Origin of the sequence: Kitasatospora sp. NPDC094019 (assembly GCF_044764505.1) — a bacterium.
In the GTDB taxonomy this organism is placed as follows: Bacteria; Actinomycetota; Actinomycetes; order Streptomycetales; family Streptomycetaceae; genus Kitasatospora.
In genome coordinates this window covers 1-57,671 of the sequence record NZ_JBIWIF010000008.1, presented here as the reverse complement: position 1 = coordinate 57,671, position 57,671 = coordinate 1, and the positions used below count along the sequence as shown (strand labels likewise).

Here is a 57,671-nt window from a genome sequence, read left to right as displayed (position 1 = left end):
CTGTTCGGCGACCCGGACTACCGGGACAACCCGCTCGGCTTCGACGCCTTCCTCGCCGCCGACGAGCGCGGCGACCTGCTGCAGGCCGGCGAACGCGCCCTGGACGCCTACGGGCTGGGTGCCGAGTTCGTGCCGCGCCGGCTCGGCGGGCGGCTCGACCGGGCCGACCGGCTGGCCCGGGTGCTGCGCCCGCTGTTCCGCCGGGACGGCGCGCTCGCCCTCGGCCACGGCGCCAGCAACCTGGTCGGCTCGGTCAACGTCTGGTCCGAGGGCAGCGCCCAGCAGCAGGACTGGCTCGCCGGGGTCCTGCTCGGCAACGGCCGGATCGCCGCCGCCTACACCGATCTGAGCACCGGCAACGACGTGACCCGCACCGCCTTCCGGGCCGAGGTGCGCCGCGACGAACTCGTGCTGAACGGCCGCAAGGAGATCATCAACAACCTGGCCCGCGCCGAGGCGGTCACCGTGCTCGCCCGCACCAGCGAGGAGCCGGGCAGCCGAAGCCACTCGATGGTGCTGGTCGACATGGCCGCCGCACCGCGCGACCGGCTGCGCTTCCTGCCCCGCTACCGCACCTCCGGCGTGCGCTCGATGTACCTGGGCGGCCTGGAGTTCCGGGACTGCCCGCTGCCGGTCACCTCGATCGCCGGCGGCACCGGCGAGGCGATGGAGACCATCCTGCGCGCCTTCCAGATCACCCGGGCCGTGCTGCCCGCCGCCGCCCTCGGCGCGGTCGACCAGCAGCTGCGCACCGTCACCGACTTCGCGCTCGGCCGCCGGCTCTACCACCGGACGGTGGCCGACCTGCCGCACGCCCGCTCGGTCCTCACCGGGGCCTTCCTCGACCTGCTGGTGGCCGACTGCTTCACCACCACCGTCTGCCGCGCCCTGCACGTGCTGCCCGAGCGCACCAGCGTGTACGCGGCCTCGGTCAAGCACCTGGTGCCGACCCTCTACCGGGAGTCGGTCGACCGGCTCGCGGTGGTGCTCGGCGCCCGGTCGTTCCTGCGCGAGGGCCCGTACGGCAGCTTCCAGAAGCACGCCCGGGACCTTCCGGTGGCCTCGCTGGTGCACGCCGGCGGCACGGTCTGCCAGGCCACCGTCATCCCGCAGCTGCCCCGGCTGGCCCGGCAGAGCTGGCTGTCCGACGGCCCCGCCCCGGCCGCCCTGTTCCACCTGGCCGGGGAACTGCCCGAACTGGACCTCGGCCGGCTCGGGGTGACCGCCGGCCGGGAGGACCCGCTGCTCGGCACCCTGGTCGACGCCGCCGCCCGGCTGGCCACCGAGCCCGTGCTCGGCCCGCTCTGCGCCCAGCTGCTGGACGAGCTGCGCGAACTCCGGCGGTCCTGCCTGGAGCTGGCCCCGCGCGACCGGACGCCGCTGGCCGGCCCGGTGAGCTTCCGGCTCGCCGAACGGTACGGGGTGCTGCTGGCGGCCGCGAGCTGCCTGGGCGTCTGGCTGCACAACCCCGACCACCCCGGCACGTTCCTGCGCGGCACCGGCTGGCTCGCCGCCGCGCTGGCCCGGCTGACCACCCGGCTCGGCTGCCCGCCGGTGCCCGGCGCCGACGCCGCGCACGCCGAGGTGTTCGCCGAACTGATCGAACGCCACCAGGCCGGCCGGGGCTTCGACCTCGTCGGCCGGCAGCTCGCCTGAGCCCCGGCCCCGGCCCCGAGGAGGAGAGACAGTGGGCACGTTCCTGCGGATCGAACCCGACCCCGTCACGGACGGCGCGGTGGCGACCGTCCGGCTGCTGCGGCCCCGGATCAGCGGCACCGACCCCCGGGTCCCGGCCGAACTGATCGCGGCGGCGGAGCGGCTGGACGCCGACCCGGACGTCCGCGCGGTGGTCCTGTACGGCGGGCGGCGGGTCTTCGGCTCCGGCGCCGACGTCAAGGACCTCGCCGAACGGAGCCCGGCCGAGGTGGACGCCTACACCGGCCGGCTGCACACCGCGCTGGACGCGCTGGCCCGGATCGGCAAGCCGGTGATCGCCGCGATCACCGGGTACGCGCTCGGCGGCGGACTGGAGCTGGCGCTCTGCGCCGACCTGCGGGTGGCCGGCGAGGGCGCCGTGCTCGGGCTGCCGGAGATCGAGCTCGGCGTCATCCCCGGCACCGGCGGCACCCAGCGGCTGCCCCGGCTGATCGGCGCCGGACCGGCCAAGCGGCTGATCCTCACCGGCCGGCGGCTGACCGCCACCGAGGCGCTGCGGATCGGACTGGTCGACGAGACCGTGCCCGACCCCGAGGTGCACGAGGCCGCGCTGCGCACCGCCCGGCGGTTCGCGGCCGGTCCGACGGCGGCCCTGGCCGCCGCCAAACGGGCCGTGGACGAGGGCCTCGACCTGCCGCTCGCCGCCGGACTCGACCTCGAACGGCGGCGGTTCACCGCCCTGTTCGCCACCGAGGACCAGCGGATCGGCATGCGGGCCCAGCTCGACGGCACCGTGCCCGCCTTCCTCGGCCGCTGACCCCGGCCCCAGCCCCCCTCAATCCCGGCCCCAGACCCCCGGAACAGAAGACGACGATGACCGACCCCCAGCAACTCTCGCACGCCCAGCAGGCGTTGTGGTTCCTCTACCGGCTCGCTCCGGACGCCGCGGTGTACAACACCGGGTGTGCGCTGACCATCCGCTCAGCCGTCGACCTGCCGGCCCTGCGCGCCGCCGTCGAGGCGCTCGCCGAGCGGCACGACATGCTCCGCTCGGTGTTCCGCGAGACCGACGGGCAGGCCGTGCGGCTGGTCGGGGAGCGCCACCCGCTGGGCCTGGAGGTCCGCGAGCTGCCCGGCACCGACCCCGAGGGGCTCGCCGCGGCGGCCCGGGCCGCGCTGCGCGAGCCGTTCCGACTGGAACGCGACGGTGCCTTCCGCTTCGTCCTGCTGCGCCGGGGCGATGCGGACGCCGTGCTGCTGACGGCCGGGCACCACATCGGCACCGACGCCACCTCCAACTGGCTGATCGTCCGCGACCTGCTGCACGGCTACCGCCGGCTGGTCGGCGACGCGGCGGGCGGCCCCACCGCGGCGGAGACGCTCACGACGGCCGAGCCCGCGCCGCCGAAGGGCAGCTACGCCGACCACGTGGCCAAGGAACGCACGGTGCTGGACTCGCCGCGCGGGGCCCGGATGGAGCAGTACTGGCACCGGGCCTGCGCGGACGCCGCCCCCGCCGAGCTGCCCACCGACCGCCCCCGGCCGGCGAGTTCGAGCCGCACCGGCGCCACCCACCACCTCGACCTGGCGGACGGCCGGGTCGAGGCGCTGCGCGAACTCGCCCGCGGCAGCGGCGTCTCTCTGTTCTCGGTGCTGCTCGGGACCTTCCAGAGCCTGCTGCACCGCTACACCCGGCAGAACGGGTTCCTGATCGGCTGCCCGACCACGACCCGGACGAGCCCGGTGGTCCGCGAGGTGGTCGGCAACTTCGTCAACACCCTCGTCTTCCGCGGCGACTTCACCCCCGGCACGACCTTCCGCGAGGCCGCCGAGGCGGCCGACCGTCAGGTGAAGGCCGGGCTCGGTTCGGCCGCCTACCCGTTCGAGCTGCTGACCCGCACGGTCAACCGGCCGCGCACCGGCGCCGGCTCCTCGCTCTGCCGGATCACCTTCAACCTGGTCGGGACAGCCACCCCCGAGCCGCTGCTGCGGCTGCTGCTGGACGCCGACGGCGGCCGTCCGGCCGAGTTCGCCGGACTCACCGTCGCCCCGTTCGAACTCCCGCAGGCCGAGGGCCAGCTGGACCTCGCGGTGAGCGTGCGGCAGAGCGCCTCCTCGCTCGCGGTGGACTTCCGCTACGACGTGGACCTGTTCGACCCGGCCACCGTCGAGCGCTTCGCCGGGCACTTCCTGCGGGCGGTCGACGCGGCGCTGGCCGACCCCGACGCCCCGGTGGCCCGGCTGCGCCTGGTCGACGGTGCCGAACTGGCCGGGCTGATGGGCCTCGGCGCGGAACCCGCACCGCGACGGAGGGCCCGCCGTGGCTGAGCCCTCGGAACTCCCCGCCCTCCCCGAGCTGCCCGGGGTCACCCACCGGACACTGCGGGTGGCCGGGCGCTCCATGCACGTCGCGGAGGCCGGCGAAGGCCCGCTGGTCCTGCTGCTGCACGGCTTCCCCGAGCTCTGGTACTCCTGGCGCCACCAGCTGACCGGCCTGGCCGCGGCCGGGTTCCGGGCCGTCGCCCCCGATCTCCGCGGCTACGGCCGGACGGACTCCCCCGCCGGGGCGGACCAGTACACGATCCACCACCTGGTCGGCGACGTCGTCGCCCTGATCGGGGCGCTCGGCGAGCGCCGGGCGGTACTGGCCGGGCACGACTGGGGCTCGCAACTCGCCTGGCACACCGCGCTGATGCGCCCGGACCTGGTCCGGGGCGTGGCCGGGATGAGCATCCCCTACCGCCCCCGGGCCGGCCTGCCGCCGCTGCCGGCCGCGCGGCGCGCCATGGGCGAGCGCTTCTACATGCTGTACTTCCAGGAACCCGGCCCCGCCGAGGCCGAGTTGGGCCGGGACGTACCGGCCGGACTGGTCCGGCTGCTGGCCGGCACCTCCGGGGGCGCGCCGGCGTTCGACCCCGCCGTCCCCGCGGACGGCGGCTTCCTGGACCTGTTCCCGGCCGGCGCCCGGCGACCGGACTGGCTGACCGCGGACGACCTCGCCGTGTACGCGGGCGAGTTCGCCCGCACCGGCTTCACCGGCGGCCTCAACTGGTACCGCAACCTGCACCGCAACTGGGAACTCACCGCGCCGCTCAACCGGGCCCGGATCGCGCCGCCCGCGCTCTACCTGGCCGGGGACCACGACTTCGTCGTCCGGGACCTCGACCACTCCCGGCTCGCCGACGACCTCCGGCTGTGGGCGCCCGGACTGCGGGAGGCCCTGATCCTCCCCGGCTGCGGGCACTGGACCCAGCAGGAACGGCCGGACGAGGTCACGGCCGCACTCGCCGGGTTCGCCTCCGCGCTCGACTGACCACCCTTCCCCGCCCACCACACCGACACCACCTCGACCACCACCCCGACCGACCCTTCCGATGGAGATGTCCACCATGAGCACCACCGCGCCCGCCGCCGAACTGACCACCTGGCTGACCGACCGGGTCGCCTTCTACCTGGAGATCCCGGCCGAGCAGATCGCCCCGGACGTCAAGCTGGTCGAGTACGGCCTGGAGTCCGTCTACGCGCTGGCCCTGTGCGGCGACGTCGAGGACGAGTACGGGATCGAGGTCGAACCGACCCTGGCCTGGGACTACCCGACGGTCGAGGCCCTGGCCGGCCTGCTCCGGGAGCGCCTGGCCACCTCGGCGACCCCGGCCTGACCCGGACGCGACGGAAACAGGAGGCCGGTCACATGCGCGCAGCCGTCACCCGTGCGGGGAAGCTCGTCGTCGAGGAGGTCCCCGACCCGGTGCCCCGGGCCGGGCAGGTGCTGGTGCGCACCCTGGCCTGCGGGATCTGCGGTTCCGACCTGCACGCGCTCGACGACCCCGAGGCGTTCAACGACGTCGTCCGGCGTTCCGGCGGGACGGCGCACGACATCCGCGACGGGCTGGTGCTCGGGCACGAGTTCGCCGCGGAGATCGTCGACTACGGCCCCGGCACGGTCGGGGCGCTGCCGGTCGGCACCGTGGTCTGCGGACCGCCGATCGGCGCCGGGCCGCAGGGCACCGGGATCGTCGGTTACACGCCGGCCTACCCCGGCGGCTTCGGCGAGTACATGATCCTCTCCGAAGCCTTCACCCTGCCGGTGCCGAACGGGCTGGACCCGCGCACGGCCGCGCTCACCGAACCGTTCTCGGTGGCGGCGCGCGCGGTGCGGCGGGCCGAACTCGCGCCCGGGACGGTCACCATGGTGATCGGCCTGGGCCCGGTCGGGCTGGCCGTGGTGGCGGTGCTCAAGGCGCGCGGCCACGGCCCGGTGGTCGCGGTCGACTTCTCCCCCCGGCGCCGGGCGCTGGCCGCGCAACTGGGCGCGGACCTGCTGATCGACCCCGCCGCCGAGTCCCCGTACGACCGGTGGACCTCGCTCGGGGTGATCCCCGGCATGATGGACCGGATGGCCGCCGAGTACCGGGGCCTGCGCCCCACCGAGGCCGCCGTCTTCGAGTGTGTCGGCGCCCCCGGCATGCTCGCCCGGGTCGTGGAGGGCGCCCCGGCCGCCGCCAGGATCGTCCTGGTCGGCGTCTGCCTGCGCCCCGACCCCATCGACCCCGGGCTGCTCGCCAACAAGGAGCTGGATCTCAGGGGCTCCTTCGGCAGCAGCCCGGCCGAGTACCGGCAGACCCTGCGAGAGATCGCGGAGGGCCGGATCGACGCCGGCGCCGTCATCACCGGCGTCACCGGCCTGAACGGGCTGACCGGAGCCATCGCCGAACTCGGCGAGCCGGACCGCCACGCGAAGATCGTCGTGGATCCTTCGCTGGACCGTGCAGCCATTCGGTGAACGCGATCCGACACATCTGGAGGACCAGTGATCACTGAGCCGACCTATCGGCGACTGCTCGACCTGTTCGACCGCGACCAGGTGCCCTACCGATTGATGGACCATCCGCCGGAGGGCCGAACCGTCCACGCCAGCGAACTGCGGGGTCACAAGCTCTCCGCGGCCGCGAAATGCATGGTCGTCACCGTGACCAGAACCGGCGCGACACCCTCGCACCGGCACGTGCTCGCCGTCATTCCCGGTGACCGCCGGGTCAAGCTCAAGCAGGTGGCCCGGGCCTGCGGCGGCGGCCGGGCCCAGTTCGCCGACCAGGGCACCGCCGAGCAGCTCGGCGGGACGGTGAGCGGAACGATCACCCCCTTCTCGTTCCACACCGAGCTCGAAGTCCTCGCCGACCCGGCCCTCTTCGAGGAGCCCGAGCTCTACTTCAACGCGGCCAGGCTGGACCGCTCGGTCGCCATACCGGCCGCGGACTATCTGCGCGTCGCCGCCCCGCAGGTGGTCACCATCACCTGATCCGGCGGCGGATCCGGCCGGTCGGCGCGCCTTCACCCCAGGGGCGCCGACCGGCCAATTCTCATTAACCATTGCGACGGCACCCCCGTCCCCCGCTTTGCCGCGGCCGCGGATTACCAAGAGATAACCAAGAGATCCCGTTCCGCTTGACTACCCAGCGCCCGGTACCAGAGACTCAGAGCGAGGTCGGCAAGGTTTCAACCGGGGGATTGACACGCCGTGCGCACTCTTCGCGCAAGGCCATTTCATGCTGCCCGCGCGCATTCCCTGACGATCAACCCATTTTTCCACTCCGCGCGACATTTTGGACGACCAGGGAATGCTCAGATCGCTCGGCCTTGATGCGTTGACCGAAGCCGTGTACAAGGAAATGCTCAAGGCGCCGACGAGCGGCACCGCCGCCATCGCGCAGCGGCTCGGCCGACCCGAGACCGAGATCCGCTCCGCCATGGACGAACTGGCCCGGCTGCTGCTGGTCCGGCCGTCCTGGCAGGAGCCCGGGGCACTGCGGCCGGTGGAGCCCGAGGCCGGACTGCGGTCCCTGCTCGACCGCCGCGAGGCCGAGCTCCAGCGCCGGCTGGAGGAGGTCGAGTACGGCCGGCGCGAGCTGGCCCAGGTGGTCGCCGACTACGCGGACCTCACCAACACCCGGCAGCATCCGGACAGTGAGGTCCTCACCGGGATCGACGCCGTCCGGCTGCGGATCGAGTCGCTGGCATCCGGCTGCGTCGAGGAGGTCATGGGCTTCGTCCCCTCCGGGGCGATGTCCCCCGCGAACATCGAGGCGAGCCGCCCGCTGGACACCTCGGTCCTGTCCCGCGGCGTCCGGATGCGCTCGATCTACCTGGAGAGCATCAAGAACGACAACGACACCATGGCCTACGCCCGCCGGCTCACCGAGCAGGGCGCCCAGGTCAGGGTCGCGCCGACGCTGCCGCCCCGCATGGTGATCTACGACCGCGCGACCGCGATCGTCCCGGTCGACCCGGAGCAGAGCCGCAAGGGCGCCCTGGTGCTGCGCGGCCACGGCGTGGTCAGCGCGCTCTGCGAACTCTTCGAACGGGTCTGGCAGAGCTCGCAGCCGGCCGTCGACACGCCCGCCACCGCGGGACCGGGGCTGTCGCCGCGCTCCCAGGCGATCGTGGTCCTGCTCGCCAAGGGCTACACCGATGAGATGATCGCCCGCCGGCTGGACGTCTCGGTCCGCACCGTTCGCCGGGAAACCGCCGATCTGGCAGCCCAGTTGGGCGCCCGGACGAAGTTCCAGGCCGGAATGATGGCCCTGCTCCAGGGCTGGGTCGACCCGGGCCTCGTCGGCTGAAATCCCCCCGGTGGCCACACCCTGCCACGTCACGGTCCTGACGGCCGTCACACCTGCCCCCCGCCGAAATGTGCGCACAGAATCGCTGCTGGGCGGAAATCCGGCACACCGGTGCCGGATTCCCCCGCCCGTCGGCACATCGTCCACAAACAGCAGGGGGAGACATGCACCTCGGTGTCCTGGGTCCGGTGGAGGTCCACGACGACGACGGCAGGATGGTCGAACTGCCCGGCACGAAGGTGCACACCGTGCTGGCCACGCTGATCCTCGCCGGCGGGCAGACCGTCTCGGACGACCGGCTGAGCAGCATGCTGTGGGCCTGGGACCCCCCGGCCACGATGAGCGCGCAGATCTACACCTACGTCTCCCGGCTGCGCAAGCGGCTCGGCCCCGACGTCGAACTGATCCGCCGCCCGCGCGGCTACCTGCTGCGGGCCGACCGGGCCGGGCTGGACCTCACCGAGTTCGAGCGCTCCGCCGGGGCCGGCCGGACGGCACTGGCCGGCCGGCGCTGGGCCGAGGCCGCCCGCGAACTGCGCGGCGCGCTGGACCTGGTGCGCGGCCCCGCCCTCACCAATGTCACCGAGCACCTCGCCGACGTCGAGCGGCCGCGCCTGGAGGAGCTGCACCTCGCCGCCCTGGAGGACTGGTTCGAGGCCGAGCTGGCGCTCGGCCGCCACCACCGGTTGGTGCCCGACCTGACCAGCCTGACCGCCGAGCACCCGATGCGCGAGCGGATGCGGGCGCAGCTGATGACCGCCCTCTACCGCTGCGGTCGGCAGTCCGACGCGCTCGCCGTCTTCCACTCCGGGCGCCGGATCCTCGCCGAGGAGCTCGGCGTCGACCCCGGCGAGGAGCTGACCGGCGTCCACATGGGCGTGCTGGACGGCAGCCTCGGGCAGAACGCGCCCGAACCGGCGCCCGAACCGGTCGCGCTGCGGCCCGCCGCCCCCGCCATGCTGCCGCCGGACCTGCCCGACTTCACCGGCCGTCAGGACGAACTCGACCAGTTGCTCGGCCTGGTGGAGCCGCACCCGATCGCCCGCACCCGGCGCGCCTTCCTCACCGGCCCGGCCGGCATCGGCAAGTCCGCGCTCGCCGTGCACGCCGCGCACCTGCTGCGCGAGCGGTTCCCGGACGGCCAGCTGTACGCCGACCTCGGCGAGGGCGGGTCCGAGGACCTGGCCGCGGTACTGACCTGCTTCCTGCGCGCGCTCGGCGTCGAACCGGCCGCCCGCGACCTCGGCGCGGACGAACTCACCCGGCTCTACCGCACCCACAGCGCCGGCCGCCGGCTGCTCGTCCTGATCGACAACGCGCCCGGCACCGGCCGGATCACCGCGCTGATGCCGACCGGACCCGACGCGGCCGTCATCGTCACCAGCCGTCGGCACCTGACCGGCGCCTCGGCCCGCGACACCACCGTGCTCGCGCCGTTCACCGAGGACGAGTCGACGGCCCTGCTCGCCGCCGTCGCCGGGGAGCGGATCGGGGCCGACCCGGGGGCCGCCCGGGAGATCACCGCCGCCTGCGCCGGACTGCCGCTGGCCGTCCGGATCGCCGGAGTCCGGCTGGCCGCCCGGCCGTTGTGGTCCGCGGCCCGGCTGGCCGACCGGCTGACCGACCCCCGCACCCGGCTCGACGAGCTGAGCTTCGGCGAACTCCGGGTCCGCGACAGCCTGCTGCGCTCACTGGACGGCGTCGGGGAGCGGACCCGGCGGGTCCTGCCCGCGCTGGCGGCGTTCGGCACCGGCGTCTTCCCCGCCGAGGCCGCCGCCCGGCTGCTCCGGCTGCCCGAGGCCGCCGCCGAGAGCGCCCTGGAGGAGCTGGTCGACGCCCGGCTGCTGGAACCCGTCACCGCCGCCGGGCGGTCCGGCGGGTCCGCCTACCGGCTGCCCGAGCTGGTGCTGCTGCTCACCGACGGCCTCCGCGACGACGCCCGGCAGGACTACCCGGACCCCTGGCGCGGCATCGCCCGCGCGGTGGTCAACCTCCGCCCGACGGGCTGAGCCGGACCGGTGCGCCCGGGCCCGGTCGTGGGAACTCCCGCGGCCGGGCCCGGGCGCGTCCGGGCCGGGCTCAGTCGCGGGTCTCCGCCCGGACCGTCGGGCTCAGCACGACCGTCAGGGTCAGCACCAGCAGCACCGCGCCGATCCCCAGCCCGGTCCGGGCCGCCCCGAGGTGGGCCAGCGCGTAGCCGCCCAGCAGCGAGCCGAGCGCGTTCGCCCCCGAGGTCAGGAAGGCCGAGGTGCCCATCACCCGCCCCTGCAGCTCCTCCGGCGTGGTCCGGGCCATGTAGACGCTCGCGGAGACGTTGAACACGCTCGCGACGAACATCACCACCGTCGCCACCGCCGCGATCACCACCACCTCGTGCTGGACGGCCAGCAGCGGGATCAGGACCAGCCAGATCACATGGCCGAGCACCGCCGTGGTGTACAGGCCGAACCGCGCCGACCACCAGCCCGCGGCCAGCGCGCCCAGCAGGGCGCCGGTCCCGCCGACCGCCGACACCACGCCCAGCACGGTCGGGGTGCCGCCGTTCTCCTTGATCACCACCATCAGGGTCAGGCCCAGCACCTGGAAGACCAGGTTGCTGCCGGCGAAGACGCCCGTCATGATCCGCAGGAAGCGCCGCCGCCAGAGCCAGACCAGGCCGTCCTTGACGTCCACGTGCAGCCGCTTGGGCGGCTCCGTCCTGACCGGGCGCAGATCCCGGCGGATCAGCAGCAGGCAGGCCAGCGCGACCGCGTTGAGGACCGCCGTCAGGGCGAACGGCAGCCAGCGGACCAGGGTGAACACCAGACCGCTGAGCGGTTGCCCGAGCAGGCCGATCGCCGCGCCCCGGGCCTGGTTCTGCGACAGCGCCGCGGGCAGCTGGCCGACCGGGACGACACTGCGCACGGCCGCCTGTTCGGCGGTCCCGTACAGGATGCCCAGGGTGCCCTCGACGAAGGCGGCGGCCAGTACCAGCGGCAGCCACACCTCCCCGCGCCAGGCCGCCACCGCCACGGCGGCGAAGGCGAGCAGCCGGACCAGGTCGCACCAGAGCATCACCCGGCGGCGGTCCCAGCGGTCCACCAGCGCCCCGGCCGGCAGCTGGACCAGCAGGTTGGGCAGGGTCGCGGCGAAGCCCACGGCACCGGTGGCGGTCGCCGAACCGGTCTGCCAGAGCACCAGCATCGGGTAGGCCACCATGCTGACGGTGGAGCCGAAGCGGGAGACTCCCGCGCCGATCCAGAGCCGGAGGAAGTCCTTGTTCGCGCGCAGCGGCTGATCGGGTCGCGGATCGTTCCGGCCGTCGGCGTCGGTCGCCCCGGGGGCGATCAGGTCGGTCATGTCCGGAGTCTGGCCATCACGCCTATCCCGTCCCTATACGGCGTACGGCCGGAGCGCGACGGACGGGACCCGCCGGGACGGACGGGATCCCACGGTCCCGGGCCTCACCGGACCGGGTCCGGCGCGAATATCGGCCGGGTATAGAGCCCCCGGCGATCCTGTCCGGCGGCCACCGGTCCGGGTGGCACCGAGCGATGCGAAGGGGCCTCCGACGATGGGTGCGGGCGCTGGCTGGAAGCCGTACGAGATCTACCCGGGGACCGGAGCGGCCGGCGTCGACGGGCTGCTGTCCCGGCTCGCCGCCGAAGGCGACCCGGAGGCGCTGCTCGACCGGGAGAAGGCGCTGGTGTTCCGCGGCTTCGGCGTGACCGAGGAGCGGGTCGACGAGGTACTGGACCGGTTGCTGCCCAACCGGCTCGCCTATGTGCACGGCAACTCCCCGCGCACCAAGGTCGGCAAGAACGTCTACACCTCGACCGAGTACCCGGCCGAGTTCACCATCTCGATGCACAACGAGCTCTCCTACGCCCACAGTTGGCCGAGCCGGCTGGCCTTCTGCTGCGTCACCGCGGCCGGGACCGGCGGCGCCACCCCGGTGGTCGACGCGGCGCTGTGGCTGGAGTCGCTGGACGACGCGGTGCGCGAGCGCTTCGCCGGCGGCGTCCGCTACACCCAGAACCTGCACGGCGGCCTCGGCCTCGGCAAGAGCTGGCAGGACACCTTCGAGACCGACGAGCGCGACCGGGTGGACTCCTTCCTCGCCGCCGCGGGCGCCGGGGCCGAGTGGCGCCGGGACGGCGGCCTCCGGGTCACCCAGCACCGCCCGGCCACCGTCCGCCACCCGCGCACCGGCGCCGAGGTGTGGTTCAACCAGTCCGACCAGTGGCACCCCGCCGCCCTCGGTGACGAGACCGCCGCCGCCCTGGCCCGGCTGCTGCCGGCGGACCAGCTGCCGCAGTCGGTGACCTTCGCCGACGGCTCGCCGATCCCGGCCGAGGACGTGGTCCAGGTCCGCGACCGGGGCCTCGCCGCGGCGGTCGACGTCGACTGGCGCCAGGGCGACGTCCTGCTGATCGACAATGTGCTGGTCGCACACGGACGGCGCCCGTTCACCGGGGCCCGCCGGGTCCTGGTGGCCATGTCGGACTGACCGCCGGACCACCCCCCCTGGCAACACCCTGCCATGGCAGCACCATGGCTCCGGGATCTGCTGACACCCCGTTCCGCCCCGTGTGAGGATCAATACCAGACGGCAGGAAACGCGACGAAACACGCGAAACCGCCGCGAACACATTGGATCTGGTGCATCGCCGACACCGACGCACCGACACTGGGGGTTCCATCGTGACCAGCACCGCCTTCCTCGCCCGCCGCCTCTTCCCGGCCGCCGGCCTCCTGCTCGCCGCCGCCGTGGTCACCGGGCCCGCCGCCGTCACCGCGGCCACCCACTCCTCGACCACCACCGCCGGCGTCGCCGACGACCTGGGCGTCACCGCAGCCGTCGAGGCCGCGCCGGGCGGCACCGTCGTCGTCGCCATGAACAACGGCTGGGACTGACCTGCGGAAAAGCCGTAGAGTCCGGTGTGCCGGGGGATTGCGCCCGGCCCCGGACCACCGCCCGGAGCACCACCCGGGGAACGCTCCGGACACCCGTCCGGAAGGCGGTCGGGGAACGACCCGGGCAGCGGCCCGGCCGGCGGTCGGGGAGGGGATCCGGGTGACGTCGGTGAGCGGGACCGCAGCACCGGCCAGACGGCAGTACCGGGGGCCGGCCGCACCCGACCTGTGGCGCGCCGGCGCCCACCTCGCCACCGACGGCCTCGCCGCGCTCGCCGGGCTCACCGTCCTGCTCACCCTGGTGGCCGGGATCTGCCTGCTGCCGGTCGCCCTGACCGGCCTGCCGGTCGTCCTCCTGGCGGGCCGGGCCCTGCACCTCCTCGCCGCCGCCGAACGCGCCCGGCACACCGCCACCGGCGGCCCCGACCTCCCCGCCCCACCGCTCCCCCGGCTCTCCGCCGCGGCCCCGCTGCGCTCCGCCCGCGCTCTCGCCACCGACCGCGGCACCCGGCGGCAGGCCGGCTACTTCCTCGCCCTGCTGCCGCTGTCCGTGCTCACCAACGGCGGCGCGGTCCTCGCCTGGGCCGCCCCGCTCACCCTGCTCGCCCTCCCCGCCTACTGGTCCCGGCTGCCCGACGGCCACGCCGTGCTCGGCCCGCTCACCGTGGACAGCACCGGAACCGCCCTGCTCGTGGCCCTCGTCGCGGCCCTCACCGGCCTCTTCGTCTCCCCGCCGGCGGTCCGGGCCCTGCGCGCCCTCGACACCGCCCTCGCCCGGGCCCTGCTCGCCCCGCCCCGGGACCAGCAACTCACGCTCCGGGTCGAGGAACTGACCGAGAGCCGGGCCCAGCTGGTACGCGCCGTCGAGGAGGAACGCCGCCGGATCGAACGCGATCTGCACGACGGCGCCCAACAGCGCCTGGTCGCCCTCTCGATGACCCTCGGCCGCGCCGTCTCCCGGCTGCGGAGGAGCGGCGACGACGACACCCGGCAGATCGTCGAACAGGCCCGCGCCGACGCCCGCGCCGCCATCGCCGAACTGCGCGACCTGGCCCGCGGCCTGCACCCGCCGGTGCTCACCGACCGGGGCCTGGAGGCCGCGCTCTCCGCCGTCGCCGCCCGCTCCCCCGTCCCGGTCCGGCTGGACGTCCGGGCCGAACCGCGCCCGCCCGCGACCGTCGAGGCCGTCGCCTACTTCGTGGTCAGCGAGGCGCTGACCAACGTCGCCAAACACGCCCGGGCCCGCAACGCCTGGGTGGAGATCCGCCGGGCCGGCGACCGGCTCACCGTTACCATCGGCGACGACGGTCGTGGGGGCGCCGACCCCGCCGGGGGCAGCGGACTCTCCGGACTGGCCGGACGGGTCGCCGCCGTGGACGGCCGGCTGCGGGTGACCAGCCCCGCGGGCGGACCGACCCTGATCGAAGTGGATGTGCAATGCGGGTAGTGATCGCCGAGGACTCCACCCTGCTGCGGCAGGGCATCGCGCTGCTGCTCACCGAGGCCGGCCTGGAGGTCGTCGCCGCCGTCCCCGACGGCGAGGCCCTGCTGCGCGCCGTCGCCGAGCACCGGCCCGACGTCGTCGTCACCGACGTCCGGATGCCGCCGACCTTCGTCGACGAGGGCCTGCGTGCCGCGCTCGCGATCCGCGCCGAGCGGCCCGGGACCGGGGTGCTCGTGCTCTCCCAGTACGTCGAGGAGCGGTACGCCGTCGAACTGGTCGGCAGCGGCGGCAGCGGCATCGGCTACCTGCTGAAGGACCGGGTCGACGACGTCGACGACTTCGTCGCGGCCCTGGAGCGGATCGGCGCCGGCGAGACCGTGCTCGACCCCGAGGTGGTCAAGCAGCTGCTGGCCCGCGGCGGCCGGCGCGACCCGCTGGCCGCGCTGAGCGCCCGCGAGCTGGACGTGCTGAAGCTGATGGCCGAGGGCGCGTCCAACACCGACATCGCCGAGGGCCTGACGATCAGCATGAGCGCCGTCGGCAAGCACATCAACAGCATCTTCACCAAGCTCGACCTGCCGAAGGTGGACGGCGGGCACCGCCGGGTGCTGGCCGTCCTGCGCTACCTGGGAGCCTGAGATCACTACCGCGCCCGGCCCGAACGGGACCGCGCCCGCCCGGACCCGGTGGATCGTCACCGCCGGGCTCGCCGTCCTGGCCCTCTCCGTCGCCGCCGCCTCCTGGGGGATCGTCTCGCTGCTCTCCTCCGAGCGCCACTACTCCGAGACCCTGCGCGCCGACGCCGCCGACAGCAGCCGGCTGCGGATCGAGTCCGGCAGCGCCGGGGTCGTCCTGACCCCGGGCGACGACTCGCTGGTGCGGGTCTCGGCGAGCAGCGGCTACGTGGGGACGCCGCCCGGCGTCACGGTCACCACCGCCGACGGCGAGGTGCTGGTCCGGGCCGCGTGCGGGACGGTGTGCTCCCTGCAACTGCGGGTCACCGTGCCGGCCGGGCTGGCCGCCTCGGTCGAGTCCTCCACCGGCGAGATCGCCGCGAGCGGACTCGGCGGGGCACTGGATCTGACCAGCCGCAGCGGGGCGATCGACGTCGTCGGCTCGGCCGGTCCGCTGGCGCTGCGCAGCGACTCGGGCAGCGTGACCGTCACCGCGAGCCGCTCGCCCGGCGTCCGGATCACCACCGGACAGGGCACGGTCCGGGCCGCCTTCGCGGCCCCGCCCACCGGTGTGGAGATCACCACCGGCGACGGCGGCGCCGACCTCTCGGTGCCCGGCGGGGCCGAGTACTCGATCGACGCCCGCAGCGCCGCGGGCACCCCGCCGCAGATCAACCTGCCGGTCGACCGCAACGCCACCCGCACGATCACGGTCCGCACCGCCGCTGGCGCGATCACCATCCACTAGTCAGTCGGAGCCGGTCTCCCGCAGCTCCGCGACGACGCGCTCGACCACCGTCATGGCGTTCAGGGCGCGCGGGAAGCCGGCGAACGGCACGATGTGCGTGACCGTCTCGACCACCTGCTCGACCGTCAGGCCCACCGTGAACGCGGCCCGGACGTGGGCGGCCAGCTGGGGTTCGGCGTCGCCGAGGGCGGCGAGCACGCCGAGGGTGAGCAGTTGGCGCTCCGGGGTGGTCAGGCCGCCCCGGGCGTAGATGTCCCCGAACGCGAACTCCACCGCGTACCGGGCGAGGTCCGGCGCGATGCCGTCGACCGCGTCGAGGTGCGGGGTGTGTCCTCCGGTGATCCGGGCCATCACGGCCAGGCCCCGGTCCAGCCGGTCGTCAGTGGTCGGCGGCGTACTCAACGCTCTCCTCCAGGGTGCGGTCCGGTCCGGTGGTCGGGACCGGGCGGCGGACAGTGACCAGGCCGGGCGGCGCGGTCACCCGGGCCCCCGCCGGGACGTCCTCGACGACGAGGGCCCCGGCGCCGATCAGCGCGTCGTCGCCGATCATGACCGGTCCGAGCACGGTGGCGCCGGCGCCCAGCACCACCCGGTCGCCGACGACGGGGTGCCGCCGGGCGCCGGGGGCCCGGCCGTTGTCGCGCCACCAGCCCACGGCGCCCAGGGTGACCTGGTGGTAGATGGTGACGTCGTCGCCGACCACCGCCATCTCTCCGATCACCACACCGGCGCCGTGGTCGACGAAGACCCGCCGGCCGAGCGTCGCCCCGGGGTGGATCTCCACCCCGCCGGACGCCAGCCGGCCCAGGTTGCCGACCAGCCGGGCGGCCAGCCGGTGCCCGCGCAGGTGCAGCGCGTGCGCGAGCCGGTACGTCCACAGCGCGGGCAGCGCCGGGTGCAGCAGCGCCTCCCGGCGCCGCCGCACCGACGGGTCCCGGGCCACGATCACGCCCAGGTCCTCGCGGACGGTCGCGACCGCCCGGGCGAGCGACCGCTCAGGACGTCGCCCGGGCATACGCCCGCTCCCACTCCTCGGCCGCGCCGGCGTCCGGGAACACCGTCACCACCAGGTCGTCGGGGCCGAGCGCCGCCGCCGTCTCCCAGGCCACCCGCCAGTTGGCGGCGGCCGAAGTGCCGATCCGCAGCCCGGTGCGGGCCTCGAAGCGGACCATCGCGTCCAGGGCCGCGCCGTACTCGACGCCGCGGTGGTCCGCGTCGGCGGCCAGGCCCGCCACGAAGGGCTGGCGCACCCCGTGGCCCAGGCCGCCGGAGCCGGCGAACTTGGTGAGCCCGTTCGGCGGCCCGTCGGTGCCGTAGGGCATCTCGGCCGGGGTGTTGCCGAGGACGACCAGGTCCGGGAACTCCCGGCGCAGCGCCCGGGCCACCCCGGTGAGGGTGCCGCCGGTACCGATCGCCGCCACCCAGTGGGTGGGCCGGCGGCCGTCCAGCCGGGCCAGGATCTCCTGGCCGGTGGTCCACTCGTGGACGGCCACGTTGGCCTCGTTGCGCATCTGGTGCAGCAGCGTCCAGGACGGGTCCTCGGCCTTGACGGCGAAGGCCCGGTCGATGATCCCGGCGATGCCGAGTTCCACCGGGACCGGGTCGACCCGCACCCCGCTGGCGGTGATCTGCCGCAGCCAGCTGTCCGGAATCGTGCTCGGCACGGCGAACCGCATCGGGATCCCGGTGATCCGGCCGAGCTGCCCGAAGGAGCGGACCAGACTGCCGCCGGAGTAGTCCAGCAGCTTCAGCGGCCCGGGGCCCTCGTGCTCCAGCACGGCGCGGCAGAGCAGCGCGTACGCCACCCGGTCCTTGACCGAGCCGGTGGGGTTCTCGAACTCGCACTTGGCGACGATCCGGGCGCCGCCGACGGGCGCCGGGCAGTCCAGCAGGGTGGTGCCGCCGAGCCGGGCCTTGAAGTAGCGCAGGCCGGGGTGGCGCTCCAGGACGGCGGTGTCGTCCGGGAGGCCGGCGGCGCCGGCGGTGACCGGTTCGGTCATCCGCGGCCCCCCGGCCACCGCCGCCGGTGCCTCGTCGGTGCTCGTCATGCGTCCACCTCCTCGCGGGGCCGTTTGCGGAACAGCACGTGCAGGGTCATCCGGAACACCGGGCGGCCCGAAGCGTCGGTGAGTTCGCACCGGTGCCGCAGCACGGAGCAGTCCGGGCGGCTGAGCGAGGGGCCGGGCTCGCCGACCACGGTCGCGCTGCCGCGCAGCACGTCGCCGGGCCGCACCGGGCTGAACCAGCGCAGTTCGTCGACGCCGGGCGAGGCCGCGACCGCGGCCCCGCTGAGCAGACCGTCGACGTAGAGCCGCTGGAACATGGCGGCGGTGTGCCAGCCGCTGGCGATCAGCCCGCCGAAGCCGTGCTGCCGGCCGCCCTGCTCGCCGAGGTGGAACGACTGCGGGTCGAACTCGGCTGCGAACGCCAGCAGTTCGTCCGCGGTGACCTCGACACTGCCGAGGTCGAAGGTGTCGCCGGGGGCGAAGTCCTCCGCGTAGCGCATCCCGTCCCCCATCAGTCGACGCCGGCGAGGAAGTACTTGTCGGCCACGCGGCGCAGCGTGCGGAAGTCCTCGATGTCCAGGTTCTGGACGTCGACCGGGACGTCGGTGAGCCGGCCGAGCAGGTAGACGAACTCGGCGAAGGCCAGCGAGTCGACCAGCCGGTTCTCGATCAGGTCGAGGTCCGGGTCGATCTCGGTGTACTGCGGATTCTTGTCCAGGATCCACTGCTCCAGCCGCTGCAGGGGCGTCGGCACGGTGTCCTCCTCGCTCTCGGTGCCGTCCGGGGCCGGACGGTCCTGTCTGGTGGTACGGGTGGGGCTGGAGACGGCCATCGCGACCGCGTAGTCCCCGTCGTGGCTGATGCTGATGTCGATGGCGTGCACGCCCGCCTCCTCGGCGAGCGCGGCGATCCGGCCGCTGAGCGCCGCCCGGGGGGCGCCGCCGGGGAGCCGGCTGACCTCGACCTCCAGCCACGGGAGCGCGATGTCGCGGGCCCGGAGCAGTTTGAAGACCGCCTCCTTGGCGGCGATCCGCCCGCTCGCGGTGAGCAGGTCGAGGCCCACCGCGGTGGCGCTGTCCGCGAGTTCGCGCGCGGTCAGCATGGTGGTCAGAATGCCGGGACCGTGGTCGCGCAGGAGGTCCCGGACCCGGTCGGTGCGGACGATGTCCACCCCGACCCGGACCGCCCCCTCGGCGGGGATCCCGTCGGTGCCCCGGAGCGGCCTCGGCCTAGCCGACATCGGCCCGCGCACGGGCGACGGCGGTGAGAGCCGCGTCCCAGTCCCCGGCGAAGTGGTCGGCCAGCGCGTGCACCCAGCGTTCGAAGCCGAACCCGACGCAGCTGGTGAAGGCCGGTCCGTCCTGCCCGGCGAGGCCGATGTCGCAGCGCTCGCCGAAGAAGTTGCGGTGGGTGTTGACCGAGGCGATGGCCGTGCCGCCGTACAGGAACTCGTACTTGACCGGGATCAGCCGCTGCATCAGGGCGCGCGGGCCCTCCCGGTCGAAGAACGGGTCGGTCGCGGCCTCCTTGACCACCGGCAGGCCGATCGCGCGGGCGAACCGCTCGGTGAGGTCCGCGTAGTGGTCCACGTGGCGCTGGGCGAACTCGGCGCTGCCGAGCGCCACCACCTCGCGCATCCGGAACGACATCAGCCGGCGCAGCCCGTCGTAGTGCTCCTCGTTGCGGAAGCACTGGCCGACCAGGGTGACCGCGGTGTCCTCCGCGAGCACGGTGCCGGCGTGGCCCAGGTAGACGCCGTAGCAGACGGTGGAGGGCAGGGCGAGCGCCGCCGGGTCCAGGTCCGCCCCCGGGACGGCCCCGGCGGCGGCCGCGGCGGCAGGTGCCGGGCGGCCGTCGGCGAGGTCGAACCTGCTGGCGACCAGCGCCAGTTGGGGGAAGTTCTGGTAGAAGTCGAGCTTGGCCAGCCCGGCCACCGGCAGCAGGGCCGGGGCCGTCATCGGGCGGGCGCCGTCACGCAGCGCCCACTCGCGGAAGGTCTCGTCCAGCAGCCGGACCAGCTCGGTCGGCTCGGGGCCGAGGGTGGCGAATCCGCCCTCCGTGCTGAACGGGGGGTGCAGGGTTTCGGTCCGCATGCGTCAGACCGCCGCCGGGGCGAGCAGTTCGGCGTCCTTGAAGATGCCGGACTTCACCATGAACGCGACCGGCTTGCGCACCATCTTCCGCTCGAACGCGCGGCGGTTCGGGTCGCGCATGACGGCCGCGCGCACGGCCAGCGGGTCGTCCAGGCCGGCGTCCTCGTAGGCGTTGAGGCTGTAGAAGGAGTGCAGGCAGAACTGGATGTACTCCTTGAGGTAGCGCTCGACCCCGGCCAGCTCCTCCTCGTCCTTGGTCCGCTTCAGCTCCGCGTACAGCAGCGAGACCAGCTCGCGCCCGAAGGCGATGTGCCGGGACTCGTCGCGGTGGTGGATCCGGTTGACCTGGCGGACGGTCTCGGGCAGCGTCGCGTCGTCGGCCATGTAGGCGTTGTAGAAGTCGACGATCTCCTCGAACAGCAGGATCCGCGCGAAGACCAGGAAGTTCTCGGTCGCCTCGTCGCCGGGGACGGTCGTCTTGACCCGCGGGAACGGGTAGATCTTCTTCCCGTAGCGGCGGCAGAACTCGGCGAAGAACCACATGTGCTCGTTCTCCTCACCGATGAAGTGGTGGAAGAACTCCGAGGGCGCCTCGAATCCGGGCATGTGCACCCGGTTGACGACCTCGATCAGCAGCTCACGGATTCCGTGCACATTGAGGCTGTAGAAATTGACGCTCTCCCAGCGGGCGAGCCGCAGCAGCTGCTCCTGGCCGAGTTCGTCGAAGGCCGGCGTGCCGTGGAGGCTGATCAGCTCCTTGCTCATCCACAGCTGGTCGGAGGGGAGTTCCTCCGGCCACTCGAACATCCGGTACGGGTTGTAGTAGTCGTCGATGGACATCCGGCCCAGACGATCCAGAATCTCGCGGAACCGGTCGGATCCTTCGATGGCAGTCTTCATGACCGCGAAGCTCCATTTTCGTTGGGGGAGAATCCATGCACGGGTATCTTCGGGAGCGGCGCTATAGGGCTCCTATATCTCCTCGACGACCGTGCCGCGCACGGAGATCAGCCGCTGGGCGCGGTCGAGCAGTTCCTCCGTGAGGTCCTCCGACGGCTCGCCGTCGACCAGCGCGGTGACCGCGTAGTGGTCGAAGCCCGCCGCCAGCAGTCCGGTCCAGCCGGCCGGGGCGGCCAGCAGGTGGGTGATCCGCTGCCGGTCGACGAGGCCGACCAGCGCGGCGGCGTCCGCGTCCGGGGCGAGCACCGCGCGGGCACCGGTGGTGAGCGCCAGGTGCGCGTCCACCCCGGTGATCCCGGCCACCAGCCAGGCCGCCCGGCCGCCGGAGCCGACGGTCGCCCGTCCGGCCTCCAGCAGCGCGTGCAGCTCCCGGTGGCTCACGGTGACCCGCTCGCCGTCGCGGTCGACCACCCAGGCGGCGCGGTCCGGCGCGGTGGGCGGCAGCGCGGCCGCCCCGTCCACGAGCTCGTCCACGGCCTCGTTCACCGTCCCGTCCGCGAGCTCGTCCGTCACCACCCGGCCGCCGGGGGCGGGCGCGTCGGTGTACACCGCCCCGGCCTGCCAGATGCCGTACAGGGCGGACAGCGGCTCGGCGCCGCCGATGCCGACCTCGTCCCCGGGCCGGACACCCGTGGCGAGCAGCCGCCGGGCGATCCGCCCGGCCCGCGCGGCCAGCTCGCGGTAGCTGACGGCGGCCCCGTCCACGACCACCGCGGTCGCCTCCGGGGCGGCCGCGGCCCGGGCCGCGAACAGCTCCGGGGTGAGCGGCTCCGGGGCCGTCCCGGTCGCGGCCGCGGCCGGCTCCTCCGGCAGGTAGGAGGCGGCGGCGTCCCCGTCCGGGTCGGCGGCCATCGCCTCCAGCACCAGCCGGTACATCCGGCCCAGCCGGTCCAGCTGCTCGGCGCCGATCACGGCGGTCGAGCTGCTGAGGTTGAACTTCCCCCGGTTCGGGACGACGTTCAGGGTGAACTCGTTGACCCCGTCGTTCAGACCCTCGGCGACGTCCACGGTGTCGGTGTCGACATGGTGGAAGTCCAGGTACTCGAAGAGGATCGAGAGCAGCTCACGGGTGTTCCCGGCGGCCCGCTGGATCGCGGGCAGCGGGTAGCGGCGGTGCGACCAGATCTCGGTCTCCCGGGCGTACACCCGCTCCACCAGCTCGCGCCAGGTCGCCGCGCCGCCCCGGGTGGCCGGGAACGGCAGGGTGTTGAGGTGCATGCCCAGCACCCGGTCCGCGCCCGGGGCCTCCAGCCGGCCGTGGTAGACCACACCCGTGTGGAAGGACTCCTCCGCCGACAGCATGCCCAGCACCTTGAGGTGGACGGCGAGCAGCACGCTCTTCATCGAGGTGCGGGCCTCACCGGCCAGCCGGCGCAGCCCCTCCTCCAGGTCCTCGAACGGCACCTGCACGGCGTGGCTCCGCGGCGCGTCCCCGGGCCGCGCCCAGCCCTCCGGGATCGCCACCGGGGTGTGGGTGTCCACCAGGTCCTGCCAGAACTCCTGGTCGCCCGGGTCGGCCAGCGAGGCCAGCTCGGCGGCGACGAAGTCCGCGTAGCGCACGGCGGGCGCCTGGTACGGCGCCGGTTCGGCACCGTCGCGCAGGCTCCGGTAGCACTCCAGCACCTCCATCAGCAGCGAGTTGTAGCTCCAGCCCTCCGAAATGGCGTGGTTGTAGGTGAAGTTGAGCCGCCAGGCGGCGTCCGACTCGACCACGGCCGAGATCCGCATCAGCGGCGCCACCGCCAGGTCGAAGCGGAACTCCTGCTCCTGGCGCAGGTATCCGCGCTTGGCCGCGAGCTGCTCCGCCGTCGGCAGACCGCGCAGGTCGACCGTCCGCACCGGGTACGGCGCGGTGGCGTGCACCAGCTGCATCGGGCGGGCGAAGCCGTCCAGGTGCATCGAGGTGCGCAGGATGTCGTGGCGGGCGACCACGGTGTCCACCGCCCGCTGGAGCGCCGCCGCGTCGAACGGCCGCTCGTCGCGGATCATGAACGAGTTGAGGTTGTGGTACAGGCTCCGCCCGTGCGGCGACCCGGCGGCCAGCATCTCCACCAGCATGCCGGTCTGCACCTGCGACATCGGGTACGCGTCGACCACGTCGGCCGGCAGCTTCGCCCGGTCCCGCCCGTCGATCAGCGCGAACGGCTCCACCGCCCGCACCAGCGACTCCCCGTCCGGCAGGTCGGCCGCCTTCCCGGCCAGCGCGGCGATCGTGCGCAGTTGGAACACGTCCGGGATCGACACGTCGAACCCGGCCGCCCGCAGCGCTCCGACCAGGCGCACCGCCCGCATCGAGTCGCCGCCGAGGTCGAAGAAGCTGTCCTCGACCCCGACCCGCGCCAGGCCCAGCACCTCGGCCCAGATCGCGGCCAGCCGCTCCTCGGCCGGTGTGCGCGGGGCCACGAAGGACGCGGACCCGAAGGCCGCCAGGTCGGGCTGCGGCAGCGCGCTGAAGTTGATCTTCCCGCTGGCGTTCAGCGGCAGCGCGTCCAGCACCACGAAGGCCGACGGCACCATGTACTCCGGCAGGCTCTCCGCCAGGTGCTTGCGCAGTTGCACCGGATCGGCCTCCCGGCCGTCGCCGACCACGTAGGCGATCAGCGACTTCTCGCCCTGCGGGTTGGCCCGCACCACGACCACCGCGTCCAGCAGCTCGACGCACTCGCGCAGCGCCGCCTCGATCTCGCCCAGCTCGACCCGGTAGCCACGGATCTTGATCTGGTTGTCCGCCCGGCTGAGGAACTCGATGCTGCCGTCCGCCAGCCGGCGGCCGAGGTCGCCGGTGCGGTACATCCGCGCCCCGGCCGGACCGAACGGGTCCGGCACGAAGCGCTCGGCGGTCAGAGCGGGCCGGTCCAGGTAGCCGCGGGCCACGCCCGGGCCGCCGACGAACAGCTCGCCCGGCACGCCGACCGGCACCAGGTGCCCGTTCGCGTCCAGCAGGTGGATGCTCAGGTCGTCCAGGTTCGCGCCGAGCAGGCTGCGCGACGGGTGGTCGAAGTCCTCCGGACGCAGCACGTGGTACGTGCAGTGCACGGTGATCTCGGTCGGACCGTACTGGTTCACCAGCGTCGTCCGCTCCAGGCCGACCCGGTCCACCCACGGCCGCAGCTCGGCGACCTCCAGCCGCTCGCCGCCGAACACCACGGCGCGCAGCGCGAGTTCGTCGATCCGCGGATCGCCCGCACCGGCCAGCCCGGCCAGGCCGCGGAAGGCCGACGGGATCTGGCAGAGCACCGTGACCCGCTCCCTGACCAGCAGGTCCAGCAGGTCCTCCGGCGAACGGCCCACCAGCGGTGGCACCATCACCAGGCGGCCGCCGTGCAGCAGCGCGCTCCACATCTCCTGGACGCAGAAGTCGAAGGCGTAGGAGTGCGACTGCGCGCTCACGTCCTCGGCGGTGAAGCCCATCCGCTCCTGGATCGCGGTGAACAGCCGCAGCACGTTGCCGTGCGTCAGCGTCACGCCCTTCGGCAGACCGGTCGAGCCGGAGGTGTAGATCACGCAGCTCAGGTGGTCCGGCGCGGTCGCGGTGACCGGGTCGGTGACCGGCTGCGCCGCCAGCGCGTCCGCCTCCGCGTCCAGGTCCACCAGCGCGCCCCCGAAGGAGCCCGCCAGCCGGGCCGCCGGCTCGCCCCGGCTCACCAGGATCGGCGAGCGGGCGTCGGCCAGCATGTAGCCGAGCCGCTCCACCGGGTTGGCCGGGTCCAGCGGCAGGTACGCCGCACCGGACTTCAGCACGCCCAGCAGGGTCGGGACGAGGTCCTCGTCGCGCTCCAGCGAGACACCGACCACCGCGTCCGGGCCCGCGCCCAGCGCGACCAGACGGTGGGCGAGCCGGTTGGCGCGCTCGTTCAGCTCCCGGTAGGTCAGCCGGGTGCCGCCGCCGCTCAGCGCGACCGCGTCGGGCGTCCGGGCCGCCTGCGCGGCGAACGCCTCGTGCAGGGTGCCGCGCACGGGACGGTCCGCGGTGGCCGTACCGAGCGCCAGCAGCCGCTCCCGCTCGCCGGCCGGCAGGTGGACCGCCGCGGCGTCGCCGAACGGGTCGGCGGCCATCGCCTCCAGCACCGAGCGGTACATCGCGGCCAGCCGGGCCAGCGCCTCCCGGCCGAGCACCTCGGTGGTGGTGTTGAGGGTCAGCGACCCGCCGCCGGCCACCGCGGTGAGCGGGAACTCGGTGGCGCCGTCGCCGAGACCGGCGTCGACGTCGACCGCCCCGGTGTCGACCTGGTGGAAGTCCTGGTGGTCGAAGAGCACCGTGATCAGCCGGCCCGGACCACCGGACCCGGCCGCGCCGCCCGTGGCCCGCTGGATCGCGGGCAGCGGGTAGCGGCGGTGCGACCACACCTCGGCCTCCTGCCGGTACACCCGCTCCACCAGCTCGTGCCAGGTCCGGGCCCCCCGGTCGGCCGGGAACGGCAGGGTGTTGAGGTGCATGCCCAGCACCCGGTCCGAGCCCGGCGCCTCCAGCCGGCCGTGGTGGACCACACCGGTGTGGAACGCCTCCTCCGTGGTGAGCCCGCCCAGCACCTTCAGGTGCGCGGCCAGCAGCACGCTCTTCAGCGAGGTCCTCGCCCCGGCGGCCAGCCGCCGCAGCCCCTCCTCCAGATCGGTGTACGGCACCCGGGCGCCGTGCCGCTCGGCCGTGCCCGCGGACTCCTCCGCCCAGGCGGCGGGCAGGGCCAGCGGGGCGTGGGCGTCCAGGATCCCCTGCCAGAACGACTGGTCGGCAGGGTCGGCCAGCGAGGCCAGCTCGGCGGCCACGTAGTCCGCGTAGCGGACGGCCGGCGGCTCGTGGGCGGCCGGCTCCCGGCCGTCACGGACGGCCCGGTAGACCTCCAGCAGCTCCATCAGCAGCGAGTTCAGCGTCCAGCCGTCGGTGACGGCGTGCAGGTGGCTGGCGGTCAGCCGCCACGCCTCGCCGCCCTCGACGTGCACGGCGATCCGCAGCAGCGGCGCGGCGGTGAGCGCGAAGCCCTCCGCCCGCTCGGCCTCGACGTACGCCGCGGCGCGCTCCGCCCGCTCCGCCTCGGCCCGGCCGCGCAGGTCGTGCACCGTGAGCGGCACCTCGGCGGCGGCGTGCACCAGCTGCAGCGGCTGCGAGAAGCCGTCCAGGTGGACGGAGGTCCGCAGCACCTCGTGCCGGGCCGTCACCACGTCCAGCGCGGTGCGCAGGGCGTCCGCCGAGAACGGGCTGCCGTCGGGGATCCGGAACGAATTGATGCTGTGGTAGAGCCCCGCGTCCTCGGCCGTCAGCAGCTCGATCAGCATGCCGGTCTGCACCTGGGTGAGCGGGTAGGCGTCCACCGCGTCCGCCGGGAGCTCCGCCCGGTCCCGGGCGCCGATCAGCGCGAACGGCTCCACGGTCCCGACGAGGGAGGCACCGGCCTCCTGCCCGGCCGCCTCGGCCGCGAGCGCGGCCACCGTCCGCAGCCGGAACACGTCCGGCACGGTCAGGTCGTACCCGGCGGCACGCAGGGCGCCGACCAGGCCGACCACCCGCATCGAGTCGCCGCCGAGGTCGAAGAAGCTGTCCTCGACCCCGACCCGCGCCAGGCCCAGCACCTCGGCCCAGATCGCGGCGAGGCGCTCCTCCAGCGGCGTCCGCGGCGCGACGAACCGGTCCGGGGTGTACGCCTCCTGCTCCGGCGCGGGCAGCGCCCGCAGGTCGGTCTTGCCGTTGACGGTGAGCGGAACCCGCTCGATCGCCGTGAACGAGGCCGGGACCATGTACTCCGGCAGCCGCGCCCCGAGGTGCCGACGCAGCTCCTCCGCCGCGACCGGCCCGCCGACCACGTACGCGGCGAGCCGCGCGCCCCCGTCGGTCCCGTGCACGGTCACCACGGCGTCGCGCACCGACACGTGCTCACGCAGCGCCGCCTCGATCTCGCCCAGCTCGATCCGGTAGCCGCGCAGCTTGACCTGGCTGTCCAGGCGCCCGAGGAACTCGATACCGCCGTCGGCCAGTCGCCGGCCGAGGTCGCCGGTGCGGTACAGCCGCGCGCCGGCCGGACCGAACGGGTCCGGCACGAAGCGCTCGGCGGTCAGACCGGGCCGGTTCAGGTAGCCGCGGGCCAGCGCCGGGCCGCCGACGTACAGCTCGCCGGGCACCCCGATCGGCACCAACCGCCCGTCGGCGTCCAGCAGGTGCACCGTCAGGTCGCCGAGCGGGCCGCCGATGACGCTGCGGCCGGTGTGCGCCAGGTCGGCGGCGCCGAGGCGATGGTAGGCGCAGTGCATGGTGGTCTCGGTCGGGCCGTAGAGGTTGACCGGGACGATGCGGTCCAGGTCGACCGCCGCCGCCCACGGCCGCAGCTCCGAGGGCTCCAGCCGCTCGCCGCCGAAGCCGGTGAGCCGCAGCGCCAGCCGGTCCGTCCGCGGGTCGCCGTCCGCCGCGAAGGCGGAGAGCGCGCGGAACGCCGTCGGGGTCTGGAGCAGCACGGTGACCCGCTCGCGGACCAGCAGGTCCAGCATGTCCTCCGGGGAGCGGCCGACCTCGGACGGGACGACGACGAGTCGGCCGCCGTGCAGCAGGGCGCTCCACATCTCCCAGACGGAGACGTCGAAGGCGTAGGAGTGCGACTGGGTGACCACGTCGGCCGCCGAGAAGCCGAACTGCCCGGCGGTGGCGGCGAAGTGGCGGGCCACGTTGGCGTGGGTGAGACAGACGCCCTTGGGCAGGCCGGTGGAGCCGGAGGTGTAGATGACGTAGATCAGGTTGTCCGGCAGCACCCCGGTCACGGGGGCGGTGGCCGGGCGGGCCGCGATCGCCTCGGCGTCACGGTCCAGGACGATCCGGGTGCCCGTGAACTCCGGTGCGGCGACGGCGGAGTGGGTGATCAGGAGCGGCGCCTGCGCGTCGGCCAGCATGTAGGCCAGGCGCTCGGCCGGGTTCACCGGGTCCAGCGGCAGGTACGCCGCACCGGACTTCAGCACACCCAACAGCGTCGGAATCAGGTCCGGACCGCGCTCCAGGCAGACACCGACGATCACGTCCGGCCCCGCGCCCAGCGCGACCAGGTGGTGGGCGATCCGATTGGCCCGCTCGTCCAGCTCCCGGTAGGACAGGTGAACATCCCCACTGGTCAGCGCCACCGCCTCCGGAGAAGCAGCCGCCACGACGGCGAACAACTCGTGCACGGCCCGCGTCACCGGCCGCTCGACCGGCGCGTTCCACGCCCCCAGCAGCAACGCCCGGTCAGCCTCCGGCAGAACAGGACCGGTCGCGTCACCGAACGGGTCCGCCGCCATCGCTTCCAGCACCGAGCGGTACATCGCCCCGAGACGGGTCAGGTCGGCCCGGCCCATCACCCGGTCGGACGTCCCGAGGTTGATCCGCCCGCCGGCCGCGATCGCCGCGAGGGCGAACTCGTTGGCACCGTCACCGAGCGTCGCGCCGACGTCCACGGAGCCGGCGTCCACCTGGTGGAAGTCGTGGCACTCGAAGACGGTCGACAGCAGCTCCTGCGCCCCGTCGGTCCCTGCCGCCCGCTGGATCGCGGGCAGCGGGTAGCGGCGGTGCGACCAGATCTCGGTCTCCCGGGCGTACACGCCCTCGACCAGCTCGTGCCAGCTCCGCGCCCCGCGAACGGACGGGAACGGGAGCGTGTTGAGGTGCATGCCCAGCACCCGGTCCGCGCCCGGCGCCTCCAGCCGACCGTGGTAGACCACGCCGGTGTGGAAGGACTCCTCGGCCGTGAGCGCGCCCAGCACCTTCAGGTGCGCGGCCAGCAGCACGGTCTTGAGAGCCGTCCCGGTACTGGTCGCCAGCTTGCGCAGACCGTCCTCCAGGTCGGCGAACGGCACCCGCTCGTTGAGCTGGGTGGTGCCGCCCGTCCCGGCGGTGTCGGCCCAGGCGGTCGGGAGCACCATCGGCGCGTGCGCGTCCAGGATCCCCTGCCAGAACGACTGGTCGGCGGGGTCGGCCAGCGAGGCCAGCTCGGCGGCGACGAAGTCCGCGAACCGGACCGACGGAGCCTCGCGGGCGGCCGGCTCGCGGCCGTCGCGCAGGTCGCGGTAGACCGCGACCAGCTCCATCAGCAGCGAGTTGACCGTCCAGCCGTCCGTGGTCGCGTGGATGTGGCTGAGGGTCAGCCGCCACGCGTCGTCGGCCTCGACGTGCACGGCGACCCGCAGCAGCGGACCGGCGGCCAGGTCGAAGCCCGCCGCGTGCTCGTCCGCGACGAAGGCGAGGCTGCGCTCGGTCCGCTGCTCGGCCGACAGACCGCGCAGGTCGTGGACGGCCAGCAGGACCGGCGTGCTCCCGTGGACCAGCTGGAGCGGCTGCGAGAACCCGTCCAGGTGCATGGTCGTCCGCAGGATGTCGTGGCGGGCCACGACGGTGTCGAGGGCCGCCCGCAGCGCGGCCTCGTCGAACTGCTCGGCGTCCGGGATCCGGAAGGAGTTGATGTTCTGGTAGACGTGCCCGTCACCGGAGGCCAGCATCTCGATCAGCATGCCGGTCTGCACCTGCGACAACGGGTAGGCGTCCACGACACCCGCCGGGAGGGCCGCCCGGTCGCGGTCGCCGATCAGCGCGAACGGTTCCACGGCGCGGACGAGCGACTCGCCGGCCTCCTGACCGGCGACGCGGGCCGCGAGGGCGGCGACGGTCTTCAGCTGGAAGACGTCCGGGATCGAGACGTCGTACCCGGCGGCTCGCAGGGCGCCGACCAGGCGAACGGCCCGGATCGAGTCGCCACCGAGGTCGAAGAAACTGTCCTCGACACCCACCTCCGACAGACCCAGCACCTCGCACCAGACCGCGGCGAAGCGCTCCTCCACCGGCGTGCGCGGCGCGACGAACGCCGCACCCGCGAACGCCGCCAGATCCGGCGCCGGCAGCGCGCGCAGGTCGACCTTGCCGTTGGCGGTGAGCGGGATGCTCCCGATGACCATGACGGCGGCCGGGACCATGTAGTCCGGGAGCGACTCCGCGAGGAAAGCCCGGACGTCGGGAGTCGTGGTGTCGGTGGTGACGAGGTAGGCGATGAGGGACTTCTCGCCGGTGCCGAGGGCGCGGACGGTCACGACGGCGTCGCGGACGTGGGGGTGTTCGCGCAGGCGGGCTTCGATCTCGCCGAGTTCGATGCGGTAGCCGCGGATCTTGACCTGGTTGTCGATGCGGCCGAGGGTCTCCAGGGTGCCGTCGGGGAGGAATCGGGCGAGGTCGCCGGTGCGGTAGAGGCGGGAGCCGGCGGGGCCGTGGGGGTTGGGGAGGAACTTCTCGGCGGTGAGGTCGGGGCGGCCGAGGTAGCCGCGGGCCAGGCCGGCGCCGTCGATGTGGACCTCGCCCGCGACACCGATCGGGGTTGGCCGGAGGTCGGCGGTCAGGACGTACATGCCCGTGTTCGGGATCGGCGCGCCGAGCGGGATGGCCTCCGTCACCGGCAGTTCGCCGATGATCAGACCGGAGTTGCCGATCGTGATCTCGGTGGGACCGTACTCGGTCGCCACCTTCGTGCCGTCCGTACCGGCCAGCTGCTGCCAGCGCTCCGCCAGGGAGACGGGGAAGTTGTCGCCCGCCGCGATGACGACACCGGCGAGATCGCGGGCCTGGTCGGCGGACAGCTGGTGGGTGAGGAGGTCGAGGTGGCCGGGGGTGAGCTTGACGAAGCTGAACGGACCCGCCTCGGCGAGGGCGGAGCCCAGCGACGCGGTGTCGATGCCATCCGGGAGCAGGGTGACCGGCTGGCCGCAGATGAGCGGGGTGAACAGGTCCGGGATACCGAGGTCGAAGGAGATGGAGGAGAACAGCGGGGCGCCGCCGGTGCCGTGCGAGGCGTAGGTGTCGACGGTCCAGGTCAGGTAGTTGGCCAGACCGGCGTGGTGGATCATCACGCCCTTGGGACGGCCGGTCGAGCCGGAGGTGTAGATGACGTAGGCCAGCTGCGCGGGGTCCGTGGCCCGGGCGGGGGCGGTTATTGGTCCTTCGGCCAGTTCGTTCACCAGCAGCGTGGTGCCCTCGAAGGCACCGACGCTGTCCGTGACGAGGATCTGCGCGCGGGTGTCGTCCAGGATGAACGCGCGCCGCTCGGCCGGGAGGGTCGGGTCCAGCGGCAGGTAGGCCGCTCCGGCCTTCCAGATGCCGAGGAGGACGGGGACCAGCTCGGGACCGCGCTCCAGGCACACGCCCACCAGGGAGTCGGCGACCGCACCGGCCGCGATCAGGTGGTGCGCCACCTGGTTCGCCCGCTCCTCCACCTCACGGTAGGAGAGGCGAACATCCCCCGCGATCACGGCGACAGCGTCCGGCGTCGCGACGGCCTGCGCCTCGAACAGCTCCAGCACCGTCCCCGCCGGCCGCTCCACCGAGCCTCCGGTCGCCCAATCGTCCAGCAGCGAGCGCTCGGCGTCCGACAGGAACACCACATCCGCAGCCCCGTCCGGATCCCCGGCCATCGCCTCCAGCACCGAGCGGTACATCCCGCCCAACCGCTCCAGATTCGCCCGGCTGACCACATCGGTCGAGCTGGTGAGTCCGAAGCTGCCGCGCGAGATGACCACGTTGAGCGCGAACTCGTTGGTGCCGTCGACCATCGTCGCGTCGACGTCCACGGCGGCCGTGTCGACCAGGTGGAAGTCCAGGTACTCGAACAGGATGGTCAGCAGCTCACGCGAGTTCCCGGCCGCCCGCTGGATCGCGGGCAGCGGGTACCGGCGGTGCGACCAGATCTCGGTCTCCTGCCGGTACACCCCCTCCACCAGCTCGCGCCACGTCCGCGCCTCACCCCGACTTGCCGGGAACGGCAGCGTGTTCAGGTGCATCCCCAGCACCCGGTCCGCACCCGGCGCCTCCAGACGACCGTGGTACACCACACCCGTGTGGAACGACTCCTCGCCCGACACCGTCCCCAGCACCTTCAGATGCGCCGCCAGCAGCACACTCTTCAGCGAGGTCTTGGCGTCGGCGGCGAGCCGGCGCAGGTCCTCCTCCAGGTCCAGGTACGGCACCCGGAGGTGCAGCGGCTCGTGCGGAGCCTCCGACTCGGCCCAGGCCGCAGGAAGTTGGGCCGGGCTGTGGGTGTCCACGACGTCCAGCCAGAAGGACTGGTCGGACTCGCTGCTCAGCGAAGCCTGCTCGGCTGCGATGAAGTCGGCGAAACGAACGGCCGGCACCTCGTACGCGGGGACGCCGCGACCCTCGACCAGGCTGCGGTAGCAGGTCAGCAGCTCCATCAGCAGGGTGTGGTAGCTCCACCCCTCGGTGATGGCGTGGATGTGACTGAACGTCATCCGCCAGGCCGCGTCCGACTCGATGTGGACCGAGAGCCGCAGCAGCGGTCCGGCCTCGATGTCGAACCCGGCGGCGCGCTCCTGGTCGACGAAGGAGAAGGCGAGCTCGGTCTGCTGCTCGGCCGACAGTCCTCGGACGTCGTGAACACCGACCGGGATCCGGACCTCGCCGTGGACGAGCTGGAGCGGCTGCGCGTAGCCGGTCAGGTGCATGGTGGTCCGCAGGATGTCGTGGCGGGCCACGACGGTGTCCACGGCTTCGCGCATCGCCTCGGCGGAGAACGGCTGCGCGTCGGGGATCCGGAAGGAGTTGATGTTCTGGTAGACGTGCTCGTCGCCGGAGGCCAGCATCTCGACCAGCATGCCGGTCTGCACCTGCGACAACGGGTACGCGTCCACCACACCCGCCGGAAGGCGGTCGCGGTCCCGGCCGCCGATCAGCGCGAACGGCTCCACGGTCTCGACGAGGGAGACCGAAGCCTCCTGCCCGGCGACCCGTCCGGCCAGCGCGGCGATGGTCTTGAGCTGGAAGACGTCCGGGATCGAGACGTCGTACCCGGCGGCGCGCAGGGCGCCGACCAGGCGAACGGCCCGGATCGAGTCACCACCGAGGTCGAAGAAACTGTCCTCGACACCCACCTCCGACAGACCCAGCACCTCGCACCAGACGGCGGCGAGACGCTCCTCCACCGGCGTGCGCGGCGCCACGAACGCCGCACCCGCGAACGCCGCCAGATCCGGCGCCGGCAGCGCGCGCAGGTCGACCTTGCCGTTGGCCGTCAGCGGGACGGCGGCCAGCTCGACGAAGGCCGCCGGAACCATGTACTCCGGCAGCGCGGCACCAAGGTGCCCGCGCACGGCCGCCGCGTCCAGCGTGACGCCGTCGGCCAGGAGCAGGTAGGCGATGAGGGACTTCTCGCCGGTGCCGAGGGCGCGGACGGTCACGACGGCGTCGCGGATCTGCGCGTGTTCGCGCAGGCGGGCTTCGATCTCGCCGAGTTCGATGCGGTAGCCGCGGATCTTGACCTGGTTGTCGATGCGGCCGAGGGTCTCCAGGGTGCCGTCGGGGAGGAAGCGGGCGAGGTCGCCGGTGCGGTAGAGGCGGGAGCCGGCGGGGCCGTGGGGGTTGGGGAGGAACTTCTCGGCGGTGAGGTCGGGGCGGCCGAGGTAGCCGCGGGCCAGGCCGGCGCCGTCGATGTGGACCTCGCCCGCGACACCGATCGGGGCCGGCCGCAGGTCGGCGGTCAGGACGTACATGCCCGTGTTGGGGATCGGCGCGCCGAGCGGGATCGCCTCGGTGAGCGGCAGGGTGTCGATGATCAGACCGGAGTTGCCGATGGTGATCTCGGTGGGCCCGTACTCGGTGGCGACCTTGGTGCCGTCCGTACCGGCCAGCTGCTGCCAGCGCTCGGCGAGGGAGACGGGGAAGTTGTCGCCCGCCGCGATGACGACACCGGCGAGATCGTGGGCCTGGTCGGCGGACAGCTGGTGGGTGAGGAGGTCGAGGTGGCCGGGGGTGAGCTTGACGAAGCTGAACGGACCCGCCTCCGCCAGAGCCTCACCCAGCGACGCCGTGTCCAGACCGTCCGGCAGCAGCGTGACCGCCTGGCCGCAGATCAGCGGCGTGAACAGGTCCGGGATACCCAGGTCGAAGGAGATGGAGGAGAACAGCGGAGCACCACCGGTGCCGTGGGAGGCGTAGGTGTCCACCGTCCAGGTCAGGTAGTTGGCCAGACCGGCGTGGTGGATCATCACGCCCTTGGGACGACCGGTCGAACCGGACGTGTAGATGACGTAGGCCAGCTGGGCGGGGTCGGTCGCACGCGCCGGAGCGGTGACATCGCCGCCGATGAGGTCACCGACGAGCAGAGTCGTCCCGTCGAACGATCCAACGGTGTCCGTGACGAGAATGCGAGCTTGGGTGTCGTCCAGGATGAACGCGCGCCGCTCGGCGGGGAGGGTCGGGTCCAGCGGCAGGTACGCCGCTCCGGCCTTCCAGATGCCCAGCAGCACCGGGACCAGCTCGGGACCGCGCTCCAGGCACACACCGACGAGGGAGTCCGCGACCGCACCGGCCGCGATCAGGTGGTGCGCCACCTGGTTCGCCCGCTCCTCCACCTCACGGTAGGAGAGGCGAACATCCCCCGCGATCACGGCGACAGCGTCCGGCGTCGCGACGGCCTGCGCCTCGAACAGCTCCAGCACCGTCCCCGCCGGCCGCTCCACCGAGCCTCCGGTCGCCCAATCGTCCAGCAGCGAGCGCTCGGCGTCCGACAGGAACACCACGTCCGCAGCCCCGTCCGGGTCCCCGGCCATCGCCTCCAGCACCGAGCGGTACATCCCGCCCAACCGCTCCAGATTCTCGCCACTCACCACCGCACCCGTGCTGTACAGGTTGATCCGACCGCTACGGGCGATGACGTTGAGCCCGAACTCGTTGGCGTCACTGCCCATGTTGGCCTGGACGTCGACGGTGTCGGTGTCGACCTGGTGGAAGTCGAGGTACTCGAACAGGATGGTCAGCAGCTCGCGCGAGTTCCCGGCCGCGCGCTGGATGGCGGGCAGCGGGTACCGGCGGTGGGCCCAGATCTCGGTCTCCTGCCGGTACACCCCCTCCACCAGCTCACGCCACGTACGAGCGCCCCGAGTCAGCGGGAACGGCAGCGTGTTCAGATGCATGCCCAGCACCCGGTCCGCACCCGGCGCCTCCAGACGACCGTGGTACACCACACCCGTGTGGAACGACTCCTCCACCGTCAGCATGCCCAGCACCTTCAGGTGCGCGGCGAGGAAGACGCTCTTGAGTGACGTCCTCGCCGAGGCGGCGAGCCGCTGCAGGCCCTCCTCCAGGTCCGCGTAGGGCGCCCGGGCGTGGAAGGTCTCGCCCGAGGCGGCCTCGTCCGCCGCCCAGCTCGCGGGGATCCGGGCCGGGCTGTGGGTGTCCACGACCTGCTGCCAGAACTCCTGGACGCCCGTGTCGGTCAGGGCGGCCTGCTCGGCGGCGATGAAGTCCGCGTACCGGACGGCGGGGACCTCGTAGGGGGCGGGCTCCTGGCCGTCGCGCAGGCTGCGGTAGACGGCGACGAGCTCCATCAGCAGGGTGTGGTAGCTCCACCCCTCGGTGATGGCGTGGATCTGACTGAACGTCATCCGCCAGGCGTCGGTGCCCTCGACATGGACGGCGATCCGCAGCAACGGAGCCGCCGTGAGGTCGAAGCCGGCGGCGTACTCCTCGGCGACGTAGGCGAACGCGAGTTCCTGCTGCTGCTCCGCCGGGAGCGCGCTCACGTCGTGCACGGTGAGCGGGATCTCGACCCGCGCGTGGACGAGCTGGAGCGGCTGGCTGAAGCCGTCCAGGTGCATCGAGGTGCGCAGGATCTCGTGGCGGGCGGCGACGGTGGCGAGGGCCGCACGCATCGCGGCCTCGTCGAACGGCTGCGCGTCCGGGATCCGGAAGGAGTTGATGTTCTGGTAGACGTGCTCGTCGCCCGAGGCCAGCATCTCGACCAGCATGCCGGTCTGCACCTGCGACAACGGGTACGCGTCCACCACACCCGCCGGGAGCTGTGCCCGGTCACGGTCGCCGATCAGCGCGAACGGCTCGACCGTCTCCACCAGGGAACCGGTCAGCTCCTGACCGGCCACCCGCACCGCCAGCGCGGCGACGGTCTTCAGCTGGAACACGTCGGGAATCGAGACGTCGAAGCCCGCGGCACGCAGGGCGCCGACCAGGCGAACGGCCCGGATCGAGTCACCACCGAGGTCGAAGAAGCTGTCCTCGACACCCACCACCGGCAGACCCAGCACCTCGGCCCACACGGCGGCGAGACGCTCCTCCACCGGCGTGCGCGGCGCGACGAACGCCGCACCCGCGAACGCCGCCAGATCCGGCGCCGGCAGCGCGCGGTGGTCCACCTTGCCGCTGCCGTTCAGGGGCACGGCGGCCAGCTCGACGAAGGCCGCCGGAACCATGTACTCCGGCAGGACGGCACCGAGGTGGGTACGCAGCTCGGCGGTGTCGAGCGCAGCGCCCTCCGCCGGGACGATGTACGCGACCAGGGACTTCTCGCCCGCCTCGCTCTCCCGCACCGCCACGACGACGTCGCGGACGAGCGCGTGCTCGCGCAGACGGGCCTCGATCTCACCCAGTTCGATGCGGTAGCCGCGGACCTTGACCTGCTTGTCGATCCGGCCGAGGAAGTCGATCGAGCCGTCGGCGAGGAAGCGCGCCAGGTCACCCGTCCGGTAGAGGCGGGAGCCCGCCGCACCGAAGGGGTCGGGAACGAACTTCTCCGCCGTCAGCTCGGCCCGACGCAGGTAGCCCTGGGCGAGGCCGGGGCCACCGATGTGCATCTCACCGGGGACGCCGACCGGGACCAACTGCCCGTCCGCGTCGAGGAGGTGAATGGTGAGGTCGGACAGACGGTGGCCGATGACGCTGCGGCCGGGGTGGGCCAGGTCGACGGCGCCGATCCGGTGGTGGGTCGCGTAGACGGTGATCTCGGTCGGGCCGTACATGTTGACCAGGGCCGGGCGGCGCACGCCGAACCGTGCGGTCCACGGCTCCAGTTCGGACATGTCGAGCCGCTCGCCCGCGAAGATCACGGCGCGCAGGGCGAGCCCGTCCACCGCCGCCTCGGCGTCGCCGGCCAGGGCGGCCAGCGAGCGGAAGGCGGACGGGGTCTGGCACAGCACGCTGACCCGCTCGCGGACCAGCAGGTTCAGCATGTCCTGCGGGGAGCGACCGACGGCCGGCGGGACGACGACGAGCCGGGCGCCGTGCAGCAGGGCGCCCCACATCTCCCAAACGGAGACGTCGAAGGCGTAGGAGTGGAACAGCGCCCACACGTCATCGGCCGAGAACTCGATCTGCTCGCGCGTCGCGGTGAACAGCCGGGCCACGTTGGCGTGGGTGAGGCAGACGCCCTTGGGCAGGCCGGTGGAGCCGGAGGTGTAGATGACGTAGATCAGGTTGTCCGGCGTGGTCGCCGTGACGGGAGCGGTCGCCGGACGGGCCGCGATCACCTCGGCGTCACGGTCGACCAGGACCCGGGTGCCGTCGAAGTCCAGCTCCGGCAGGGCGGAGTGGGTGATCAGGAGCGGCGCCTGCGCGTCGGCCAGCATGTAGGCGAGGCGCTCGGCCGGGTTCACCGGGTCCAGCGGCAGGTACGCCGCACCGGACTTGAGCACACCCAGTAGCGTCGGGACCAGGTCCGGACCGCGCTCCAGCGACACACCGACGATCACGTCCGGTCCGGCCCCGGCGGCCACCAGGTGGTGGGCGATCCGGTTGGCCCGCTCGTCCAGCTCCCGGTAGGACAGGTGAACATCCCCGCTGGTCAGCGCCACCGCCTCCGGAGAAGCAGCCGCCACGGCGGCGAACAGCTCGTGCACCGTCGCCGTCACCGGCCGTTCGACCGGCGCGTTCCACTCCCCCAGCAGCAACGCCCGGTCAGCCTCCGGCAGAACAGGACCGGTCGCGTCACCGAACGGGTCCGCCGCCATCGCCTCCAGCACCGAGCGGTACATCGCCCCCAGCCGCGCCAGGTTCTCCGCCGCGAAGACGGTGCCCGCGCAACTGAGCCTGAACGCACCGCCGTTCGCGATCGCCACGAGGTCGAACTCGTTCGCGCCCTCGCCCATGGTCGCCTCGACGTCCACGGAGTCGGCGTCGACCTGGTGGAAGTTCTGGTGGTCGAACAGCACCGAGAGCAGGTTTCCACCGACGCCGGCGGCGCGCTGGATCGCGGGCAGCGGATAGCGGCGGTGCGACCAGATCTCGGTCTCCCGGGCGTACACGCCCTCGACCAGTTCGTGCCAGCTCCGCGCGCCCCGACCCGCCGGGAACGGCAGGGTGTTGAGGTGCATGCCGAGCACCCGGTCGGAACCGGGGGCCTCCAGGCGGCCGTGGTAGACCACGCCGGTGTGGAAGGACTCCTCGGCCGTGAGCGCGCCGAGCACCTTCAGGTGCGCGGCCAGCAGCACGCTCTTCAGCGAGGTCTTCGCCTCGACGGCCAGCTTGCGCAGACCGTCCTCCAGGTCTGCGAACGGGACCCGCAGGCCGTGCCGCTCGGTGGCGGCGGCGGACTCGTCGGCCCAGCCGGTCGGCAGGACGAGCGGGCTGTGGGTGTCCACGACGCCCTGCCAGAACGCCTGCTCGGCGGGATCGGCGAGAGCGGCCTGCTCGGCCGCGACGAAGTCCGCGTACCGGACGGCGGGCACCTCGTACGCGGCAGGTTCCTGGCCGTCGCGCAGCGCGCGGTAGATGCCGACCAGCTCCATCAGCAGGGAGTTGACCGTCCAGCCGTCGGTGATCACATGCAGGTGACTGAAGGTGAGCCGCCACGCGTCGTCGGCCTCGATGTGCACGGCCAGCCGCAGCAACGGCCCCTCGGCGAGGTCGAACGCGGCCGCGCGGTCCTCCTCGACCCAGGCCAGGGTCTGCCGCGTCTGCTCCTCCGGGGCCGACCCGCGCAGGTCGGTGACCTGCACGGGAACGTCGACGGCCGCACGGACCAGCTGGAGCGGCTGCGAGAAGCCGTCCAGGTGCATGGTCGTCCGCAGTACCTCGTGCCGGGCGACGACCGTGTCCACGGCCGCGCGCATGGCCTCGGCGTCGAAGGACCGCGGGTCCGGGATCCGGAAGGAGGTGATGTTCCGGTAGGTGTTCCGGCCGTCTCCGGCCAGCATCTCGACCAGCATGCCGGTCTGCACCTGCGACAGCGGGTACGCGTCCACCGCGTCCACCGGCAGCAGCGCGCGGTCCTGCCCGGTGACGAGCGCGAACGGCTCCACGGCCGCGACCAGCGAGTGGCCGAGGTCGCGGGTGCCCAGCAGCTCGGCGAGGGCGGCGACGGTGCGGTTCTGGAAGACGTCGGGGATCGAGACGTCGTACCCGGCGGCGCGCAGGGCGCCGACCAGACGGACGGCGCGGATGGAGTCGCCGCCGAGGTCGAAGAAGCTGTCCTCGACACCGGCCCGCGGCAGGTCCAGCACCTCGCACCAGACGGCGGCGAGGCGCTCCTCCAGCGGCGTGCGCGGGGCGACGTACTCCTCGGTGGCGAAGGCCGCCAGGTCGGGCGCGGGCAGGGCGCGGTGGTCGACCTTGCCGTTGCCGGTGAGCGGGATGCGGTCGATCAGCTGGTAGGCCGCGGGGACCATGTAGTCGGGCAGAGCCGCCCCGAGGTACGCGCGCAGGGCGGCGGTGTCGGGGGTCGCGGCCTCGGCCGGGACGAGGTAGGCGGTGAGGCGCTTGTTGCCCGGCTGCGGCTCGCGGACGCTGACCACCGCGTCGCGGACGTGGGGGTGTTCGCGCAGGCGGGCTTCGATCTCGCCGAGTTCGATGCGGTAGCCGCGGATCTTGACCTGGTTGTCGATGCGGCCGAGGGTCTCCAGGGTGCCGTCGGGGAGGAATCGGGCGAGGTCGCCGGTGCGGTAGAGGCGGGAGCCGGCGGGGCCGTGGGGGTTGGGGAGGAACTTCTCGGCGGTGAGGTCGGGGCGGCCGAGGTAGCCGCGGGCCAGGCCGGCGCCGTCGATGTGGACCTCGCCCGCGACACCGATCGGGGTTGGCCGGAGGTCGGCGGTCAGGACGTACATGCCCGTGTTGGGGATCGGCGCGCCGAGCGGGATGGCCTCCGTCGTCGGCAGTTCGCCGATGATCAGACCGGAGTTGCCGATCGTGATCTCGGTGGGACCGTACTCGGTGGCGACCTTGGTGCCGTCCGTACCGGCCAGCTGCTGCCAGCGCTCCGCCAGGGAGACGGGGAAGTTGTCGCCCGCCGCGATGACCACACCGGCGAGATCGTGGGCCTGGTCGGCGGACAGCTGGTGGGTGAGGAGGTCGAGGTGGCCGGGGGTGAGCTTGACGAAGCTGAACGGACCCGCCTCGGCGAGGGCGGAGCCCAGCGACGCGGTGTCGATGCCGTCCGGGAGCAGGGTGACCGGCTGGCCGCAGATGAGCGGCGTGAACAGGTCCGGGATCCCCAGGTCGAACGAGATCGACGAGAACAGCGGAGCACCACCCGTGCCGTGGGAGGCGTAGGTGTCGACGGTCCACGTCAGGTAGTTGGCCAGACCGGCGTGGTGGATCATCACGCCCTTGGGACGACCCGTCGAACCGGACGTGTAGATGACGTAGGCCAGCTGCGCCGGATCCGTCGCACGCGCCGGAGCCGTGGTGGGACGACGCTTCAGACGGCGGTCGGTGTCCAGGACGACAAGGGTGCCCTGGTGGACGGCCGAGAGCGTGGCGGTATGAGCGGTGCTGGTGACCAGAACCGGGGCCGCCGTGTCGGCGAGGATGTACGCGAGGCGCTCGGCGGGGAGGGTCGGGTCCAGCGGCAGGTACGCCGCTCCGGCCTTCCAGATGCCGAGGAGGACGGGGACCAGCTCGGGGCCGCGCTCCAGGCACACACCGACGAGCGAGTCGGCGACCGCACCGGCCGCGATCAGGTGGTGCGCCACCTGGTTCGCCCGCTCCTCCACCTCACGGTAGGAGAGGCGAACATCCCCGGCCACGACCGCGACGGCGTCCGGCATCGCGACGGCCTGCGCCTCGAACAGCTCCAGCACCGTCCCCGCCGGCCGCTCCACCGAGCCACCCGAAGCCCAACCATCGAGCAACGAACGCTCTGCGTCCGACAGGAACACCACATCCGCAGCCCCGTCCGGATCCCCGGCCATCGCCTCCAGCACCGAGCGGTACATCCCGCCCAACCGCTCCAGGCTGTCCCGGCTGACCACATCGGTCGAGCCGCTCAGCCCCAGATTCCCGCCCCGGGCAATGGCGTTGAGCCCGAACTCGTTACCACCCACGCCCATGGTGGCGGTGGCGTCGATCGCGGCCGTGTCGACCTGGTGGAAGTCCAAGTACTCGAACAGGATGCCGAGCAGGTCGCCCGAGGCGCCGGCCGCGCGCTGGATGGCGGGCAGCGGGTAACGGCGGTGGGCCCAGATCTCGCTCTCCTGCCGGTACACCCCCTCCACCAGCTCACGCCACGTCCGCGCCTCACCCCGACTCGCCGGGAACGGCAGCGTGTTCAGGTGCATCCCCAGCACCCGGTCCGCACCCGGCGCCTCCAGACGACCGTGGTACACCACACCCGTGTGGAACGACTCCTCGCCCGACACCGTCCCCAGCACCTTCAGATGCGCCGCCAGCAGCACACTCTTCAGCGACGTCCTCGCCGAGGCCGCCAGGGACCGCAGCCCCTCCTCCAGGTCCCCGTACGGCACCCGGACGTGCACCTTCTCGCGGGTGGCGCCCTGCTCCGCCCAGGAGGCGGGGAGCGCGGTCGGGGCGTGGGTGGTCACCACGTCCTGCCAGAACGCCTGGTCGCCGGCGTCGGCCAGCGAGGCGAGCTCGGCGGCGATGAAGTCGGCGTACCGGACGGCGGGGGCCTCGTAGGCGGGCAGGCCGTGTCCCTCGACCAGGCCGCGGTAGCAGGCCAGGACCTCCATCAGCAGGGTGTGGTAGCTCCACCCCTCGGTGACGGCGTGGATGTGACTGAACGTCATTCGCCAGGCGTCATCGGCCTCGACGTGCACGGCGACCCGCAGCAGCGGCGCGGCGGTGAGCTCGAAGCCCGCCGCCCGCTCGGCGGCGACGTACGCCGTCGCGCGCCCGGTCTGCTCCTCGGCGGACAGGTCGCGCAGGTCGTGCACCGCGAGCGGGACGTCGACCCGCGCGTGGACGAGCTGGAGCGGCTGGCTGAAGCCGTCCAGGTGCATCGAGGTGCGCAGGATCTCGTGGCGGGCGACGACCGTGGCCAGCGCCTCGCGCATCGCCTCGGCGGAGAACGGTCGACTGTCCGGGATCCGGAAGGAGTTGATGTTCTGGTAGACGTGCTCGTCACCGGAGGCCAGCATCTCGACCAGCATGCCGGTCTGCACCTGCGACAACGGGTACGCGTCCACCACACCCGCCGGAAGGCGGTCGCGGTCCCGGTCACCGATCAGCGCGAACGGCTCGACCGTCTCCACCAGGGAACCGGTCACCTCCTGACCGGCCACCCGCACCGCCAGCGCCGCAATGGTCTTCAGCTGGAACATGTCGGGAATCGAGACGTCGTACCCGGCGGCTCGCAGCGCGCCGACCAGACGAACCGCCCGGATCGAGTCACCACCGAGGTCGAAGAAACTGTCCTCGACACCCACCTCCGGCAGACCCAGCACCTCGGCCCACACCGCGGCGAGACGCTCCTCCACCGGCGTGCGCGGCGCCACGAACGCCGCACCCGCGAACGCCGCCAGATCCGGCGCCGGCAGCGCGCGCAGGTCGACCTTGCCGTTGGCCGTCAGCGGGACGGCGGCCAGCTCGACGAAGGCCGCCGGAACCATGTACTCCGGCAGCGCGGCACCGAGGTGGGTACGCAGCTCGGCCGCGTCCAGGGTGGCGCCGGGAGCGACGACCAGGTAGGCGGCGAGGGTCTTCTCCCCCGCCGCGCCCTCGCGCACCGCCACCACGGCGTCGCGGACCTGCGCGTGCTCGCGCAGGCATGCCTCGATCTCGCCCAGCTCGATCCGGTAGCCGCGGATCTTGACCTGCTTGTCGATCCGGCCGAGGGACTCCATGGTGCCGTCAGCCAGGCGGACGGCGAGGTCGCCGCTGCGGTAGAGGCGGGAGCCGACCGGGCCGTACGGGTCCGGGACGAAGCGCTCGGCGGTCAGCTCGGGGCGGTTGAGGTAGCCGCGGGCGGCGGCGGGGCCGCCGACGTGGATCTCGCCGGGGACGCCGACCGGCACCAACTGCCCGTCGGCGTCGAGGATGTGGATGGTGAGGTCGGAGAGCGGGGAGCCGATGGGGCTGTGGGTGGGGCGGGCGAGGTCGTCCTCGGTCACCCGGTGGTAGGTGGAGTGGACGGTGGTCTCGGTGATCCCGTACATGTTGATCAGCGCGGGGCGGTGGGCGCCGAGGCGGTCCGTCCAGGGCCGGAGTTCGGACATGTCGAGCCGCTCGCCGGCGAAGATCACGGCGCGCAGGGCGAGCCCGTCCACCGCCGTCCCGCTGTCGCCGGCCAGGGCGGCCAGCGAGCGGAAGGCGGTCGGGGTCTGGCACAGCACGGTGGCCTGCTCGCGGACCAGCAGGTCCAGCATGTCCTGCGGGGACCGGGTCACCGTCGGCGGGAGGACCACGAGGCGGCCGCCGTGCAGCAGGGCGCCCCACATCTCCCAGACGGAGACGTCGAAGGCGTAGGAGTGGAAGAGCGGCCAGACGTCCTCGGGGCCGAAGGCGTACTGCTCACGGGTGGAGTCGAAGAGACGGACGACGTTGGCGTGGGTGAGGCAGACGCCCTTGGGCAGGCCGGTGGAGCCGGAGGTGTAGATGACGTAGATCAGGTTGTCCGGCAGCACCCCGGTCACGGGGGCGGTGGCCGGGCGGGCCGCGATCGCCTCGGCGTCACGGTCCAGGACGATCCGGGTGCCCGTGAACTCCGGTGCGGCGACGGCGGAGTGGGTGATCAGGATCGGTGCCTGCGCGTCGGCCAGCATGTAGGCCAGGCGGTCGGCCGGGTTCACCGGGTCCAGCGGCAGGTACGCCGCACCGGACTTCAGCACACCCAGTAGCGTCGGGACCAGGTCCGGACCGCGCTCCAGGCAGACACCGACGATCACGTCCGGCCCCGCGCCCAGCGCGACCAGGTGGTGGGCGATCCGGTTGGCCCGCTCGTCCAGCTCCCGGTAGGACAGGTGAACATCCCCACTGGTCAGCGCCACCGCCTCCGGAGAAGCAGCCGCCACGACGGCGAACAACTCGTGCACGGCCCGCGTCACCGGCCGCTCGGTGGTGGCGTTCCACGCCCCCAGCAGCAGTTCCCGCTCGCCCTCGGGCAGGACCGCGGCCCGGGCGCTCCCCGCCCCGCCGGCGGCCATCGCGGCCAGCACGGCCCGGTACATCGAGCCGAGGCGCGCCAGGTTCTCCCGGCTCACCACGGCGGTCGTGGTGCTGAGGTCGATGCCGCCGCCGCGGGAGGTCGCGGTGAGCCCGAACTCGTTGCCGCCGTCGCGCAGTCCGCCGTCGACCTCGGTGGTGCCGCCGTCGACCTGGTGGAAGTCCTGGTGGTCGAACAGCACCGGCAGCAGCTCGCCGCCGGCGCCCGCGGCGCGCTGGATCGCGGGCAGCGGGTAGTGGCGGTGCGACCAGGTCTCGGTCTCCTGGCGGCGCACCGCCTCGACCAGCTCGCGCCAGGTGCGGGCGGCGCCCGGACGGGCCGGGAACGGCAGGGTGTTGAGGTGCATGCCGAGCACCCGGTCGGCCCCGACCGCCTCCAGGCGGCCGTGGTGGACGACGCCGGTGTGGACGGCCTCCTCGGTGGACAGCGTGGCCAGCACCTTGAGGTGGGCGGCCAGCAGCACGGTCTTCAGCGAGCCGCCGGACTCGGCGGCGAGGGCGCGCAGCCCGTCCACCAGGTCGCCGTACGGGACCCGGACGTGCAGCGGCTCCGCTGCCACTCCCGGGGCGGCCCCGGCCGCCCAGGAGGCGGGGACGGACACCGGCGCGTGGGTGCCCACGACCCCGGCCCAGAACGCCTGCTCGGCCGGGTCGGCCAGCGCGTCCAGTTCGGCGGCGACGAAGTCGGCGTAACGCACCGCGGGCGCCTCGGACGCCGCCGGCTCGCGGCCGTCGCGCAGCGCGCGGTAGCAGTCCAGCAGCTCCGCCAGCAGCGAGTTGACCGTCCAGCCGTCGGTCACGGCGTGCGAGTGGCTGAAGGTGAGCCGCCAGGCGTCGTCGGACTCGACGTGCACGGCGATCCGCAGCAGCGGCGCGGCGGTCAGCTCGAACCAGGCGGCGCGCTCCTCGCGGCCGAAGTCCTCGGCGAGCCGCTCCTGCCGCTCGGCCGACAGGGCGCGCACGTCGCTCACCGCGACCGGCACCTCGGCCCGGGCGCGCACCAGCTGCAGCGGGCGGCCGAAGCCCTCCAGGTGGACGGAGGTGCGCAGGATCTCGTGGCGGGCCGTGAGCAGTTCGACGGCCGCGCGCAGCGCCCCGGCGGAGAACGGCTCGGCGTCGGGGATCCGGTAGGAGCTGATGTTGCGGTAGGCGTTGCCGCTCCCGCCGGTCAGCATCTCGACCAGCATGCCGGTCTGCACCTGCGACAGCGGGTACGCGTCGACGGCGTCGGCCGGCAGCAGCGCCCGGTCCGCGGCGTCGATCAGCGCGAACGGCGCGATCCCGGCGGCGGCGGGGGCGGGGGTGTCGCGGTCGGCGACGGCGGCGGCCAGCGCGGCGACCGTCCGGTGCTCGAAGAGGTCGCGGACGGCGACCTCGTACCCGGCCGCGCGCAGCGCGCCGGCCAGGCGGACGGCGCGGATGGAGTCGCCGCCGAGGTCGAAGAAGCCGTCCTCGGCGCCGACCCGCGGCAGGCCGAGCACCTCGGCCCACACCCGGGCGATCCGCTCCTCGGCCTCCGTGCGCGGGGCGACGTACCGGCGGGCGGCGAGGTCCTCGGCGCCCGGCGCGGGCAGGGCCCGCCGGTCGAGCTTGCCGTTGGGGGTCAGCGGCAGCGCGTCCAGCGCGACGACCGCCGACGGGACCATGTACTCGGGCAGCCGGGCGGCGACCAGCTCGCGCACCTCGCGGGCGTCGATCCGGGCGTCCGGCGCCGCCACCGCGTAGGCGACGATCGTCCGGTCCCCGGGCCGGTCCTCGCGGACGACCACGGCGGCCTGCCGGACGCCGGGGCAGCCGGTGACGGCGGCCTCGATCTCGCCCGGCTCGATCCGGTAGCCGCGCACCTTGACCTGCTCGTCGGTGCGGCCGACGTACTCCAGCCGGCCGTCCCGGCGGCGGCGCACCAGGTCGCCGGTGCGGTAGAGGCGCTCGCCGGCGGCGCCGAACGGGTCCGGCAGGAAGCGCTCGGCGGTCAGCTCCGGGCGGCACAGGTAGCCGCGGGCGAGCTGCCGGCCGGCCACGTACAGCTCTCCCGTCACGCCGGCCGGGACCGGGCGCAGGGCCGCGTCGAGCACGTGCAGCCGGGTGTTGCGGACCGGGCTGCCGAGCGGCACGGTCACGGTGTCGGCGGCCGGGTCGAAGGTGTGGGTGGTGATCTGGACGGTGGTCTCGGTCGGGCCGTACAGGTTGTGGACCCGCACGCCCCAGGCGGCGGTGACCTCGGCGGCGAGCGCGGGGGCGATCGGCTCGCCGCCGGTGAACACCCGGCGCAGCGGCAGCGGCGTGCCCGGGCGGTGGGCGCGGGCGGCCACGGCGAGCAGCGAGGGGACGAACTGGGCGACGGTGACGCCGTGGTCGGCGATGTGGGCGAGCAGCAGCTCGGGGTCGCGCAGCACCTCGTCGGGGGCGACCCGGACGGCGGCGCCGGTCAGCAGGGGCAGCCACAGCTCCCACACCGAGGCGTCGAAGGTCAGCGCGGTGCGGGACAGCACCCGGTCGTCGGGGGCGAGCGGGAACTCGGCGGCCATCCAGGTCATCTGGTTGGCGAGAGCGCCGTGGCCGACCAGGACGCCCTTGGGGCGGCCGGTGGAGCCGGAGGTGTAGATCGCGTAGGCGGGGTGGGCGGGCAGCAGCGGCGCGGTCCGCTCGGCGTCGGCGAGGGCGGTGGCGGGCTGCGCGGCGAGCGCCTCGGCGGTGGCGTCGGTGCCGAGGACGATCCGGGCGAGGGCCGGGTCGGTGAGCAGGCCGTCGGTGTCGGCGCCGGTCAGGGCGAGGGCCGGGCGGGCGTCGGCGAGCTGGAAGGCGATCCGGTCGACGGGGTGGGCCGGGTCGATCGGCAGGTAGGCGGCGCCGGTCTTGAGCACGGCGAGCACGGCGACGACCAGCTCGGCGGAGCGCGGCAGGGCGAGGGCGACCAGCTGCTCGGGTCCGGCGCCGCGGCCGATCAGCAGCCGGGCGAGGCGGTTGGAGCGCTCGTCCAGCTCCCGGTAGTCGAGCGCGGTGTCCCGGAACAGGACGGCGGGCACGTCGGGGGTGCGGCGGGCCTGCTCGGCGAAGAGCGCGGGCACCGTGGCGGTGGCGGTGGCGTCGAGCGGCTCCTCGGCGTCGGCCGACGGCCGCTCCTGCTCCAGCTCGTCCTCGCCGAGCATCGGCAGGGCGGAGAGCCGGGCGGCCGGGTCGGCGGTGGCGGCGTCCAGCAGCCGGACGTAGTGGGCGGCCATCCGCTCGACCGTCTCCCGGTCGAACAGGGCGGTGGCGTAGCGCAGCCGGGCGTGCAGCGCGCCGTCCCGGGAGTCCTCGATGTCGAGGGTGAGGTCGGTCTTGGCGACGCGGTCGGCGGTCTCGGCGCGGACGCTCAGGCCGGGCAGCTCGAAGGCCGGGGCCTGGTGCTCGCGGAGGATGAAGTCGGCCTGGTAGAGCGGGGTGCGGGAGGCGTCGCGCTCCGGCTGCAGCTCGTCGACGAGGCGGGCGAAGGGCACCGCCTGGTGGGCGAAGGCGTCCAGCACGGTGGCGCGGCCGGCGTCGAGGAGGTCCCCGAACGCCGGGTCGCCGGTCCAGCCGAGGCGGGCGACGACGACGTTGATGCCGTAGCCGATCAGCGGCTGCAGCTCGGGCCGGGCGCGGCCGGAGACGGTGACGCCGACCGGGATGTCGCTGCCGCCGGTCCAGCGGGCCAGCAGACCCTGGAAGGCGGTGAGCAGGACGGTGAAGCGGGTGGTGTCGTGGGCGGTGGCGAGCGCGAGGGCGCGGCGGGCGGTCGCGGCGGGGACGGTGAAGGAGACGGCGTCGCCGGCCGGGTCGCGGCGGGCCGGGCGCGGCCGGTCGGTGGGCAGGTCGAGGACGGGCACGCCGGTGAGCCGCTCGCGCCAGTGGCCGAGCTGGCGCTCCAGGGCCTCGCCGGTGACCTCGCGGCGCTGCCAGGCGGCGAAGTCGGCGTACTGGACCGGCAGCGGCGCCAGCGGGTCGGCCCGGCCGGCCGTGAACGCGGCGTAGAGGGTGCCGAGTTCCTCGGCGAACAGGCCGACCGACCAGGCGTCGCAGGCGATGTGGTGGAACGTGACCACCAGCAGGTGCTCGTCCTCGGCGAGGGCGATCAGCCGGGCCCGGGCGGAGAGGTCCCGCTCCAGGTCGAACGGGACGGCGATCTCGGTCTCGGCCGCCGCGCGGGCGTCGCGCTCGCGCTCGGCGGCCGGGACGGCGGTCAGGTCGGTGACCGGCAACGGCGCCGGGCGGGCCTCCTCGACCACCTGGACCGGCTCCTCGCCCGCCAGCGCGTAGCGGGTGCGCAGGATCTCGTGCCGGGCGACGATCCCGGTCCAGGCGGCGCCGAGCGCCTCGCGGTCGAGGGTGCCGGTCAGGCGCAGCACCAGCGGGACCAGGTACTCGGCGCTGTCCGGCTCCAGGCGGTTGAGGAACCACATCTGCTGCTGGCCGAAGGACAGCGGCAGCGGCTGCTCCCGGTCGGCCCGGGTGATGACGGACCGGCGACCCCCTCGCTTGCCGGCCAGCCGGCGCCGCAGCAGCTCCTCGCGCCGCTGTGCCACGTCCTGCTCGGTCGACCGCTTGTCGCCGGTGCTCATTGCTACTGCTCCCTTTGTTCTTGCCGGTTGTCGGTCGGCGCTTGCCGCGTGTCGTTCGCTGTCGGTGCGAGGTGCGAGGTGGGGGTGGGGGTGGGGGTGCCGGGGGTGCGGCGGGGCCTACGGGACGAGTTCGGGGTCGCCCAGCTCGGCGTCGTCCAGCTGCTCGATCTCGGCCCGGATCAGCTCCTCGACCGCCTCCGCCAGCCGGCTCACCGTCGGGTGGCCGAAGACGGTCGCGATCGAGAGGTCGACGTCGAACTCGTCCTGGAGCCGGGAGGTCATCCGGATCGCGAGGATCGAGTGCCCGCCGAGCTCGAAGAAGCTGTCGTGGACGCCGACCGAGGGCAGGCCCAGCAGCTCGGCCCAGACCTCGGCGATCCGCTCCTCGGTGGGCGTGCCCGGCGCGTCCCGGTCACCGGCGGCCTGCTCGACTGCGGGCAGCGCCCGGCGGTCGACCTTGCCGTTGGCGGTGAGCGGGATCCGGTCCACCTTCGCGACGGCCGCGGGCACCATGTACTCGGGCAGCAGCGCGGCGAGGTCGGCCCGCAGCGTGTCGGCGGCGAACTCCCCGCCCTCCGGGACCACGTACGCGGCCAGCGACTTCTCGCCGGTCGCGCTCTCCCGGACCAGGACGACGGCGTCGCGCACGGCCGGGTTCGCGGTCAGCACCGCCTCGATCTCGCCGAGCTCGATCCGGTAGCCGCGCAGCTTGACCTGCGTGTCGATCCGGCCGAGGAACTCGATCGCGCCGCCGGCCAGGACCCGGGCCAGGTCGCCGGTGCGGTAGAGCCGGGAGCCGGCCGGACCGTAGGGGTCCGGGACGAAGCGCTCGGCGGTGAGGTCGGGGCGGCCGTGGTAACCCCGGGCCAGCCCCGCGCCGCCGACGTGCAGTTCACCGGCGACGCCGACCGGGGCGGGCCGGCCGGCCCCGTCCAGCACGTACGCCGTGGTGTTGGGCAGCGGACCGCCGAGCGGCACGGTGCCCTCCTGCGGCCGGTCGACCGGGTGGACCGTGGAGCCGATCGAGGCTTCGGTGGGCCCGTACTCGTTGATCAGCCGGCCGGGGCCGAGCGCCGCCAGCCAGTGGTTGGCGGTGCGCGCGGGCAGCGCCTCGCCGGCCACCAGCACCAGGTCCGCCAGCGCGGCCGCCCGCTCGCCGGTCAGCTGGTCGGTGAGCAGCTCCAGGTGGCCGGGGGTGAGCTTGACGAAGCTGTACGGCGCGCCGGCCGCGAGGGTCTCGCCGAGGCGGCCCAGGTCGAGGTCGGCGGGCAGCACGTGCACCGGGCGGCCGGTGATCAGCGGCGCGTACAGGTTGGTGGCGGGCAGGTCGAAGGCCAGCGAGGAGAACAGCGGCGCGCCGCCGGGGCCCCGGACCAGGTCGCGGGCGGCCCAGCGCAGGTGGTTGGCGAGGCCGCGGTGGTGCACCGTGACGCCCTTGGGGCGGCCGGTGGAGCCCGAGGTGTAGATGAGGTACGCCGGGTGCTCCGGGTCGGTGGCGCGGGCGGGCGCGGTGACCGGGCGGGCGGCGATCGCCTCCCGGTCCGCGTCCAGCAGGATCCGGATGCCCGCGAACCCGCCGGTGGTGGCGGTCAGCGCGGTCTCGGTGACCAGCAGCGGCGCCCCGCAGTCGGCGAGCACGTGGCGCAGCCGTTCGGCGGGCAGCGCCGGGTCGAGCGGCAGGTAGGCGGCGCCGGCCTTCCAGATCGCCAGCAGGGCGGGCACCAGGTCGGGCCCGCGCTCCAGGCAGAGGCCGACGACGGTCTCCGGTCCGGCCCCGGCGGCGGCCAGGTGGTGGGCGAGGCGGTTGGCCCGCTCGTCCAGCTCCCGGTAGGTCAGGGTGGCGCCGTCGGTGACCACGGCCGGGGCGTCCGGCGTGGCGGCGGCCTGCGCCTCGATCAGGTCGAGGGTGGTGCCGGCCGGCCAGTCGGCCCGCTCACCGGTGCCCCAGTCGCCGAGCAGCAGCGCCCGCTCGGGGGCGGAGAGCAGTTCGGCGGCGCCGAGGGCGGTGGCCGGGGCGGCGGTGAAGGTCTCCAGCAGCCGCAGGAACTGCTCGGCCAGCCGCTCGACGGTGCCGTGCTCGAACAGCGCGGCGGCGTACTCGAAGACGCCGCTCCAGGTGCCGTCGGCCTCGCTGCGGACGTACAGGGTGAGGTCGGTCTTGGCGACCCGGCGGGCCGGGTGCAGGTAGTCGAGGTCGGCCCGGTCGGGCATGCCGCCGATCAGCCGGCCGTCGTGGAGGTTGAAGGCGACCTGGTAGAGCGGGGTGCGGGAGAGGTCGCGCTCCGGGTTCAGCTCGTCGACGATGTGCTCGAAGGACAGCTCCTGGTGCGCGAAGGCGTCCAGGCAGGTGGCCCGCAGCCGGTCCAGCGCCTCGGTGAACGGCAGGCCGCCGTCGAGCGGGCAGCGCAGCACCAGCGAGTTGAGGAAGAAGCCGACGGTCCGCTCGACCTCGGGCCGGCCGCGCCCGGCCACGGGCGTGCCGACGACCACGTCCCACTGGCCGCTGTGGCGGGCGAGCAGGGTGCCGAAGGCGGTGAGCAGGGTCATGAACGGGGTGGCCTCGCGGCTCTGCCCCAGCCGGGTGACCGCGTCCATGAGCCGCGGCGGGATGCCGAAGGCCACCACGCCGCCGCGCGGGTCGCGCCGGGCCGGACGGGGGTGGTCGGTGGGCAGCTCCAGCGGGACCAGGCCGTCCAGGACGCCGCGCCAGTGGTCGAGTTCACCGGCCAGCCGCTCCTTGGAGTGCCATTGCCGCTCCCAGGACGCGAAGTCGGCGTACTGGACCGGGGGCTCGGGCAGGTGCGGGGCGGTACCGGCCCGGTGGGCGGCGCACAGGGTGCGGAACTCGTCCTCCAGCACGGCGACCGACCAGCCGTCGCAGGCGATGTGGTGGATCGTCACCAGCAGCAGCCGCTCGTCCCCGGTCTCCGGGGTGGCGGCCAGGGTGGCCCGCCAGATCCGGCCGGAGGCCAGGTCGAAGGGGGTCTCGAACTGCTCCCGGAACAGCTCCACGACCCGCTCGCGGCTGCCCTCGACGGTGCGCAGGTCGATCGGCAGGGTCTCGCCGACCTCCTGGACCGGCTCGCCGTCGACGGTGCGGTAGCGGGTGCGCAGGACCTCGTGGCGGTCGGCGAGGGTGTCGAGCACCAGCCGGACGGTGTCGGCGTCCAGATCGGCGGGCACCCGCAGGAAGAACGGGGCGGCCCACTCGGGGCTGGGCTCCATGGTGTCGAGCAGCCAGATCCGGCGCTGGCCGGAGGAGAGCGGCAGCGGGCGGTCGCGGGGCACCGGCACGACGCCGGGGACGGCCTGCGCCCCGGTGGCCCCGGCCGTCGGCGCGCTCTCCTCGACGGTCAGCAGGGCGGCCTGCTCGCGGACGGTGACGGCGGTGAACAGGTCGGCCAGCACGACGGCCGTGCCGGTGGCGGCGTGCAGACGGCGGGCCAGCTCGGTCAGCAGCAGCGAGTAACCGCCGAGCTGGAAGAAGTTGTCCTCCGCGCCGACCTCGGCGACCTCCAGCAGCTCCGACCAGACCCCGGCGACGGCGCGCTCGGCGGCGGTGGCCGGTGCCGCGTACACGGGGCGGGCGAAGGCGGCCGGGACGGGCGCGGGCGCGGCGGCGGCCTCGTCGAGCTGCTCCAGGGTGCCGTCGTTGCGCCAGCGGACCGGGGTGCCGGTGGCGTGCATCCGGCTGCCGGGGGCGCCGAAGAAGGCGGGCCGCAGGCGGTCGGCGGTGGTTCGCGGGTCGCCGGCCCAGCCGCGCGGCAGGCCGAGGCCGGCCACGTGCAGCTCGCCGGGGACGCCGGGCGGGACGGGGTCGCCGTACTCGTCGACGACCAGCACCCGGACCTGGTCGACCGGGCGGCCGAGGACGGGGGCGGCGCTGTCGCGGGTGGCGCTGTCCCGGGTGGCGCTCTCCCCGGTGGGGTCGACGTCGTCGGCGGTGACGATCAGCGCGGCGGACTCCAGGACGTGCAGGGTGCGCACCTCCTCGGCCCGGGCGGCCAGCGCGCGGCCGGCGGCCGGCGGCAGGGCGGCGCCGAGGGAGAGCACCAGCCGGAGGGCGGTGTCCGCCGCCGGGGAACCGGCGGCCTCGGCGTAGGCGGCCCCGGCCAGGGCGGCGGCGGGGGCGACGAGCACGGTGGCCCGCTGCCCGGCGGCGGCGTCCAGCAGCCCGGCCGGGTGCGGCGCCGGGGCGGGCAGGACGGCGGTCGCGTCGGCGGTGAGCGCGGCGAACAGCGCCCAGGTGGCCGCACCGGCGGGACCGGTGACGAGGACCCGGTCGGTGGCGTCGAGGCCGTGGTCCTCGGCCAGCCAGCCGACCTGGTTGACGACGGTGGCGTGGTCGAGCACGGCCGCGGGGGCGCCGTCCGCGCCGGGGGCGATCCAGGCGGCGGCCGTCGGTTCGACGTCCACGGGTGCGGCGATCGCGGCCGCGCGCAGCGCCTCGGCGAGAGTGCTCCCGGCGGCCGCGTCGCCCTCCCGGCCGTCCGTCAGGACCAGATCGGCGACGGCCCCGGCCGCGCCGTCCCGCCCGTCGGCGTCCAGCGGCAGCACGGCGGCACCGGCCCGCCACACGCCGAGGACGGCGGCGACCAGGTCGGCGCCGGCCGGAAGGCGGACTCCGACCACCGATTCCGGACCGATTCCGGAACCGGCCAGGAATCCGGCGATCCGGTCGGCCCGCTCGTCGATGTCGCGACGGCCGACCTCGTGGTGGCCGTCGAATACGGCGACCGAGTCGGGAACCCGTTCCACCGAGTTCGCGAAAAGGTGATGCACAAAGGACTGCCGTGCCACGAGAGCTCCTCGCTCGGTCACTAAGGGGCGGATCAGCTGCTGCGCCGGGCTCAGCCGGCGACGGTCCCGGCCGCGGCGGTCCCGGCGGCGACGCTCGCGGCCGTGGTCCCGGCCGCGGCGGCCTCGGCCATCCGCAGGCGCAGGCTCAGCGGGCGCATGTCGGTCCACACCTCGCCGATCCGGGCCAGGCACTCCTCCTTGCTGCCGGCGAAGCCCTCCCCGCGCCAGCCCGCCGGGAGCGCCCGGTCGGCCCACCAGATCGAGTACTGCTCCTCGTCGTTGAGGACGACGAGGTAGGTCTGCGTGTCAACGTTCAGCTCGGCCACAGCCGGGTCCCCGATCACTTGAGGCTGGTGTCGCACGAGGCGGTCGGCCCGCACACGTGCCCTTGATACGGAGTGAGTCTGGGGACGCCCGCTATAGGTGCTCTATACGTCCCCGGGGCAGGCTCGGCACCGGCCGGACGGCATTCCGTCGGGGGCCTTCCGGACGCCTTCCCAGGCTTCCCGGACGGGCGCCGACTGCTGTTTTCCGCAGCCCCGGGGTGTAGTGCGCTGCACCCCGGAAACAGAACTCCGCTTCATTGCCCACCCCCTGGGCCGGAAGGTGTACTTGCTGCCATGACCGCCACAGCCCGCGGCTCGGAATTCGCCGTCGAACTCCGCTCCGTTTCCAAGACCTACCGCTCCGGCCCCGAGCCCGTCGTCGGCCTCGACGGGGTGAGCCTCGGCTTCCCGTTCGGCACCTTCACCGCCGTCATGGGCCCGTCCGGCTCCGGCAAGTCCACCCTGCTGCGCGCCGCGGCCGGCCTGGAGGGCATCGACGGCGGCCAGGTGCTGGTCGACGGCACCGAGCTGGGCGGCCTCAAGGACAAGGAGCTGACCCTGCTCCGCCGGGAGCGGATCGGCTTCGTCTTCCAGTCCTTCAACCTGCTCCCCTCCCTCACCGCCGCGCAGAACGTCGCGCTCCCGCCGAAGCTGGCCGGCCGCCGCCCCGGCAAGGCCGAGGTGCTGGCCGCACTGGGCTCGGTCGGCCTGGCCGAGCGGGCCGGCCACCGCCCCGGCGAGCTGTCCGGCGGCCAGCAGCAGCGGGTCGCCATCGCCCGCGCCCTGATCAGCCGGCCCGCCGTCGTCCTGGCCGACGAACCGACCGGCGCGCTGGACACCAGGAGCGGGCGCGAGGTGCTCGCCCTGCTCCGCGGCCTGGCCGACGACGCCGGGCGCGCCGTCGTCATGGTCACCCACGACCCGGTCGCCGCCTCGTACGCGGACCGCGTGGTCTTCCTGACCGACGGCCGGCTCGCGGGCTCCCTGGAGCAGCCGACGGCCGAGCGCGTCGCCGCCCGGATGACGAGCCTGGAGGCCCTGGCGTGCTGAGCGTCGCCCTGTCCACCCTCCGGGTCCGCTGGACGTCCTTCGTCGGCACCTTCGTCGCGCTCTGCCTCGGCGTCGGCCTGATGGCCACGGCGATGCTGGTCATCGGCGCCACCGCCGGGGTCGCCGACCTCGCGCAGCAGCGCTGGTCCGGCGCGCCCGCCGTCGTCGTCCCGGACACCGGCATCGACCTCGCCGACAGCGAGGGGCAGGTCCAGAGCACCCCGGTGGCCCGGCAGCCGGGCCTGACCCCGGAGCTGGTGGCCGCGGTCGCCCGCACCGGCCGGGTGATCGAGGACCACACCTTCTACGCCCAGCTGGCCGGCGGCCCGGCCGACCAGGTCGGGCGCGGCTGGTCGGCCGCCGAGGCCGGCGGCCAGCTGCTGACCGCGGGCGCCGCCCCCGCCGGGGCCGGGCAGGTCGTGGTCGGCGGCGGGGAGGCCGGACTGATCGGCCGCACCCTGCCGCTGCTGACGGCCGACGGGCCGCGCGAGGTCACCGTCACCGGCGTCACCGGCGCGGTGCCGTTCGAGCACGCGGTGTTCTTCACCGACGCCGAGGCCGCCCGGATCTCCCCGGAGGTCGACGCGCTGGCCGCCTACGGGCCGGCCGACGCCGTGCGCCGGGCGGTCGCCGAGGCGGGCCGGGGTCCCGGGCGGGCCGCCGTCCTCACCGGCAAGGAGCGGGCCACCGCGGACCCGCACCACGCCTTCCTGCTCAGCCAGATGGACAACGTGGACACGCCGCTCGGCCTGGCCGCCGGGGTGGCCGGCTTCGTCGCCGTGTTCGTGGTCGCCGGCACCTTCGCCCTGTCCGTCGCCCAGCGGCGCCGCGAGCTCGCCCTGCTCCGGCTGATCGGCTCCACCCGCCGCCAGCTGCGCCGGCTCATCTACGCGGAGGCCGTGCTGGTGGGCGTGCTCGCCTCGGCGGCGGGCTGCGGGCTGGGCCTGGTCGGCGCCCCGCTGTGCCGGGAGTGGCTGGTCTCCCGGGGCATCGTCAGCTCCGACTTCACCGTGCCGGTGGCCGGCTGGGCGCTCGTCGCGGCGGCCTCGGTCGGGCTGCTCACCGCCCTCGTCGGCGTGGTCGTCTCCTCCGTCCGGGCCGGACTGATCAGCCCCGGCGAGGCGCTGCGCGAGGCCGCCGTCGAGCGCAGCCCCAAGGGGGCGAACCGCTTCCGCTGGGTGGTCGGCGGGCTGGCCCTCGCGGTGGGCGTGGTGGCCGTCAGCGGCACCGCGACCATGCAGCCGGAGGCCGGGTCCAACGCGGCCGCCTCCGCCTCGCTGGTCCTGGTGATCGTCGGCGCCTTCGTCACCCTGGCCGGCGTGCTCGCCGGGCCGGTGATCCGCCTGCTGACCGGCCTGCCCGCGCGGTTCTCCCGCACGGCGAACGACTCGGTGGACGGCGCGGACGACGTCGGCGGCGCCGTCTGGTCCACCGCCCGCCAGGGTGCCCTGACCGCCTTCCGCCGCACGGCCGCGACGACCACCCCCGTGGTCATCGTGGTCAGCCTGGCCGGCTGCCTGCTCGGCACCATCGGGACGATCAACGCGGCCCAGGTCAGCGCCGTCGGGCGGCAGCTCTCCCGGACCGACTGGGTGATCTCCCCGGCCGGGACCCCGGGCCTCGCCCGGCCCGTGGTCGACCAGGTCCGGGCCGTCCCCGGCATCACCGCCGTGGCCTCCACCCCGACCACCGTCTACGCGGAGGAGCAGGGGCCGAGCGCCCTCGCCCTCCAGGCGGCGGCGGTCGACGCGGCCGGTCTCGACGCGGTCGCCGAACTCCCGGTCGTCAGCGGCTCCGCGGCCGACCTCCGGCCCGGCTCGATCATCGTCAACACCGTCTGGCCCGGGAACCCACGCGCGGGTGACGAGGTCAGCACCTGGCTCGCCGACGGGACGCGGAAGCGCCTCAAGGTCGCGGCCGTCCTCCAGGCGGGCGCGGACAGCACCCAGGCGTACCTGGACACCTCCGACGCCGGCGCCGGAGCCGCCCTGCCGTCCCGCATCATCGTCAAACTCGCCCCCGGCGCCGACCGCGCGGCCACGTCCCGCGCCCTGCACGCCGCCGTCGTCGGCCTCGGCGCCCGGATCAGCACCCCCGACGAGGTCTCGGCCGCGGCGACCGACGCCAACCAGGAGAGCTCCAAGAACGGCATGCTGATGATCCTCGGCCTGTCGGTGCTCTACGCCCTGGTGGCGCTGGCCAACACCCTGGTGATGACGCTGGGCGACCGTCGCCGCGAACTGGCGATGCTGCGCCTGGCGGGCGCCACCCGGGGCCAGGTCCTGCGAGCAGTCGCGACCGAGACCCTGCTCTGCGTCGGCGCCGGTGCCCTGGTGGGCGCGGTCGCCTCGGCCATCAGCATCGGCGGCTCCTGGGCGGCTCTGCGGCAGCTGGTCGGCCCGACGCCCGCGGTGGTCCCGTGGGCCACCCTCGGCGAACTCCTCGCCACCTGCGCCGCCATCGGCCTCGCGGCCGCCGTGGTCCCGGCCGCGTTGGCGCTCCGCGGTGGTGACGGCCGCAGCATCCTCGCCGGCGTCGCGGGCGAGGCCGGCTGAGGCAGCGGAGGACGCGGAACGGCCGGGAGTGGGAAGTCGAGGCGGTGACTCTGCTGGCGAAGTCGTTCGGGGTGGGTGTGGGACAGTAAGTGCCTGTTGGTTGTGGTGGGTTGGCTGTCTGTGGGGGTGGGTTGTGCT

At 74.1% G+C, this 57,671-nt stretch carries 27 protein-coding genes (1 of these 27 running past the window's edge); 16 read left to right on the top strand and 11 right to left on the bottom strand.

The window, feature by feature from the left end; all coding sequences use genetic code 11:
• The 9 genes from ACIQ9P_RS19475 to ACIQ9P_RS19435 form a co-directional block, all read left to right on the top strand.
• Positions 1 to 1,656, top strand: partial view of an acyl-CoA dehydrogenase gene (locus tag ACIQ9P_RS19475; RefSeq protein ID WP_402357138.1) — the 3' portion only. Its footprint begins 108 nt before the window's first position; the window shows 1,656 of its 1,764 coding nt (coding positions 109-1,764); its start codon lies beyond the left edge, outside the window; its stop codon occupies positions 1,654 to 1,656.
• 31 nt (positions 1,657 to 1,687) lie between these two features.
• On the top strand, positions 1,688 to 2,473 hold the full coding sequence (locus ACIQ9P_RS19470) for an enoyl-CoA hydratase/isomerase family protein (RefSeq protein ID WP_402357135.1): 786 nt from the start codon (positions 1,688 to 1,690) through the stop codon (positions 2,471 to 2,473).
• Positions 2,474 to 2,529: 56 nt separating this feature from the next.
• Positions 2,530 to 3,984, top strand: coding sequence for a condensation domain-containing protein (locus tag ACIQ9P_RS19465; protein WP_402357132.1), 1,455 nt, complete (start codon positions 2,530 to 2,532; stop codon positions 3,982 to 3,984).
• Between the two features lie 73 nt (positions 3,985 to 4,057).
• Positions 4,058 to 4,969 (top strand): alpha/beta fold hydrolase, encoded by a 912-nt coding sequence (locus ACIQ9P_RS19460; RefSeq protein WP_402357991.1) that lies wholly within the window; start codon positions 4,058 to 4,060, stop codon positions 4,967 to 4,969.
• Between the two features lie 76 nt (positions 4,970 to 5,045).
• Positions 5,046 to 5,315 carry an acyl carrier protein gene (locus ACIQ9P_RS19455; RefSeq protein ID WP_402357129.1) on the top strand — a complete coding sequence of 90 codons (270 nt, stop codon included), beginning with the start codon at positions 5,046 to 5,048 and terminating at the stop codon, positions 5,313 to 5,315.
• Positions 5,316 to 5,347: 32 nt separating this feature from the next.
• The gene (locus tag ACIQ9P_RS19450) at positions 5,348 to 6,439 is read left to right on the top strand and encodes a zinc-binding dehydrogenase (RefSeq protein ID WP_402357126.1); all 1,092 of its coding nucleotides are present in this window, start codon (positions 5,348 to 5,350) and stop codon (positions 6,437 to 6,439) included.
• Positions 6,440 to 6,466: 27 nt separating this feature from the next.
• Positions 6,467 to 6,955 (top strand): YbaK/EbsC family protein, encoded by a 489-nt coding sequence (locus tag ACIQ9P_RS19445; RefSeq protein ID WP_402357123.1) that lies wholly within the window; start codon positions 6,467 to 6,469, stop codon positions 6,953 to 6,955.
• 346 nt (positions 6,956 to 7,301) lie between these two features.
• On the top strand, positions 7,302 to 8,276 hold the full coding sequence (locus ACIQ9P_RS19440) for a LuxR C-terminal-related transcriptional regulator (protein ID WP_402357120.1): 975 nt from the start codon (positions 7,302 to 7,304) through the stop codon (positions 8,274 to 8,276).
• Positions 8,277 to 8,440: 164 nt separating this feature from the next.
• Positions 8,441 to 10,285, top strand: a complete 1,845-nt coding sequence (locus ACIQ9P_RS19435) for a BTAD domain-containing putative transcriptional regulator (RefSeq protein WP_402357117.1) — start codon at positions 8,441 to 8,443, stop codon at positions 10,283 to 10,285.
• A gap of 70 nt (positions 10,286 to 10,355) precedes the next feature.
• Here ACIQ9P_RS19435 and ACIQ9P_RS19430 read toward each other — a convergent pair whose 3' ends face one another.
• Positions 10,356 to 11,615 (bottom strand): MFS transporter, encoded by a 1,260-nt coding sequence (locus tag ACIQ9P_RS19430; protein WP_402357114.1) that lies wholly within the window; start codon positions 11,613 to 11,615, stop codon positions 10,356 to 10,358.
• Positions 11,616 to 11,829: 214 nt separating this feature from the next.
• On the opposite strand from ACIQ9P_RS19430, the gene ACIQ9P_RS19425 reads away from it, so the two are divergent.
• The 5 genes from ACIQ9P_RS19425 (at position 11,830) to ACIQ9P_RS19405 (ending at position 16,038) form a co-directional block, all read left to right on the top strand.
• The gene (locus tag ACIQ9P_RS19425) at positions 11,830 to 12,765 is read left to right on the top strand and encodes a TauD/TfdA family dioxygenase (RefSeq protein ID WP_402357111.1); all 936 of its coding nucleotides are present in this window, start codon (positions 11,830 to 11,832) and stop codon (positions 12,763 to 12,765) included.
• Between the two features lie 194 nt (positions 12,766 to 12,959).
• The gene (locus tag ACIQ9P_RS19420; protein ID WP_402357108.1) at positions 12,960 to 13,172 is read left to right on the top strand and encodes a hypothetical protein; all 213 of its coding nucleotides are present in this window, start codon (positions 12,960 to 12,962) and stop codon (positions 13,170 to 13,172) included.
• A 169-nt stretch (positions 13,173 to 13,341) separates the two neighbouring features.
• Positions 13,342 to 14,619, top strand: coding sequence for a sensor histidine kinase (locus tag ACIQ9P_RS19415; RefSeq protein WP_402357105.1), 1,278 nt, complete (start codon positions 13,342 to 13,344; stop codon positions 14,617 to 14,619).
• Positions 14,610 to 15,254, top strand: a complete 645-nt coding sequence (locus ACIQ9P_RS19410) for a response regulator (RefSeq protein WP_402357102.1) — start codon at positions 14,610 to 14,612, stop codon at positions 15,252 to 15,254. Before ACIQ9P_RS19415 ends, ACIQ9P_RS19410 begins: the two co-directional genes overlap by 10 nt.
• Before the next feature lie 238 nt (positions 15,255 to 15,492).
• The gene (locus tag ACIQ9P_RS19405) at positions 15,493 to 16,038 is read left to right on the top strand and encodes a DUF4097 family beta strand repeat-containing protein (RefSeq protein ID WP_402357096.1); all 546 of its coding nucleotides are present in this window, start codon (positions 15,493 to 15,495) and stop codon (positions 16,036 to 16,038) included.
• Here ACIQ9P_RS19405 and ACIQ9P_RS19400 read toward each other — a convergent pair whose 3' ends face one another.
• The 10 genes from ACIQ9P_RS19400 to ACIQ9P_RS19355 form a co-directional block, all read right to left on the bottom strand.
• Positions 16,039 to 16,440, bottom strand: a complete 402-nt coding sequence (locus tag ACIQ9P_RS19400) for a carboxymuconolactone decarboxylase family protein (RefSeq protein ID WP_402357093.1) — start codon at positions 16,438 to 16,440, stop codon at positions 16,039 to 16,041. It abuts the gene before it with no gap.
• Positions 16,418 to 17,053: a serine O-acetyltransferase EpsC gene (epsC, locus tag ACIQ9P_RS19395; protein WP_402357090.1), complete on the bottom strand. Its 636-nt coding sequence runs from the start codon at positions 17,051 to 17,053 to the stop codon at positions 16,418 to 16,420. The genes ACIQ9P_RS19400 and epsC overlap by 23 nt, the downstream gene beginning before the upstream one ends.
• A complete protein-coding gene (locus tag ACIQ9P_RS19390; protein WP_402357088.1) occupies positions 17,034 to 18,086 on the bottom strand; it encodes a pyridoxal-phosphate dependent enzyme in 1,053 nt (350 codons plus the stop codon). Before ACIQ9P_RS19390 ends, epsC begins: the two co-directional genes overlap by 20 nt.
• On the bottom strand, positions 18,083 to 18,544 hold the full coding sequence (locus ACIQ9P_RS19385; RefSeq protein WP_402357085.1) for a MaoC family dehydratase: 462 nt from the start codon (positions 18,542 to 18,544) through the stop codon (positions 18,083 to 18,085). The genes ACIQ9P_RS19390 and ACIQ9P_RS19385 overlap by 4 nt, the downstream gene beginning before the upstream one ends.
• A gap of 11 nt (positions 18,545 to 18,555) precedes the next feature.
• The gene (locus ACIQ9P_RS19380; protein WP_402357082.1) at positions 18,556 to 19,284 is read right to left on the bottom strand and encodes a holo-ACP synthase; all 729 of its coding nucleotides are present in this window, start codon (positions 19,282 to 19,284) and stop codon (positions 18,556 to 18,558) included.
• Positions 19,274 to 20,137: a hypothetical protein gene (locus ACIQ9P_RS19375; RefSeq protein WP_402357079.1), complete on the bottom strand. Its 864-nt coding sequence runs from the start codon at positions 20,135 to 20,137 to the stop codon at positions 19,274 to 19,276. Before ACIQ9P_RS19375 ends, ACIQ9P_RS19380 begins: the two co-directional genes overlap by 11 nt.
• Before the next feature lie 3 nt (positions 20,138 to 20,140).
• The gene (locus ACIQ9P_RS19370; RefSeq protein ID WP_402357076.1) at positions 20,141 to 21,037 is read right to left on the bottom strand and encodes a diiron oxygenase; all 897 of its coding nucleotides are present in this window, start codon (positions 21,035 to 21,037) and stop codon (positions 20,141 to 20,143) included.
• Between the two features lie 72 nt (positions 21,038 to 21,109).
• Complete coding sequence (locus tag ACIQ9P_RS19365; protein ID WP_402357073.1) at positions 21,110 to 48,802, bottom strand: non-ribosomal peptide synthase/polyketide synthase; 27,693 nt, start codon at positions 48,800 to 48,802, stop codon at positions 21,110 to 21,112.
• A 117-nt stretch (positions 48,803 to 48,919) separates the two neighbouring features.
• Positions 48,920 to 53,560, bottom strand: a complete 4,641-nt coding sequence (locus ACIQ9P_RS19360; RefSeq protein WP_402357070.1) for an amino acid adenylation domain-containing protein — start codon at positions 53,558 to 53,560, stop codon at positions 48,920 to 48,922.
• 92 nt (positions 53,561 to 53,652) lie between these two features.
• Positions 53,653 to 53,919 (bottom strand): MbtH family protein, encoded by a 267-nt coding sequence (locus ACIQ9P_RS19355; RefSeq protein WP_402357988.1) that lies wholly within the window; start codon positions 53,917 to 53,919, stop codon positions 53,653 to 53,655.
• A gap of 303 nt (positions 53,920 to 54,222) precedes the next feature.
• Here ACIQ9P_RS19355 and ACIQ9P_RS19350 point away from each other — a divergent pair, with 303 nt between their 5' ends.
• On the top strand, positions 54,223 to 54,978 hold the full coding sequence (locus ACIQ9P_RS19350) for an ABC transporter ATP-binding protein (protein WP_402357067.1): 756 nt from the start codon (positions 54,223 to 54,225) through the stop codon (positions 54,976 to 54,978).
• Positions 54,972 to 57,533: an FtsX-like permease family protein gene (locus ACIQ9P_RS19345; protein ID WP_402357064.1), complete on the top strand. Its 2,562-nt coding sequence runs from the start codon at positions 54,972 to 54,974 to the stop codon at positions 57,531 to 57,533. The genes ACIQ9P_RS19350 and ACIQ9P_RS19345 overlap by 7 nt, the downstream gene beginning before the upstream one ends.
• The last annotated feature ends 138 nt before the right edge of the window (positions 57,534 to 57,671 follow it).

What these genes read in the sequence shown, in the direction of transcription:
- ACIQ9P_RS19465 (WP_402357132.1), top strand. Translation starts at nt 2,530, where the DNA reads ATGACCGACCCCCAGCAACTCTCGCACGCCCAGCAGGCGTTGTGGTTC.
- ACIQ9P_RS19435 (WP_402357117.1), top strand. Translation starts at nt 8,441, where the DNA reads ATGCACCTCGGTGTCCTGGGTCCGGTGGAGGTCCACGACGACGACGGC.
- epsC (WP_402357090.1), bottom strand. Translation starts at nt 17,053, where the DNA reads ATGCCCGGGCGACGTCCTGAGCGGTCGCTCGCCCGGGCGGTCGCGACC.
- ACIQ9P_RS19455 (WP_402357129.1), top strand. Translation starts at nt 5,046, where the DNA reads ATGAGCACCACCGCGCCCGCCGCCGAACTGACCACCTGGCTGACCGAC.
- ACIQ9P_RS19425 (WP_402357111.1), top strand. Translation starts at nt 11,830, where the DNA reads ATGGGTGCGGGCGCTGGCTGGAAGCCGTACGAGATCTACCCGGGGACC.
- ACIQ9P_RS19410 (WP_402357102.1), top strand. Translation starts at nt 14,610, where the DNA reads ATGCGGGTAGTGATCGCCGAGGACTCCACCCTGCTGCGGCAGGGCATC.
- ACIQ9P_RS19390 (WP_402357088.1), bottom strand. Translation starts at nt 18,086, where the DNA reads ATGACGAGCACCGACGAGGCACCGGCGGCGGTGGCCGGGGGGCCGCGG.
- ACIQ9P_RS19450 (WP_402357126.1), top strand. Translation starts at nt 5,348, where the DNA reads ATGCGCGCAGCCGTCACCCGTGCGGGGAAGCTCGTCGTCGAGGAGGTC.
- ACIQ9P_RS19370 (WP_402357076.1), bottom strand. Translation starts at nt 21,037, where the DNA reads ATGAAGACTGCCATCGAAGGATCCGACCGGTTCCGCGAGATTCTGGAT.
- ACIQ9P_RS19350 (WP_402357067.1), top strand. Translation starts at nt 54,223, where the DNA reads ATGACCGCCACAGCCCGCGGCTCGGAATTCGCCGTCGAACTCCGCTCC.
- ACIQ9P_RS19460 (WP_402357991.1), top strand. Translation starts at nt 4,058, where the DNA reads ATGCACGTCGCGGAGGCCGGCGAAGGCCCGCTGGTCCTGCTGCTGCAC.
- ACIQ9P_RS19380 (WP_402357082.1), bottom strand. Translation starts at nt 19,284, where the DNA reads ATGTCGGCTAGGCCGAGGCCGCTCCGGGGCACCGACGGGATCCCCGCC.
- ACIQ9P_RS19430 (WP_402357114.1), bottom strand. Translation starts at nt 11,615, where the DNA reads ATGACCGACCTGATCGCCCCCGGGGCGACCGACGCCGACGGCCGGAAC.
- ACIQ9P_RS19365 (WP_402357073.1), bottom strand. Translation starts at nt 48,802, where the DNA reads ATGAGCACCGGCGACAAGCGGTCGACCGAGCAGGACGTGGCACAGCGG.
- ACIQ9P_RS19375 (WP_402357079.1), bottom strand. Translation starts at nt 20,137, where the DNA reads ATGCGGACCGAAACCCTGCACCCCCCGTTCAGCACGGAGGGCGGATTC.
- ACIQ9P_RS19385 (WP_402357085.1), bottom strand. Translation starts at nt 18,544, where the DNA reads ATGCGCTACGCGGAGGACTTCGCCCCCGGCGACACCTTCGACCTCGGC.